Origin of the sequence: Arthrobacter cupressi, from assembly GCF_900099975.1 — a bacterium.
GTDB classification, from domain to species: domain Bacteria; phylum Actinomycetota; class Actinomycetes; order Actinomycetales; family Micrococcaceae; genus Arthrobacter; species Arthrobacter cupressi.
In genome coordinates, this window is the sequence record NZ_FNEI01000001.1 from 57,186 (window position 1) to 113,405 (window position 56,220).

The 56,220-nt window shown below is 67.7% G+C and carries 53 protein-coding genes, 1 tRNA gene and 2 riboswitches (1 of these 56 cut by a window edge); of the genes, 33 read left to right on the forward strand and 21 right to left on the reverse strand.

What is annotated here, in order from left to right:
- Window positions 1-1,315, forward strand: partial view of a threonine/serine exporter family protein gene (locus tag BLP88_RS00265; protein WP_074585998.1) — the 3' portion only. Its footprint begins 185 nt before the window's first position; 1,315 of the gene's 1,500 nt are visible here — the last part of the coding sequence; its start codon lies beyond the left edge, outside the window; its stop codon occupies window positions 1,313-1,315.
- Between the two features lie 28 nt (window positions 1,316-1,343).
- Here BLP88_RS00265 and BLP88_RS00270 read toward each other — a convergent pair whose 3' ends face one another.
- Entirely contained in the window at window positions 1,344-2,186 is an 843-nt protein-coding gene (locus BLP88_RS00270) for a siderophore-interacting protein (protein WP_074585999.1), read from the reverse strand.
- 102 nt (window positions 2,187-2,288) lie between these two features.
- The gene (locus BLP88_RS00275; protein ID WP_074586000.1) at window positions 2,289-3,056 is read right to left on the reverse strand and encodes a uracil-DNA glycosylase; all 768 of its coding nucleotides are present in this window, start codon (window positions 3,054-3,056) and stop codon (window positions 2,289-2,291) included.
- A gap of 117 nt (window positions 3,057-3,173) precedes the next feature.
- On the opposite strand from BLP88_RS00275, the gene BLP88_RS00280 reads away from it, so the two are divergent.
- The 6 genes from BLP88_RS00280 (at window position 3,174) to BLP88_RS00305 (ending at window position 8,949) form a co-directional block, all read left to right on the forward strand.
- Window positions 3,174-3,509 carry a DUF3263 domain-containing protein gene (locus BLP88_RS00280; RefSeq protein WP_074586001.1) on the forward strand — a complete coding sequence of 112 codons (336 nt, stop codon included), beginning with the start codon at window positions 3,174-3,176 and terminating at the stop codon, window positions 3,507-3,509.
- Between the two features lie 60 nt (window positions 3,510-3,569).
- The gene (locus tag BLP88_RS00285) at window positions 3,570-4,178 is read left to right on the forward strand and encodes a LytR C-terminal domain-containing protein (RefSeq protein ID WP_074586002.1); all 609 of its coding nucleotides are present in this window, start codon (window positions 3,570-3,572) and stop codon (window positions 4,176-4,178) included.
- Window positions 4,179-4,311: 133 nt separating this feature from the next.
- A complete protein-coding gene (locus BLP88_RS00290) occupies window positions 4,312-4,515 on the forward strand; it encodes a cold-shock protein (RefSeq protein ID WP_074586003.1) in 204 nt (67 codons plus the stop codon).
- Window positions 4,515-5,807: an ABC transporter substrate-binding protein gene (locus tag BLP88_RS00295; RefSeq protein ID WP_245679718.1), complete on the forward strand. Its 1,293-nt coding sequence runs from the start codon at window positions 4,515-4,517 to the stop codon at window positions 5,805-5,807. Before BLP88_RS00290 ends, BLP88_RS00295 begins: the two co-directional genes overlap by 1 nt.
- Before the next feature lie 300 nt (window positions 5,808-6,107).
- Window positions 6,108-7,736 (forward strand): chaperonin GroEL, encoded by a 1,629-nt coding sequence (groL, locus tag BLP88_RS00300; RefSeq protein WP_074586005.1) that lies wholly within the window; start codon window positions 6,108-6,110, stop codon window positions 7,734-7,736.
- Window positions 7,737-7,911: 175 nt separating this feature from the next.
- Window positions 7,912-8,949, forward strand: coding sequence for a ribonuclease HI family protein (locus tag BLP88_RS00305; protein WP_074586006.1), 1,038 nt, complete (start codon window positions 7,912-7,914; stop codon window positions 8,947-8,949).
- A 203-nt stretch (window positions 8,950-9,152) separates the two neighbouring features.
- Here the strand turns inward: BLP88_RS00305 and BLP88_RS00310 are convergent, their stop codons facing one another.
- The 3 genes from BLP88_RS00310 to BLP88_RS00320 all read right to left on the reverse strand — a co-directional run bounded on the left by BLP88_RS00310 (window position 9,153) and on the right by BLP88_RS00320 (window position 11,863).
- Entirely contained in the window at window positions 9,153-9,443 is a 291-nt protein-coding gene (locus BLP88_RS00310; RefSeq protein ID WP_074586007.1) for a WXG100 family type VII secretion target, read from the reverse strand.
- A gap of 198 nt (window positions 9,444-9,641) precedes the next feature.
- On the reverse strand, window positions 9,642-11,096 hold the full coding sequence (locus tag BLP88_RS00315) for a sensor histidine kinase (RefSeq protein WP_074586570.1): 1,455 nt from the start codon (window positions 11,094-11,096) through the stop codon (window positions 9,642-9,644).
- Window positions 11,097-11,152: 56 nt separating this feature from the next.
- Window positions 11,153-11,863, reverse strand: a complete 711-nt coding sequence (locus BLP88_RS00320; RefSeq protein ID WP_074586008.1) for a response regulator transcription factor — start codon at window positions 11,861-11,863, stop codon at window positions 11,153-11,155.
- Window positions 11,864-12,008: 145 nt separating this feature from the next.
- Here BLP88_RS00320 and BLP88_RS00325 point away from each other — a divergent pair, with 145 nt between their 5' ends.
- Complete coding sequence (locus BLP88_RS00325) at window positions 12,009-12,215, forward strand: hypothetical protein (RefSeq protein ID WP_074586009.1); 207 nt, start codon at window positions 12,009-12,011, stop codon at window positions 12,213-12,215.
- A 12-nt stretch (window positions 12,216-12,227) separates the two neighbouring features.
- On the opposite strand, the gene BLP88_RS00330 is transcribed toward BLP88_RS00325, so the two are convergent.
- Window positions 12,228-12,956, reverse strand: coding sequence for a LysE/ArgO family amino acid transporter (locus BLP88_RS00330; RefSeq protein WP_074586571.1), 729 nt, complete (start codon window positions 12,954-12,956; stop codon window positions 12,228-12,230).
- 75 nt (window positions 12,957-13,031) lie between these two features.
- Here BLP88_RS00330 and BLP88_RS00335 point away from each other — a divergent pair, with 75 nt between their 5' ends.
- Window positions 13,032-13,994 (forward strand): LysR family transcriptional regulator ArgP, encoded by a 963-nt coding sequence (locus BLP88_RS00335; RefSeq protein WP_074586010.1) that lies wholly within the window; start codon window positions 13,032-13,034, stop codon window positions 13,992-13,994.
- A 106-nt stretch (window positions 13,995-14,100) separates the two neighbouring features.
- On the opposite strand, the gene BLP88_RS00340 is transcribed toward BLP88_RS00335, so the two are convergent.
- The 4 genes from BLP88_RS00340 to BLP88_RS00355 all read right to left on the reverse strand — a co-directional run bounded on the left by BLP88_RS00340 (window position 14,101) and on the right by BLP88_RS00355 (window position 20,224).
- A complete protein-coding gene (locus tag BLP88_RS00340; RefSeq protein ID WP_074586011.1) occupies window positions 14,101-15,462 on the reverse strand; it encodes a prealbumin-like fold domain-containing protein in 1,362 nt (453 codons plus the stop codon).
- 372 nt (window positions 15,463-15,834) lie between these two features.
- Complete coding sequence (locus BLP88_RS00345; protein ID WP_074586012.1) at window positions 15,835-17,481, reverse strand: DNA repair helicase XPB; 1,647 nt, start codon at window positions 17,479-17,481, stop codon at window positions 15,835-15,837.
- On the reverse strand, window positions 17,478-19,967 hold the full coding sequence (locus tag BLP88_RS00350) for a helicase-associated domain-containing protein (RefSeq protein ID WP_074586013.1): 2,490 nt from the start codon (window positions 19,965-19,967) through the stop codon (window positions 17,478-17,480). Before BLP88_RS00350 ends, BLP88_RS00345 begins: the two co-directional genes overlap by 4 nt.
- A gap of 41 nt (window positions 19,968-20,008) precedes the next feature.
- The gene (locus tag BLP88_RS00355; protein WP_074586014.1) at window positions 20,009-20,224 is read right to left on the reverse strand and encodes a hypothetical protein; all 216 of its coding nucleotides are present in this window, start codon (window positions 20,222-20,224) and stop codon (window positions 20,009-20,011) included.
- A 169-nt stretch (window positions 20,225-20,393) separates the two neighbouring features.
- Between BLP88_RS00355 and BLP88_RS00360 the strand changes: the two genes are divergently transcribed.
- Genes BLP88_RS00360 through BLP88_RS00370 form a run of 3 tightly spaced genes read left to right on the forward strand, consistent with a single transcriptional unit; the run spans window position 20,394 to window position 22,808 of the window.
- Window positions 20,394-20,777 (forward strand): cold-shock protein, encoded by a 384-nt coding sequence (locus tag BLP88_RS00360; protein WP_074586015.1) that lies wholly within the window; start codon window positions 20,394-20,396, stop codon window positions 20,775-20,777.
- A gap of 7 nt (window positions 20,778-20,784) precedes the next feature.
- Window positions 20,785-21,480, forward strand: coding sequence for a DUF3027 domain-containing protein (locus BLP88_RS00365; RefSeq protein ID WP_074586016.1), 696 nt, complete (start codon window positions 20,785-20,787; stop codon window positions 21,478-21,480).
- A gap of 44 nt (window positions 21,481-21,524) precedes the next feature.
- Complete coding sequence (locus BLP88_RS00370; protein WP_074586017.1) at window positions 21,525-22,808, forward strand: MFS transporter; 1,284 nt, start codon at window positions 21,525-21,527, stop codon at window positions 22,806-22,808.
- Between the two features lie 56 nt (window positions 22,809-22,864).
- Here BLP88_RS00370 and serC read toward each other — a convergent pair whose 3' ends face one another.
- The gene (gene serC, locus BLP88_RS00375) at window positions 22,865-23,995 is read right to left on the reverse strand and encodes a phosphoserine transaminase (protein ID WP_074586018.1); all 1,131 of its coding nucleotides are present in this window, start codon (window positions 23,993-23,995) and stop codon (window positions 22,865-22,867) included.
- Window positions 23,996-24,283: 288 nt separating this feature from the next.
- Between serC and BLP88_RS00380 the strand changes: the two genes are divergently transcribed.
- The 9 genes from BLP88_RS00380 to BLP88_RS00420 all read left to right on the forward strand — a co-directional run bounded on the left by BLP88_RS00380 (window position 24,284) and on the right by BLP88_RS00420 (window position 34,608).
- The gene (locus tag BLP88_RS00380; RefSeq protein WP_074586573.1) at window positions 24,284-24,979 is read left to right on the forward strand and encodes an iron-dependent transcriptional repressor DtxR; all 696 of its coding nucleotides are present in this window, start codon (window positions 24,284-24,286) and stop codon (window positions 24,977-24,979) included.
- A 113-nt stretch (window positions 24,980-25,092) separates the two neighbouring features.
- Window positions 25,093-25,301, forward strand: a riboswitch (cyclic di-AMP (ydaO/yuaA leader).
- Window positions 25,302-25,303: 2 nt separating this feature from the next.
- The gene (locus tag BLP88_RS00385) at window positions 25,304-26,125 is read left to right on the forward strand and encodes a M23 family metallopeptidase (RefSeq protein ID WP_074586019.1); all 822 of its coding nucleotides are present in this window, start codon (window positions 25,304-25,306) and stop codon (window positions 26,123-26,125) included.
- Between the two features lie 148 nt (window positions 26,126-26,273).
- Window positions 26,274-26,443, forward strand: a riboswitch (cyclic di-AMP (ydaO/yuaA leader).
- A 3-nt stretch (window positions 26,444-26,446) separates the two neighbouring features.
- Window positions 26,447-27,211, forward strand: coding sequence for an NlpC/P60 family protein (locus tag BLP88_RS00390; RefSeq protein ID WP_074586020.1), 765 nt, complete (start codon window positions 26,447-26,449; stop codon window positions 27,209-27,211).
- A gap of 283 nt (window positions 27,212-27,494) precedes the next feature.
- Entirely contained in the window at window positions 27,495-27,995 is a 501-nt protein-coding gene (locus tag BLP88_RS00395) for an HNH endonuclease (RefSeq protein ID WP_074586021.1), read from the forward strand.
- Between the two features lie 54 nt (window positions 27,996-28,049).
- A complete protein-coding gene (gene mobA, locus BLP88_RS18865; protein WP_074586023.1) occupies window positions 28,050-28,652 on the forward strand; it encodes a molybdenum cofactor guanylyltransferase in 603 nt (200 codons plus the stop codon).
- A gap of 30 nt (window positions 28,653-28,682) precedes the next feature.
- The gene (locus tag BLP88_RS18870; RefSeq protein ID WP_074586025.1) at window positions 28,683-29,015 is read left to right on the forward strand and encodes a DUF6457 domain-containing protein; all 333 of its coding nucleotides are present in this window, start codon (window positions 28,683-28,685) and stop codon (window positions 29,013-29,015) included.
- On the forward strand, window positions 29,012-30,340 hold the full coding sequence (locus BLP88_RS00410; protein ID WP_074586026.1) for a molybdopterin molybdotransferase MoeA: 1,329 nt from the start codon (window positions 29,012-29,014) through the stop codon (window positions 30,338-30,340). Before BLP88_RS18870 ends, BLP88_RS00410 begins: the two co-directional genes overlap by 4 nt.
- Before the next feature lie 174 nt (window positions 30,341-30,514).
- The gene (gene fdhD, locus BLP88_RS00415) at window positions 30,515-31,387 is read left to right on the forward strand and encodes a formate dehydrogenase accessory sulfurtransferase FdhD (RefSeq protein WP_074586028.1); all 873 of its coding nucleotides are present in this window, start codon (window positions 30,515-30,517) and stop codon (window positions 31,385-31,387) included.
- Window positions 31,388-31,587: 200 nt separating this feature from the next.
- Entirely contained in the window at window positions 31,588-34,608 is a 3,021-nt protein-coding gene (locus BLP88_RS00420; RefSeq protein ID WP_074586030.1) for an alpha-mannosidase, read from the forward strand.
- A gap of 80 nt (window positions 34,609-34,688) precedes the next feature.
- Here the strand turns inward: BLP88_RS00420 and BLP88_RS00425 are convergent, their stop codons facing one another.
- From BLP88_RS00425 to BLP88_RS00445, 5 genes are all read right to left on the reverse strand, one after another.
- On the reverse strand, window positions 34,689-35,519 hold the full coding sequence (locus BLP88_RS00425) for an amino acid ABC transporter ATP-binding protein (protein WP_074586032.1): 831 nt from the start codon (window positions 35,517-35,519) through the stop codon (window positions 34,689-34,691).
- Window positions 35,506-36,171: an amino acid ABC transporter permease gene (locus BLP88_RS00430; protein WP_074586034.1), complete on the reverse strand. Its 666-nt coding sequence runs from the start codon at window positions 36,169-36,171 to the stop codon at window positions 35,506-35,508. The genes BLP88_RS00425 and BLP88_RS00430 overlap by 14 nt, the downstream gene beginning before the upstream one ends.
- A gap of 15 nt (window positions 36,172-36,186) precedes the next feature.
- Window positions 36,187-37,002 (reverse strand): amino acid ABC transporter substrate-binding protein, encoded by an 816-nt coding sequence (locus tag BLP88_RS00435; RefSeq protein ID WP_074586574.1) that lies wholly within the window; start codon window positions 37,000-37,002, stop codon window positions 36,187-36,189.
- A 263-nt stretch (window positions 37,003-37,265) separates the two neighbouring features.
- Window positions 37,266-37,967 carry a hypothetical protein gene (locus tag BLP88_RS00440; protein WP_074586035.1) on the reverse strand — a complete coding sequence of 234 codons (702 nt, stop codon included), beginning with the start codon at window positions 37,965-37,967 and terminating at the stop codon, window positions 37,266-37,268.
- The gene (locus BLP88_RS00445; protein ID WP_074586037.1) at window positions 37,964-38,686 is read right to left on the reverse strand and encodes a hypothetical protein; all 723 of its coding nucleotides are present in this window, start codon (window positions 38,684-38,686) and stop codon (window positions 37,964-37,966) included. Before BLP88_RS00445 ends, BLP88_RS00440 begins: the two co-directional genes overlap by 4 nt.
- A 206-nt stretch (window positions 38,687-38,892) precedes the next feature.
- Here BLP88_RS00445 and BLP88_RS00450 point away from each other — a divergent pair, with 206 nt between their 5' ends.
- Together BLP88_RS00450 and BLP88_RS00455 are read left to right on the forward strand one after the other, a co-directional pair.
- A complete protein-coding gene (locus tag BLP88_RS00450; protein ID WP_074586039.1) occupies window positions 38,893-40,557 on the forward strand; it encodes an ABC-F family ATP-binding cassette domain-containing protein in 1,665 nt (554 codons plus the stop codon).
- Entirely contained in the window at window positions 40,554-42,467 is a 1,914-nt protein-coding gene (locus tag BLP88_RS00455; RefSeq protein WP_074586040.1) for an ABC transporter ATP-binding protein, read from the forward strand. The genes BLP88_RS00450 and BLP88_RS00455 overlap by 4 nt, the downstream gene beginning before the upstream one ends.
- An 11-nt stretch (window positions 42,468-42,478) precedes the next feature.
- Here the strand turns inward: BLP88_RS00455 and BLP88_RS00460 are convergent, their stop codons facing one another.
- The 3 genes from BLP88_RS00460 to BLP88_RS00470 form a co-directional block, all read right to left on the reverse strand.
- The gene (locus BLP88_RS00460; RefSeq protein WP_074586042.1) at window positions 42,479-42,877 is read right to left on the reverse strand and encodes an NUDIX hydrolase; all 399 of its coding nucleotides are present in this window, start codon (window positions 42,875-42,877) and stop codon (window positions 42,479-42,481) included.
- Complete coding sequence (locus BLP88_RS00465) at window positions 42,874-43,317, reverse strand: DUF6314 family protein (protein ID WP_074586043.1); 444 nt, start codon at window positions 43,315-43,317, stop codon at window positions 42,874-42,876. The genes BLP88_RS00460 and BLP88_RS00465 overlap by 4 nt, the downstream gene beginning before the upstream one ends.
- Window position 43,318: 1 nt before the next feature.
- Window positions 43,319-43,391, reverse strand: a tRNA-Arg gene (locus tag BLP88_RS00470).
- A gap of 107 nt (window positions 43,392-43,498) precedes the next feature.
- On the opposite strand from BLP88_RS00470, the gene BLP88_RS00475 reads away from it, so the two are divergent.
- The 3 genes from BLP88_RS00475 to BLP88_RS00485 all read left to right on the forward strand — a co-directional run bounded on the left by BLP88_RS00475 (window position 43,499) and on the right by BLP88_RS00485 (window position 46,309).
- Window positions 43,499-44,281 (forward strand): DUF998 domain-containing protein, encoded by a 783-nt coding sequence (locus tag BLP88_RS00475; RefSeq protein WP_074586045.1) that lies wholly within the window; start codon window positions 43,499-43,501, stop codon window positions 44,279-44,281.
- 104 nt (window positions 44,282-44,385) lie between these two features.
- Window positions 44,386-44,799 carry a DUF7793 family protein gene (locus tag BLP88_RS00480; RefSeq protein ID WP_074586047.1) on the forward strand — a complete coding sequence of 138 codons (414 nt, stop codon included), beginning with the start codon at window positions 44,386-44,388 and terminating at the stop codon, window positions 44,797-44,799.
- Window positions 44,789-46,309 (forward strand): putative bifunctional diguanylate cyclase/phosphodiesterase, encoded by a 1,521-nt coding sequence (locus tag BLP88_RS00485; RefSeq protein ID WP_074586049.1) that lies wholly within the window; start codon window positions 44,789-44,791, stop codon window positions 46,307-46,309. The genes BLP88_RS00480 and BLP88_RS00485 overlap by 11 nt, the downstream gene beginning before the upstream one ends.
- Window positions 46,310-46,411: 102 nt before the next feature.
- On the opposite strand, the gene BLP88_RS00490 is transcribed toward BLP88_RS00485, so the two are convergent.
- Window positions 46,412-46,657 (reverse strand): hypothetical protein, encoded by a 246-nt coding sequence (locus BLP88_RS00490; RefSeq protein WP_074586051.1) that lies wholly within the window; start codon window positions 46,655-46,657, stop codon window positions 46,412-46,414.
- Between the two features lie 174 nt (window positions 46,658-46,831).
- On the opposite strand from BLP88_RS00490, the gene BLP88_RS00495 reads away from it, so the two are divergent.
- Both BLP88_RS00495 and BLP88_RS00500 read left to right on the forward strand, forming a co-directional pair.
- Complete coding sequence (locus BLP88_RS00495) at window positions 46,832-47,872, forward strand: hypothetical protein (RefSeq protein ID WP_074586053.1); 1,041 nt, start codon at window positions 46,832-46,834, stop codon at window positions 47,870-47,872.
- Window positions 47,873-47,922: 50 nt separating this feature from the next.
- Complete coding sequence (locus BLP88_RS00500; RefSeq protein WP_074586055.1) at window positions 47,923-48,693, forward strand: DUF998 domain-containing protein; 771 nt, start codon at window positions 47,923-47,925, stop codon at window positions 48,691-48,693.
- Between the two features lie 26 nt (window positions 48,694-48,719).
- On the opposite strand, the gene BLP88_RS00505 is transcribed toward BLP88_RS00500, so the two are convergent.
- Window positions 48,720-49,361 carry a hypothetical protein gene (locus BLP88_RS00505; protein ID WP_074586057.1) on the reverse strand — a complete coding sequence of 214 codons (642 nt, stop codon included), beginning with the start codon at window positions 49,359-49,361 and terminating at the stop codon, window positions 48,720-48,722.
- 195 nt (window positions 49,362-49,556) lie between these two features.
- Here BLP88_RS00505 and BLP88_RS00510 point away from each other — a divergent pair, with 195 nt between their 5' ends.
- From BLP88_RS00510 to sucD, 5 genes are all read left to right on the forward strand, one after another.
- Window positions 49,557-50,384: an inositol monophosphatase family protein gene (locus tag BLP88_RS00510; RefSeq protein ID WP_074586059.1), complete on the forward strand. Its 828-nt coding sequence runs from the start codon at window positions 49,557-49,559 to the stop codon at window positions 50,382-50,384.
- Between the two features lie 94 nt (window positions 50,385-50,478).
- Window positions 50,479-53,058 carry a DNA helicase PcrA gene (gene pcrA / locus BLP88_RS00515; protein WP_074586061.1) on the forward strand — a complete coding sequence of 860 codons (2,580 nt, stop codon included), beginning with the start codon at window positions 50,479-50,481 and terminating at the stop codon, window positions 53,056-53,058.
- Between the two features lie 49 nt (window positions 53,059-53,107).
- Window positions 53,108-53,803, forward strand: coding sequence for a hypothetical protein (locus tag BLP88_RS00520; protein ID WP_074586063.1), 696 nt, complete (start codon window positions 53,108-53,110; stop codon window positions 53,801-53,803).
- Between the two features lie 262 nt (window positions 53,804-54,065).
- Complete coding sequence (sucC, locus tag BLP88_RS00525; RefSeq protein WP_074586064.1) at window positions 54,066-55,235, forward strand: ADP-forming succinate--CoA ligase subunit beta; 1,170 nt, start codon at window positions 54,066-54,068, stop codon at window positions 55,233-55,235.
- A gap of 14 nt (window positions 55,236-55,249) precedes the next feature.
- Window positions 55,250-56,152 carry a succinate--CoA ligase subunit alpha gene (gene sucD, locus BLP88_RS00530; RefSeq protein ID WP_074586066.1) on the forward strand — a complete coding sequence of 301 codons (903 nt, stop codon included), beginning with the start codon at window positions 55,250-55,252 and terminating at the stop codon, window positions 56,150-56,152.
- Window positions 56,153-56,220 lie beyond the last annotated feature (68 nt).

Below are 56,220 nucleotides of genomic sequence, written 5' to 3' on the forward strand. Positions count from 1 at the left end.
CGGCAGCCCCTACGCGAACCCCACCATCCAGGTGGGCGGGGTGGACGCCTCCGCCCGGAAGACCATCGACTTCGCGCTGCACCTGGCCGAGACGATGTTCCGTTACGGTGCCGGTGCCCTCGAAGTGGAGACCAGCATCATCGCGGTCACCGCATCGCTGGGCCTGAAGTACATCGAGGTGGACATCACCAACCAGTCGGTGGCCATCAACTACTCGCCCAAGGACCAGACCCCCGTCACCCTGATTCGGGTGGTGCGCTCCTGGACCAACAACTACGCCGGGTTGGCGCAGGTGCACCAGCTGGTGACGGACATCGTGGCCGGCGGCGTCGGCAGGGACGAAGCCGTCCGGCGCCTGAATGACATCATCCGCAAGAGCAAACCCTTCCCGCGCTGGATGGTCACCGTGGCGTTTGGTGTCTTCGCGGCGGCCTTCGTGGGCGTGCTGGGCGGAGGGCCGGGCGCTTCCGCGCTGGCCTTCGCCTCCAACCTGCTGGTGAGCCTGCTCGCCCGGCAGCTTGGCCGCTGGCGGACCCCGGACTTCTACGTGACGGCCGCCTGCGCCTTCCTGGTGACCTTCATTGCCGTCATGCTGCGGTGGGCCGGCGCGGACATTGCGCCGTCGATCGTGGTGGCTGGAGGCATCCTCCTGCTCTTGCCCACGGGGCGGCTTGTTTCCTCGGTGCAGGACGCCATCAACGGCTTCCCGGTGACGGCGGCCGGGCGTTTCCTCTCCACGATCCTCACGTTCGGCGCAATCGTGGCCGGTATCGCCATCGCCCTCGTCCTGGGTGACCGCCTGGGTACCGGGGCCATCGACGTCACCCAGACCTTCCCGGACGCCTATCCCTTGTGGGCGCAAGCGCTCCTGATCGGCGTCGCCGTGCTGGCCATCGGCATCACCGAGCAGACCCAGCTCAAATTGCTGGTCCCCACAGCAGCCGTCGGACTCGTGGGGTTCTTTGTGCTGTGGGGCGCCTCGTATGTGGGCATGGGGAACCGCTTGTCCCCGGCCCTGTCAGCGGTGGTGATCGGCTTGCTGGCCCGCATCGTGGCGCTGAGGCTTGGCGCTCCGCAGTTGGTGGTGGCCGTTCCGGCGGCGCTGATCCTCCTGCCGGGCCTGACAATATTCCGTTCCATGTATGTCCTGACCCTTGAGGAAGCGGACATCCTGGCCGGCTTCGGCGGCATGCTCAACGCCGGTGCGATCGTCCTGGCCACGGCGGCCGGCATCGTCCTCGGCGACAACCTGGCGCGCCCGCTGACGAAGAACCTCGCCAGCAACGAGCGCCGCCGCATCCGCCGCCGGCGCTAGGGGATCCGGGCGCCAGAGGTCCCGGCCGTTAGAGGATCTGGCCGACGGGAAGCTTCTTTTCGGCCTGGAACTGGTCTTCCACCCTGCCCTGAGCCCAGTAACCGGAGAGCGACACCTGGCCGCGCTCCAATTCATGCTCGCGGAAGAATATGTCGCGCAGGCCCTTCATGTAGCCGCGCTCCCCGTGGGCGAACACGTGGACCCGGCCCGGCAGCCAATCGGCGTCGCGCACGGCGTCCAGCAGCACGGAACCCGACCCGGCAGGCACGCCCTCGCGGAAGAGCCAGGAGAGTTCGACGCCGGCGGGCGCCTTGATCTCAAGGACATCCCGTTCGCTGTCCACCTCGAGGAACGCCAGGCCGCGGGCATCGGCGGGGAGGGATTCGATCGACGCGGCGATGGCGGGCAGGGCGGCGTCATCGCCGGCGAAGAGGTGCCAGTCGGCGTCGGGGTCCGGGTTGTAGGCACCGCCCGGCCCGGTGAAGACCAGGCTGTCGCCAGGCTGCGCCTGCAGGGCCCACGGACCGGCGAGGCCCTCGTCGCCGTGGACCACAAAGTCGATCGCCAGTTCCTGCGCCTCCTCGTCCACCAGGCGAATGGTGTAGGTGCGGGTGTAGGGCCATTGCTCGCGGGGCATGGTTTCGCGGATCCGCCACAGGTCCAGCGGCTCCTCGTAGGCGACGTCCGGCTGCGGGAAGACGATCTTGACGTAACGGTCCACGAAGTCATTGTTCGCGTAGTCCGCGAATCCCGGGCCGCCGGCGATGATCCGCACCATGTGCGGCGAAAGCTGTTCGGTGCGCAGCACGGTCAGGTTGACCTGCGGGCGGGACGTGCGGTTGGCGGAGGAAGCGGCCGGGAGGAAAGTCACATAGCTAAGCCTAAGCTAAGTCGCTGTGGCCCATGCGAACCAAGCGTTCTTCCGGGGGCCCCGACGCGAGCTTGCGAGCGTTGGGAAGGGACCTACGCGGCGCTAAGGCCTCGCAGGCAGCTCCCAATTGACCGGGCCTGCTCCCTGTTGGGCCAGCAGTTCGTTGGCCCGGCTGAAAGGCCGCGAGCCGAAGAAACCACGGGACGCGGACAGCGGGCTCGGGTGCGCGGACGAGATCGACGGCGTCCCGTCAAGGAGCGGCTGCACCGCCGCGGCGTCTTTGCCCCAGAGAATGGCGACCAGCGGCTTCCGCTTCCCGTCCGGAGCGAGGCGGTTCACGACGGCGGTGACGGCCGCCGTCGTGATGGCTTCCCAGCCTTTGCCCCGGTGGGATCCGGCGGCTCCTGCGGCGACGCTCAGCACCCGGTTCAGCAGCAGGACCCCTTCCCGGCTCCACGCGCTGAGATCGCCGTGGGTGCGCGGCGGCAGTCCGAGGTCGGTCTCCATTTCGCGGTAGATGTTCGCCAGGCTCCGGGGGAGGGGGCTGGTACGTCCCGAGACGGCGAAGGAAAGCCCGATCGGGTGGCCAGGCGTAGGGTAGGGGTCCTGGCCCAGGATCAACACCTTGACCCCGGCAAGCGGCTGGCGGAAAGCGCGCAGCAGGTCCGCGGCGGCGGGCAGGACTTCGGTGCCCCGGGCCGCCTCGGACGCGACGAAACCCAGCACCTCGCGCAGTTCCCGATCCACGGGAGCCAGCGCGGCGGCCCAGTCCGGCGCCACGAGCCCGGACAGCGGCAGATTGCGAAGCTCCTCGAAATCCGCTGAGCTGCTTCCGGTTTCCAATTCAAACAATGCGTCGTCGCTACCCACGGCTCCATTCTTCCCGTGCAGGGTCTGCCGGTGAAACGGCCCGGCTAAATGACACTGCTGTTATTCGCCCGTTACCATGGGGAGGGATTGTGTAGCCAAGCGTCGAAGGAGTGTGCCGTGGCAGAGCCCGCGCAGGAACCCATGGCGCCCGGAGCCGACGGGTGGGCGCTGGATGAGCTCACCGCGGGGGTCCGCAGCGACTCCCCGCTCGGTGCGCGCGAACAGCAGATGCTGGCCCTGGAACGCCAGTGGTGGAAGTACGCAGGCGCCAAGGAACAGGCCATCCGCGAACTGTTCGATCTCTCCGCCACGCATTACTACCAGCTCCTCAACGCCCTCATTGACTCGGAGGAGGCGCTGGCGCACGACCCCATGCTAGTGAAGAGATTGCGTAGACTACGTACGTCACGGCAGCGCGCCCGCACGGCCCGCCGCCTCGGATCTGACGCTTGAGCCACGGCGCTTGGGTGCAGGGCTGATTCCAGCAGCAAGCAGCAAGGACACCGCTTCATCATGACCAAATTCGCCCGCGATGAATTCGACCGTGTGCCGCAGAACTCCTCGCGCCAGGGCGTCCACCGCGTTGTCACGCCGCCTTCCCGCCCGGCCCTGTGGCCGGTCCTGGTCCTCGGCGCCCTGGCATTGGTGGTCGGCCTGACGGCCTTCCTGGTCCTGCCCAAATCCGCCCCTTCGGCCTCGCGGGGCCCGTCCGCGACGCAGGCGCCGTCCGCGCAGCAAAGCCCGTCCGGCTCGGCCTCCGCCAGCCAGTCTCCCAGCGCCAGCCCAACGCCGGGCGCCGGCCAAACGCCCAGCACCACCCCGTCCCCGACGCCGGGTGCGGACACCGTGGACAAGACCACCCCGGTGGCTGTCTACAACGGCGCCGGGGTCAGCGGCCTCGCGGCCCGGGTGTCCACCACCGTCCAGAACGACGGCTGGACGCTCTCCGACGTCGGGAACTGGAGCGGTGTACCCCAGCAGGGGTCCGCGATCTTCTACAACGGCCCGGAACAGAAAGGCAACGCGGAGGCCCTTGGCAAGCTCCTGGGCATCAGCGAACTGCTCGACACTGCGCAGTACCAGGTGCCGGTGGTCGTCGTCCTCGGGCCCGGCTACAACTGACCCGGTTACGCCTGAATAACATTGGTCCCTGACACCGCCCTGACGGCTCCCCGCAGCGGTGACCTTGGTTACAGTAGGTGGAAGCCGCTCCGGAGATCCCGGACACGGCACGCGAATTGAAAGTGTGGGGAACATGGCTTTGGGGACCGTCAAATGGTTCAACGCCGAAAAAGGGTACGGCTTCATCACCGTCGATGACACCGGGGACGACGTCTTTGTGCACTGGTCCGCCATCCAGATGGACGGCTTCCGTGCCCTTGAAGAGGGCCAGCGGGTGGAATTCGAACTCGGCGAAGGCCAGAAAGGTCCGCAGGCCGAGAGCGTCCGGTTGATCTAGTGCCATTGACGCTCCGCTGGCGTTCCGCGGCCCTGGCCCTTGTGCCGGGACTCATTCTCGCCATTTCGGCGTGTGCGGCGCCGAGCGGCAACGCCCGCCTGGATTCCGTGGAGGCCAGCGGCGACGGCACCCTGAGGATCGGCCTGATCCTGGACAACACCGGCGAGTCCGCGTTCCTGAACCCCTCGCAGCTTGCTGCGGCGAAACTCGCCGTCGCGCAGATCAACGCCGCCGGCGGGCACAAGGGCCAGCCGGTGGAACTGCTCCCGGCGGACGTCGGAGCCGATGCCGCCGAATTCACCCGCGACGCCGGAGCGCAGGCGCGGTCCCTGCTGGACGCCCGTGCCGACGTCGTGATCGGACCCAGCGATTCGAGCCACGCACCGGCCGTGATCGACGTCCTTTCCCGTGCCAAGGTGCCGGTGATCTCGCCGGCCAACACGGCCACCGTGCTGAGCGGCTACAAGAGCGGCGGATACTACTTCCGCACCGCGGCGGCCGACTCCGCCCAGGGAAGCGTATTGGCGAAGCTTGCCCACGAGGGCGGGGCCGGACGGCTTGCCGTGATGCACGAGGACACCGGCTACGGCAAGGACGTTGCCGTAGCCGTGGCGGACGCCGCCCGGCGGCTTGGCCTGGAAGTCCTGCCGACGGCCGGCTTCGCCGAGGGCAAAGCCGGGTCCGCGGTGGCGGCGTTCAAGGACGCGGCGCCGGACGCCGTCGTCGTGGTTGCCCGGCGTGGCGCTCAAGCGGCCCTCGCCGAACTGCTCAACGCGGGAATCTCGGGAAAGAAGCTGCTGCTCAGCGACGGCGCCGTCCGCCAGTATGGCGGCGAACTGGGCGCCCGCGGACTGGACGGTGCCCGCGGCGTGCTGCCCGGGGTTTTCCCGGGGACCGATTTCCAGAACGCGCTGGTGGGGACCGACCCAGGGCTGAAGGACCTGACGTTCGCGGCCGAGGCGTTTGACGCCGTGAACCTTGCGGCCGTTGCCGCCGCTGCTGCAGAGGACGACGGCGGAGCATCCATCGCCGCGCTCCTCACCACGGTGTCCGGCGGAGTCCGGCCCCAGGATGCCGGAACGGAGGAGCGGGCCGCCTGCGGCAGCTACCGGGCATGCATGGAAGTCCTCGAGGCCGGCAAGACGCCGGATTACGAGGGCGAATCCGGTGCCATAGGCTTCGACGCCAACGGCGACATCACCTCCGCGAATTACATGGTTTTCGGCTATGGCCCGGACAACAGGGCCACGATGGAGGGCAAGGAAACGGCCACGCGCGCACCGGCGTCCTGAACTGCGGATGATCACCGCTGGCGAACACGGGCCCGGCGGGCACCGTCCGGCCCGCCGCCTGCTTGCACTCTCCCCGGGTGAGTGCTAATTATTGACTTAGCACTCACTGGCATTGACTGCTAATCCTTCGCCGGTTCCGGCCGTCGAAGGGGCCGCAGTGGCCAGGAGGATCAAGAAAACCTTGTTGAGGTGAGGTCCAGACTGCGCGGCATACAGAGGCCGCAAGGAAACGGGCCGTCCGTCGCGGGCACCCCTTCAAGGCACCTTCTTATCGACTGTCCCGAAAGGACTACCGCCGTTATGGCCAAGATCATTGCATTTGATGAAGAGGCACGCCGCGGTCTCGAGCGGGGTCTGAACACCCTCGCCGACGCCGTCAAGGTCACCCTCGGCCCGCGTGGCCGCAACGTCGTCCTGGAAAAGAAGTGGGGCGCCCCCACGATCACCAACGATGGTGTTTCCATCGCCAAGGAGATCGAACTCGACGACCCGTACGAGAAGATCGGCGCCGAGCTGGTCAAGGAAGTTGCCAAGAAGACGGATGACGTCGCTGGCGACGGCACCACCACGGCTACGGTGCTCGCCCAGGCCCTGGTCAAGGAAGGCCTGCGCAACGTTGCTGCCGGCGCCGACCCGCTGTCCCTCAAGCGCGGCATCGAGAAGGCTGTTGACGCCGTCATCGCCGAACTGCTGAACTCCGCCAAGGAAATCGAGACCAAGGAAGAGATCGCCGCCACCGCATCGATCTCCGCCGGCGACTCCGAAATCGGCAGCCTCATCGCCGAAGCCCTGGACAAGGTGGGCAAGGAAGGTGTCATCACCGTCGAGGAGTCCAACACCTTCGGCCTGGAGCTGGAGCTCACCGAGGGCATGCGCTTCGACAAGGGTTACATCTCCGCTTACTTCGTCACCGACGCAGAGCGCCAGGAAACGGTCCTCGAAGACCCGTACATCCTGATCGTCAACTCGAAGATCTCCAACGTGAAGGAACTCGTCACGGTCCTGGAGAAGGTCATGCAGTCCAACAAGCCGCTGCTGATCATCGCCGAAGACATCGAGGGCGAGGCCCTGGCCACCCTGATCGTCAACAAGATCCGTGGCACCTTCAAGTCCGTCGCCGTCAAGGCTCCGGGCTTCGGTGACCGCCGCAAGGCCCAGCTCGCCGACATCGCCATCCTCACCGGTGGCCAGGTCATCTCCTCCGAGGTCGGCCTCTCCCTGGAGAACGCCAGCCTCGAACTGCTGGGCCAGGCCCGCAAGGTTGTTGTCACCAAGGACGAGACCACCATCGTCGAAGGTGCCGGCGACGCCGAGCAGATCGCCGGCCGCGTGGCCCAGATCCGCGCCGAGATCGAGAACTCCGACTCCGACTACGACCGTGAGAAGCTGCAGGAGCGCCTGGCCAAGCTGGCCGGCGGCGTTGCAGTCATCAAGGCCGGTGCCGCAACCGAAGTTGAGCTCAAGGAACGCAAGCACCGCATCGAGGACGCCGTCCGCAACGCGAAGGCTGCCGTTGAAGAAGGCATCGTCGCCGGTGGTGGCGTTGCCCTCATCCAGGCCGGTGCCAAGGCATTCGCCAACCTGCAGCTCGAAGGCGACGAAGCAACCGGCGCCAACATCGTCAAGGTTGCCATCGACGCTCCGCTGAAGCAGATCGCCTTCAACGCCGGCCTCGAGCCCGGCGTCGTGGTCGACAAGGTCCGCGGCCTGCCTTCCGGCCACGGCCTGAACGCTGCCACCAGCGTTTACGAGGACCTGCTGGCCGCCGGTGTCAACGACCCGGTCAAGGTCACCCGCTCTGCCCTGCAGAACGCTGCCTCCATCGCCGGTCTGTTCCTGACCACCGAGGCCGTTGTTGCCGACAAGCCTGAGAAGGCTGCCCCGGCAGGCCCCGGCGCCGACGAGATGGGCGGCATGGGCGGCTTCTAAGCGCTCAGCCACTCCGTGTTACGACGACGGCGGTCTCCACTTCGGTGGAGGCCGCCGTTGGCGTTTCCCGGCGTTTCCCTCTGCCCATGTCCGCGGCCTTCGCCCGTATTCCCGGGAGTGGGGACTCCAGCGCTGCCGGGTTTCGCTGTCTGTCCCGTCTGGCAGGATTGAAGGCATGACGATTATTGCTGCCGCCGACGGCTCCGCCCTCGGCAATCCCGGGCCTGCCGGCTGGGCCTGGTACATTGACGACTCCTGTTGGCAGGCAGGGGGCTGGCCGCACGGCACCAACAACCAGGGCGAACTGATGGCGGTGCTGGATCTCTTCCGCTCCACCGCCCACCTGCCGCAGGAAGACCTCCGGATCCTGTGCGACAGCCAGTACGTCATCAACTGCATCACCAAATGGATGCCCGGCTGGAAGCGGAAAGGCTGGCGCAAGGCCGACGGCAAGCCGGTGCTCAACGTGGACCTGCTCAAAGAAATCGACCAGGCCATCGTGGGCCGCAGGTACACCTTCGAATGGGTCAAGGGGCATGCGGGCCACGACCTCAACGAAGCCGCGGACGAGCGCGCCCGGGCCGTGGCCTTGGCGTACCAGCAGGGAAGCCCGGCGCCGGTAGGCCCAGGCTTCCCTGGCGCCCTGCAGCCCGTGGCGGCAGGCGGCGCATCAACGCCCACCGCGGCACCGGGCTCCGCAGCCGGTGCACCAGCCCCCGCAGCACCTCCAGCCCCCACAGCACCTCCAGCCCCCACACGCGCGGCGACTGGCCAGTTGCACGCGGAGCCGGCCCTTTTCGGGGAGTCCGGCATCTTCGGGCAGGCCGACCTCTTCAGCGAACTCGACGACGAAATCCTGCCCTCCGGCGGTCCTCCGGCCGAGGACGTGGTGCTTGCCCTGGAACGGGAACTCCTGCGCCCTGACGTGCGGGCGGACATCGGCAGGATCGGCGTCCTGCTGCACCCTGATTTCGCCGAGATCGGCAGCTCCGGCCGCTACTGGACGAGGGACGCGATGCTGATGGCCCTCGAGGAAGATCCCGGAGAAGCCATCGAGGTGGAGCTCCTGAGCGCCGACCGTCTCAGCGAAAACTCCATGCTGCTCAACTACCGCAGCCTGTCGCGTTCGGGTGCCTCCCTGCGCAGTTCGCTCTGGCTGCTCGACCGCGGCCAGTGGCGCCTCCGCTTCCACCAGGGAACGCCCGAGAACTAGCACCGAGGCACGCCCGAGAACTAGAACATGCGGCCGGGGCGAGAACCAGAACATGCGGCCGCGGGCGATGTGAAACTGCGGGGCCGGCCTGGGGGATGGCCCGGCCCCGCAGAGCTTGCGCGGGCGGAGGTGCAGCGGCTGGGAGCGTGAACTGCCCGGGAGCTGAAACGCCCAGTAGCTGCACTGCCCAGTGGCTGAATGGCCTAGTAGCTGAACCTCTGGGTGTTCCCCTGCTCGGTCTGCAGGTAGGCGGCAGCCGCCGTCGACAGCGCGAGGTTGATGGAGGCCAGTGATGCTTCCACCTTGTTTTGCGTCAGTGTCCATTCGGCAATGAGGCTCTGGAAATTGGTGGCAGCCGTGCCTTTCCACGTGGCATCGAGTTCATCCAGCCCGCGCTTCATGGCCTGGACGTCTGCCCTGATTCGGTCCTCCGTCGCCTTGACGTTGGTTGACTTCAACTGGAGCAATTCGGTATCGACGGAAATGACGCTCATGGCGTTGCCTTTCGACTCTGGCGGGTCCGCTAATGCGGCTGGCTGTGGTCCACGCCAACGAGCCTAGGGCCGGCTATGGCGGCCCTCCAGAGCCCAGGGCCGTTATGTGGACAGAGTCGTTATGTGGACAGCGCCGTTATGTGGACAACTCCATTACCGCGGTCGAACAGGGGCACCACACGGGGGGTGACGGGCGGGTCAGGATGCGGTTCCCGCAGCCGCGTCCGCTGCATTCTTGCCCTCGCCGGCGCCCTGCCCGGCAGGACCCCGGCCGGCCGGCCCGCTGGCTGTGGGGAGGCTGACCACCAAGGTGGCCCCGCCGCCGTCGGTGTCTTCCACCCGCACTGTCCCGCCGTGCGAGGTGATGATTGCCGAAACAATTGCCAGTCCCAGTCCGCTGCCGCCGGTTTCGCGGGTCCGCGAAGTATCGGCGCGGTAGAAGCGTTCGAAGATCCGCGACCGCTCCTCCACAGGGACACCCGCGCCGTGGTCCCGCACTTCCAGGACCGAGAAATCCCCGCCCTCCGTGCGGCGGACGCCGACGCCGATCTCCACCGGGCTGCCCTCGGGAGTGTAGCGGAGCGCGTTGCCCACCAGGTTGCCCAGCACTTGCCGGAGCTTCGCCTCATCGCCCAGTACTGGAGCCGCCGTGGCCGGTCCGCCGTCGATCCCGGTGAGCGAGAACGCCCGCCCGGGCGAATTCGCCAGGGAGTCCACCACGGCGTCGTTCGCCAGCAGTCGCAGGTCCACCGGGTGCAGCTGCAGCGGCCGCTGTTCGTCCAGGCGGGCGAGCATCAGCAGGTCCTCGACCATGGACCCCATGCGCTTGGCTTCGCTTTCGATCCGGCCCATCGCCGTCCCGACGTCCTCGGGCGTGGCCAGGGCGCCATGGCGGTACAGCTCCGAGAAACCGCGGATGGTGACCAGGGGAGTGCGCAGCTCATGCGAGGCATCAGCCGCGAAGCGACGCATCCGCGCCTCCGAGGCGGCTCTCGCCGCAAACGATCTTTCGATGTGGGCAAGCATTGCGTTCAAGGATGCGCTCAGCCGGCCCACCTCCGTTGCGGGGTTTTCGATGTCGACGCGGCGGGACAGGTCGCCCGCCGCGATGGCGGCCGCTGTCTTCTCCACGCGCACCAAGGGCCGGAAGGACCGGCCCACCGTCCAGGTGGCGATGAAGAAGGCCAGCACCAGCGTCAGCAGCCCGACGCCGACCACCACCAGGGTGGCGTGCTCCATGACCTTGTCCACCGGGGTCAGCGGCAGCCCCACGACCACCACCGCGTTCTGCCCCGTACTGGTATCGACGACGGCGACCGCGACGACGCGCCAGTTGTTACCGTCCGTGCCGCGCACCTGGAACGGCTGCAGCCCGTAGGACCGGGCGGCCTCCGGGGTGATGCTCTCGATATCCGGGTGGATGTCCTTGTTGCCCCCGAAGGGGTACGGCGGACTGCCCGGGCTCAGGAGCATCAGGGAGTAGTCGGTGGGGACGGCCGGGTTGGGTTCGGAGAGCTTGTCGAAGGAACGCTGCTGGCGAGCGATTTCGACGGCGGTGCGCAGCTTGTCATCCACCTGGTCCTGCAGGTAGCTGCGCACCAGGGTCAGGGTTCCGGCGCCCGTTGCGGCCAGCGCCAGAAGCAGCAGGCCCATGATGATGGCCACGAGCTGCGACTTCAGCGAAGCCGACTTCCAACGATCGCTCAAGGTCAGCGCTTCTCCGCCGTCCGCAGCACGTAGCCCACGCCGCGCTTGGTCTGGATAAGGCCTGCCGAATCGGGGTCAATGTCCACCTTGCGGCGCAGGTAGGAAATGTAGGACTCCACGATCGACGCGTCGCCGTTGAAGTCGTATTCCCAGACATGGTCCAGGATCTGCGCCTTGGAAAGCACCCGGTTCGGGTTGAGCATCAGGTAGCGGAGCAGCTTGAACTCGGTGGGCGACAGCTCGATCACGGTGCCGCCGCGGCGGACCTCGTGCGCGTCGTCGTCGAGCTCCAGGTCATCCACCCGGATCACCGCGTCGTCATCCTCCATCGGCTGCGTCCGCCGCAGCACGGCACGGATCCGCGCCACCACCTCGTCGAGGCTGAAGGGCTTGGTGACATAGTCATCCCCGCCGACCGTGAGGCCGGTGACCTTGTCCTCGGTGTCATCCTTGGCAGTCAGGAACAAGACCGGGAAGTGTTTGCCGGACGCCCGCAGGCGCCGCGTCACGGTAAATCCGTCCATGTCCGGAAGCATGACGTCCAGGACCACAAGATCGGGAGCATGCTGCTCGACGGCGGCCAGCGCCTCGCGTCCGTTCGCTGCGGCGACGACGTCGAAGCCCGCGAACCGCAGCGATGTGGAAAGCAGTTCCCGGATGTTGGGTTCGTCATCGACAACGAGGAGCTTGGCTTCAGGACCGTTTTTCTTCATGCATTCATGGTCCTCCCAGTAACTGTGTGTTTGCTGGAAGCTTGTTGGGAGAAATATCCAGGTGGCGGAACCGCCGGCCGCCGGGATGCGGACACGCCGGAACGGGAGGGCAAAAATTGTCAGTGCTTGGTTCCACACTGGAGCCATGACCAAGCAAGCAGCACCGAAGACCGACCACGGGACCGAATACCACGTCCATTACCTCGATGCGGAATCGGGCCGCCTCGGGCACGAGACCTTCGACCACCTGGCCGAGGCCGAGCGCTTTGCGGACTCCAAACTCTCCGCCCCGGCATCCTGGGCCACGGTGGACGCCGTCCCGGCCGCACGTGAAGGGCGGCTGGTGGCCTGACGCCGCCCGGCGTCAGTTTCCCAGCACCAGGCCTGCCGCCAGCGCGATCATCGTGGCGGCAATACCGCCGTCGAGGATCCGCCATGAGGCGGGACGGGCAAAGAACCCCCGCAGCAGGCGGGCCCCGAAGCCCAGCGCGCAAAACCACAGGATGCTGCCCAGCACCGCTCCGGCGCCGAACCACCACTGCAGGCTGCCGCCTTGGGCGTTGGCCACCGAGCCCAGCAGGACCACCGTGTCCAAATAGACGTGCGGGTTGAGCCAGGTCAGGGCCAGGATCGTAGCCAGGACCGGGGCCAGGCGGTTGACGCGGGTTTTGGTTGCGAGGGCTGTCGACCCGGGCCCCGGGGACCCCATCCGTGCGGGCCCGTTCCCCGCGTTCGGCGCTTCTGCAGCCAGTGATTCTGCGGGCAGTTTCTCATCGTTGGCTTCCGCGGGAAGCAGGGCCTGCGGGCGAAGGGCACGCCGCGCCGCCATGACGCCGTAGCACAGCAGGAACGCGGCCCCCACGTAGCGCAGCACCACGACGGCGACGGGCGCGGCGGTGACCAGTCCGCCCATGCCGCAGATCCCTGCAGCGATGAGCGCGGCGTCGGACAATGCACAGGCCGCGACCACGGGCCCCACGTGCCGGCCAAGGAGCCCCTGGCGCAGGACGAAGGCGTTCTGTGCCCCGATGGCAACGATGAGGGCAAGTCCGGTGCCCAGGCCCAGGATGATTGCTTGAATGATTCCGCTGATGTCCACCCCATCGACGCTACGGGCGGAGCACAGCTTAGACCAGCTAAAGATTCTAAGCTTCAGTAAGATCTTCTTATGGGCCGCTTTTCTTCCGAGCAACTGCATACCTTCGCCGCCGTGGTCAGTGAAGGAACGCTCGAAGCCGCGGCGCGGCGGCTGCATGTCACCGCATCCGCGGTCTCCCAACGACTCAAAGCCTTGGAGGACGGTGCCGGCCAGGTGCTGCTGAGGCGCAGCAACCCGGTCGAAGCAACTCCGGCGGGGGAGGTGGTGCTGCGCCTGGCCAGGCAGATGGCGCAACTCGAGGAAGACGCCGGGCGGGAGCTGGGATTGGCGGTCGGCGGCTCGGGCCACCACGCCCTCCCCATTGCCGTCAATGCCGATTCCCTGGCCGTATGGTTCCTTCGCGCACTGGCGAGGATGCCCGCAGGGCTGGACGTGGCCTTCGACCTCCGCCGGGACGACGAACAGCATTCGGCAGGGCTGTTGCGTTCGGGTGATGTCATGGCGGCGGTAACGGCCACCCCCGAGGCGGTACAGGGATGCCGGGTGGAAGCGCTGGGCATCATGCGCTACCGGGCCGTGGCCGCACCGGATTTCCTGGAACGGTGGCTGCCGGGCTTCGGCGACGGCGGGCTGCCGGACCCGTTCCTGCTGAACGCTGCACCCGGCGTCGACTTCGACAGGAAAGACACCTACCAGGACGCCTTTCTCGGGAGCCTGTTCAAGAAGTCGCGCAGCCGCGCGGAGCGGCCGGCGCGGGGGCCGCGGCACTATGTGCCGGCGTCGCAAGACTTCTTTGACGCCGTCCGCCTCGGCCTGGGCTGGGCACTGGTCCCCGAAATCCAATCCCGGCCGGAGCTCGACGCCGGGCGCCTGGTCCAGCTGGCCCCGGACCGCCCCTTCGACGTTCCCCTGTACTGGCAGCGATGGCGGACGTCCTCATCCCTGCTGGATACGGTCAGCGAGGTGGTGCGGGCGACCGCCGCGGAATACTTGTTCGGCCCGGAAACTGTCGCAAAGGCGCGCCGTGGCTGAGGCCCGGCGCCGTGCGGACAAAACGTTGGACCCCAGCGCTTGCCGGGGTCCAACGCGGATTCACCATGGCGGTCTGCTGTAAACCGCGTGAGCGGATCAGGGATCGCTACTGTGGGATGTTGACGTTCGCCGGGTGGTTTCCGTAACTCTTGTCGTCATAGGCTGCCCCGCCCAGGCCGCACAGCTGTGCTGCTGTCAGGCCGGCAGGCGCCGCCGCGAGCGAGGTCTTGTCCACGCCGTCAACGGTAACCGTGCTCGGGTAGAGCGAGTTATTGGCTTCCTTGCACACGAGGACAATGATCTTGAAGTCGCGTGGATCGACAAAGGTAAGGGTCACCGTTGAACCGCCGGTCACCGTGACAGCCTGAGGGGCCGCGGTGTCGTGGCCGGGAGGCGTCGTGGTTTCCACTACCCAGTAGCTGCCCACCGGGATGTTGGTGAAGGAGCACTTGCCATCAGCACCAGTGGTGCAGGTGGTGGTTGTGGCTGTGTCCTCGGCACCGAGGGTTCCGCCCACGGGGGCATTGTCGTTGTACAGCGTGAAGACGGCACCCTGGAGTGCGGAGGCCGGGCTGTCGTCATCCTGCTTGACCACGTTGATCGTTCCACACCGGGATTCACCGGCGCTGATCGGGGCGATGAAGTCCTTCACGGCCGCGGTAAAGGAGTCGGACGAGCGGCTCTTCAAGTAGGCGGATGCGAAGGGGAGGCAGGCCCCTGGTTCAATGATGTCGGCATCGGTCAGGTTGATGGCAGCTTCGCCGAAGGTCCGCGTGCTCAGGGTGCGGGGGGCGTCCGGGGCAATGGGATCAACGACGGGACCGGAGTTGATTGAGCCTTCAAAGAACCCTGTCAGGCTGTGGACCTTGTCCCAGCAAGGCACGGTGTTCGATGCTTCACACACCGTGCGCGCGTTACCTGTGGTCACCCAGAGGTGGTAGCCAAGGATCGGGTTCACGCCGCCCTGTGAGAGGTCGTACTTGATCAGGACGTCACCGGCGGTACGGACCGGGGTGACACCATTCGCGGAGAGCACCTTGGACTGGTTGAACTCGAAGTCCATGTTGGTTGTGCCGCTCGGTTCCTGGACGCGCTCCCAGGCCAGGTAGAGGAAATCATCGCCGTTTTCCGGAATGAGCCGGGTGTAGAAGCGGAGAAGATCGCTCTTGTTGTTCGGAATGGAGCCGTCGATCACGCTCGGGACGGCGTCGTCTTCCTTGGTGCCGTTGCCGAACGAGTCGTCCGTCTGGCCCGTGGGCTTGTCAATTGCGCAACCCAGGACGGTGCCGGGCGGACAGTCGATGCCGACGTTGGCCCAGTCCTTGGCCTCGTCATCGACGACGAGGTTGCCGTCCGCAGCATCGAAGCTGCTTCCGGCGAGGTTTGCCCGGGCGGCGGAGGTGCCGCTCAGGGCCAGCGCAAAGACGGCTAATCCGACGCCGATTTGCGCACGTGTTTTTCTTTGCATCCTGATCGCTTCCCATTCATTGAGGACGCTTGATGTGCCCGGCCCGGAGGCAGGGCGCCGCAGTCCGTGACGGCGGCCGCGGGCGCTGCCGGGCCAGCCGGTGCCAGGCGGGGAAGTGATGGGACGGGTAATTGGGGGAGGAGTGCCGGGCGTCAGCTGGGGAAGAGTGGCAGTCACGCGCAGGTGGCGTCTTGCGACGCCGGCCCGGCCTCGCAGCAGGGTCTGGCGGACCCCTCTGAGTTCGGTCCGTCCAACGGAAGCACCCCCGGCGGCTTGATTATAGCCTCGCAGTCGAGCGTCGACAATCGTTTTTCGCCCGGCTTTTTTGGGGGTCCAAAGTACGCCTTCCGGAACGGCACGAGGAGGTGGAAATCAGCCCGCGGCGCCGACGTCCTTAGCGTCCATGATCCGGTAGGCGTACCCCTGTTCGGCCAGGAAGCGCTGGCGCTTGGCGGCGAAGTCCTGATCCAGGGTGTCCCGGGCAACCAAGGCATAGAACCGCGCCGCCCGGCCGTCCTTCTTGGGGCGCAGGAGCCTGCCAAGCCGCTGGGCTTCCTCCTGCCGGGACCCGAAGGAACCCGAGACCTGGATCGCCACGGAAGCCTCCGGCAGGTCGATGGAGAAGTTGGCCACCTTCGAGACCACCAAGGTATTGATCTCCCCGGTACGGAACGCGTCGAAGAGTTTCTGCCGCATCCGCACCGAGGTTTCGCCCTTGATGACCGGGGCGTCCAGGCGCTGGCCAATTTCGTCGAGCTGGTCGATGTACTGACCGATCACCAGCAGCTGCTCGCCCGCATGAGCGGCAACCAGCTGTTCCACCAGTGCGGTCTTGGTTTCCGACGTCGAACACAGACGGTACTTGTCCGCATCCTCGGCCATCGCATAGGCCACGCGCTCGTCCCGCGGCAGATCCACGCGCACTTCCACGCAGTCAGCCGGTGCAATGTAGCCCTGGGCCTCGATGTCCTTCCACGGTGCGTCATAGCGTTTCGGCCCGATGAGCGAAAAGACCTCGCCCTCCCGGCCGTCCTCACGCACCAGCGTGGCGGTCAGGCCGAGGCGGCGCCGGGCCTGCAGGTCCGCGGTCATGCGGAAGATCGGGGCCGGCAGGAGGTGGACCTCGTCGTAGATGATCAGGCCCCAGTCGTGCCCGTCCACGAGTTCAAGGTGCGGATAGATTCCGCCTCGCCTGGTGGTCAGCACCTGGTACGTGGCGATCGTTACCGGCCTGACTTCCTTGACCGAGCCGGAGTATTCGCCGATCTCGTCCTCCGTCAGCGAGGTCCGCCGGAGCAGCTCGTCCTTCCACTGCCGTGCCGCGACCGTGTTGGTTACCAGGATCAGGGTGGTGGTGCAGCCGGTGGCCATGGCGGCGGCACCCACGATGGTCTTGCCCGCGCCGCAGGGGAGCACCACCACGCCGCTTCCGCCGGACCAGAAGTTCTCTGTGGCCAGCTTCTGGTACGGCCGCAGGTGCCAGCCTTCCTCGATGAGGCTGATAAGGTGCGGCGTCCCGTCGACGTAGCCCGCCCGGTCATCGGCCGGCCAGCCGAGCTTGAGCAGCAGTTGCTTGAGCTGCCCCCGCTGCGAGGAATGGACCACCACGGTTTCGCCGTCGATCCGAGGGCCCAGCAGGGGCGCGATCTTCTTGGCCCGGATGACCTCCTCGAGCACCGGGTAATCGTCAGTGCGCATCACCAGTCCGTGCTGCGGATCCTTCTCCAGGCGCAGCCGCCCGTAGCGGGACATGGTTTCCTCGACGTCCAGCAGCAGCGAGTGCGGCACCGGGAACCGCGAATACCGCAGGAGGGTGTCCAGGACCTTTTCCGCATCGAGCCCTGCCGCCCTGGCGTTCCAGAGACCCAGCGGGGTGAGCCGGTAACTGTGCACGTGTTCGGGGGCACGTTCGAGTTCGGCGAACGCCGCGATGGCGTGCCGGGCCTCGGTGGCGAGTTCGTGGTCCACTTCCAGCAGGATGGTCTTGTCGCTCTGCACGATCAGCGGACCGTCGTTCACTCTGCTCCCTTACTTGCCGGCCTGGCGGTCTGTCCGGCCGCGGGCTCGACGTCGACAATACGGTGGATGGACAGAACCCGTTCGGTGTCCCGGGCAGGATCGAACACCCGCACCCTGCCGCCGGACACGGAGACAGGAACAACGGTCTCGCTGTTGGAATTCCCGTCCCCGTCCACCACGTTCATGGTCACGGCCTGCTTCAGCCGGATGGCGCGCTGCAGCGCTTCAAGTCCCAGTTGCGCGGCCGCCTCGCCGGAGGTTTCCGCAGCCCCGCCCGGACGGTGCCGCAGCACCGCAAGCTGCGCCTCGACGTCGTCCTGTGCCGGAGCCGAACGGGGCGCCGAATAGACCGGCCTGGCACTGCCGGTGGCGGCGGCGGTCCGCTTGTAGCGCACGACGGCGGGCTCGGGCTCCTGCACGGTGGGCGACAGTCCCAGCTCGCGCAGTACCCTCGCGGTTTCCCGGGGACTGGCCGCTGAGGTCAGCACGGTGGGGGCGATCCGGACAAGGCCAAGGCTTGCCGCCCCGGTCTCCTGGAGGAGCTCGGAGATGGCGGCCTCGTCGTCGCTCTGGATGAAGCTCGCGCTGCTGGCGACGCGCAGCCTGCCGTGCCGGGAGGCGGTGTCCCGCACCAGGTATTCCAGGGGTTGCGGCACCTCGGTGGCGGAGTGCTCGCGCAGGAACTGCAGGATGGCCGCGGCGTCCTGGCCGGCGTCGAGGGCCCTGCGGACTGACGCTTCGGAGAAACGGTAGATGGTGGCAGGGCCCTGGCCCTCGGCGTCCGCGAGCAGGGTGAGGCGCTCGCCGAGGCCCGGTGCGAGATACCCGGGCGCGACCGCGGTGAGGTCGGCCTGAAGCAGGATGTGGTTGACGGCTGCCGGCAGGTGTTCGCCGAGGATGTCCAGCGCGTGGTCCGGCTCCTCGGCGGCGATCGCCGCACCCAATTGGGTCAGCGCGCCGGAGCCGATCAAACCCAGGAGTTCGGCCTCCCGCAGTATCCCAGGCACCAGGGAACTGAAGCGGCGGGCCATCCGCGGCTGGGACCACTCGGCCCGCTCCAGCACGGATCGCGCGTCGAGCACGGGGGCGCGGCCGTCCGGGGCGGAGGCCTCCTCGGTGAGTTCCTGCAGGATCTCCAGCACCCGCCGTCGGATCAGCGGGGCGTCTGGCCGCTGGGCCTCGCCGGACAGGGCATTGATGCTGGTGCCAGCCGAATTGGGCCTGCCCTGGTGCCCGGCGGAGGTGGATACGGCCTGGCCCACGAGTGAGGGCGCGCGTTCGCTCGCCAGCCAGGCATTGACCACCCAAAGCCATTGTTCCTGGCGCGGCAGGGCGAGCCATTCCAGGCCCGGCGGCTGGATCCAGGTGGAACTGTCCACATCCAGGCGCAGCAGCCCGGCCAGCGCGGCGATCTCCAGGAAGAGCCCCGCCTCCCGGGTCTCAAGACGCAGCCGGTCCGCGAGGCGCTTGAGTTCCCGCACACCCACCCCGCCGGTGCGCAGCGTGGCCAGCGGCTGCTCGCGGACGGCGGCCAGCAACTCGCCAAGGATCCGCAAGGCCTCGGCGATGGCGCCGAGGGCAGCGTTCCGGCGCAGCAATGCACTGGTCAGGCCCAGCTCCGGCAGGGGCGCCTCCACCGTGAAGTGGTCCACGATCATGCCGCCGCGCAGGGCCAGGCCCACACTGTGCGGGAGTTCCACATGTGAGGCGTCCAGCGGGACGAGCAGGCCGCGGGCGAGGAGCCAGTCGACGGGGCCGACGTCGGGCCCCTCATTGCTGATCGACGCCATCCGCTGCGCCTGGGGCACGGCCCCCATCGCCCAGCTGCCGAACCTGTCCAGCAGGGCCCGGGTCCGTTCCGGGGCCCCGGCGAGGATGCCGTCCAGGTCCTTCGGCGCCGACGTCCAGCGCTGCAGCGCCAAGGCGGCCTCCATGGGGGTTGCCGCCTCGGGAACGCCGGCCCCGCTGCGGCGCAACTCGGCAACCAGTTGGACCACCCGCTGCGCGAAGGCCGGCTGCAGGCGGACCAGTTCCGTGTAGCTGCGGCCCAGGCCCGCGGGGTAGATGCCCACCACGTCCTTCAGGGTGCCCACCGGAAGGTAGAAACGGTGCCTGGACCCGGCGGGTTGGGTGCCCGGGGGCGGTTCGCAGCGGTGGATGAGGGCCAGGGCCTCGAGCCGGTGGAGGATTCCTTCGAGCGCGGTCAGGGTGGCTCCCGCGATCGCCTTTTTCAGGCCCGGAGCGGAAATGCCGTGGCCTGTGTCCGGATTGGTGCAAAGGTGCAGGGCCTCCAGGACCTGCATCTCCGGCTTGTTGAGGCGTTCCAGGGCGCGCTGCACGCTCACCCGCGCGCTGGCCCGCGCCGCGAGGGCTGCGAAGTCCGGGGCAGCAGGGGAAATCAGGTCCGGCCGCGCGGCAAACAGGGCCCGCAGCGAGTCGTCGCTGCGCGCTTCCAGGTCTTTGCTGAGCGCGCGGATGAGGGACATCACTTCAACGTTACCGCCCCCGGGAGCCGCAGCACCCGGGCTTATTTCCTGCGGCGTTGGACGACCGCATCCACCACCAGGACGAGCATTGCCAGGAACGCGGCCGGCAGGCCGTAGAGCGCAAGGGAGGTCATCCAAGCCGGGGCGGCACTGCCCGCGGCGGCGATGGCCATGACCCCGCCCACGGCGGCCAGGGACAGCAAAGCGACGACGGCGGCGGCGATCGTCAGGGGGCGGCGGTAGCCGGTGATACTCATGCAAGCAACGCTAACAGCCCGCGCTGAAGCACGGGATCGCTGCCCGGCACGATAACCTTGGAGGAACAGACCAACACGGAGCAGGCAATTGCCCCTGATCCCGCAGGACCCTGCGGATGCGGTGAGCTGCCGGCCGTGTCTCCACGCAAGAACGAAGAAGGTTGAATACGTGCCCACCGGCAAGGTCAAGTGGTATGACAAGGACAAAGGTTTCGGCTTCCTCGCCGCCGAAGACGGCCAGGAAGTGTTTCTGCCCAAGTCGGCGCTGCCCGCAGGCGTAAGCGAGCTCAAGGCCGGCACCCGGGTTGAATTCGGTGTGGCCGATGGCCGCCGCGGCGCCCAGGCGCTGGGCCTGCGCGTGCTGGACAAGCTGCCTTCCGTCGCCAAGGCCAAGCGCATGGGTGCCCGCGAGCTCGCCCCCGTGGTCCAGGACCTCGTCTCCGTGCTGGACAAGCTGTCCGGCAGCCTCTCCGCCGGCAAGTACCCCGAAGGCGCCAAGGGCAAGGCCATCGCGGCTGTCCTCCGCAAGGTTGCCGACGAGCTTGAGGCTTAGGCCACCCATGACCTCCGAATCCGTAGAAGCAGGCCAGACCGGCGCTCCCGCAGCAGCGGCCGGCGGCGCTTCCGCGCGGAAATCCGCCAGGCCCCAGGCGAAAGCCCCGGCCAAGGTTCCGGCCGCCAAACCGCGGGCCGGCGTACCGGCGTGGCGGACAGGCAAGCCGGACGCATTCCTGGCTGCCGCCGTCGACGTCGCACGCGAGGCCGTGGCGACGATCGCCAAGGAAAGCGAGATCGGCGCGCACATCGCCGCGAAGTCCGAAGGCGAACGGGTGGTCACTCACCTGTTCGAGTCCCGGCTTCCGGGCTACGGCGGCTGGCAGTGGTACGCCGTGGTCACACGCAATTCACGGTCCAAGACGGTGACCGTGAGTGAACTCGGCCTGTTGCCCTCGGAGGATTCCATCCTGGCTCCCGAATGGGTGCCGTGGGCCAAGCGCGTCCGTCCCGAGGACGAGGCGCAGGCTCCGGAGCACGGTTCCGACGGCGCTGAATCCGCGGAAGCTGAATCAGAGGAGCACGATTCCGAGGACGTGGCTGACGGTGACGTCGCCGCGGAATCCGACGGGAACGTTACCGGTGACGCCTCGGGCGGCGAGGCTGCGGGCGAGGTCGCCGCTTCGGACAACGATGGGGACGACAACGGCGAAGCCGAGGACGCGGAGACCGGACCCGACGGCGAAACCGAGGCTGAATAGTCTTTGGGTTGTCCTGCAGGTGATCCGGACGAAGGCGGCAATTGATGTCCACCTTCAGATCCCTGCACATCCGCAATTACCGCGTCTGGTTCCTCGGGGCCCTGGTCTCCAACGTCGGCACTTGGATGCAGCGCACCGCCCAGGACTGGCTGGTCTTTGACCACCTCAGCAACCACGATGCCGGGGCCATGGGCATCACGCTCGCCCTGCAAATGGGCCCACAGCTCTTCCTCGCGCCCTGGGCCGGCCTGCTCGCGGACCGTTATGACCGCCGCCGCCTCCTTTTCCTGACCCAGGGCCTCATGGCCTTGCTGAGCACGGGCCTGGGAATCCTGGTGCTGGCCGGCGCCGGCCAGTTGTGGCATGTCTACGTTTTTGCCCTGCTGCTGGGCTTGGTGTCCGCGCTGGACGCACCGGTCCGGCAGACCTTCGTGTCCGAGCTCGTCGGTGATGAATCCCTCGCGAACGCCGTGGCGCTCAACAGTGCCTCGTTCAACGTGGCCCGCATGATCGGACCGGCCGTGGCCGGCGTGCTCACCGTCGTGGTCGGCCCGGGCTGGGTCTTCCTGCTAAATACAGTGACATTCCTGGCGATGATCCTCGCGCTGGGCAATATCCCCGCGGGTACCCTGCGCGCCCAGCCGCGGGCCGCGGCAGGCAAGGGCCGCATCCGGGAGGGCCTGCGGTACGTGCGGCACCGCCGGGACATCGTGGTGGTCCTCGTGGCGATCTTCATCATGGGCACTCTCGGGCTGAACTTCGTTCTCTTCATCGCCGCCATGGTGGGCACGGAATTCGGTATGGACGCCGGCGCATTCGGCCTCATGAATTCCGTGATGGCCATCGGCTCCGTGGCCGGTGCCCTGCTTTCGGCCCGGCGGGGACGGCCCCGCCTGCGCCTGATCTTCGGCGCCGCGGGAGCCTTCGGGGTGGCGAGCCTGCTGGCCGCCCTCGCGCCCAACTATCTCCTGTTCGGATGCGCGCTGGTACCCGTTGGGCTGTTTGCCCTGACCATGATCACCAGCGCCAACGGCTACGTGCAATCCACCACTGACCCGGTAATGCGCGGGCGGGTGATGGCGCTATACATGGCGATCTTCATGGGCGGGACACCCCTCGGGGCGCCCCTCGTGGGCTGGATCGCCAACGTCGCCGGCCCCCGCTGGTCCCTGGGAATCGCCGCCGCGGCCGGGATCTCCGCCGCCGTCGTCGGGCTCGTCTGGATCATCAGGGCGCGGCAGCTGCGCCTGCGTTTCGACCGCAGGGCGAGGGGACTGCGGGTCTTCCGGATCGCATCGGTATCGGCCGCGGAGACGCCGGACCTTTAGCCAATTAAACGCGGCAGCGCCCGCCCGGAAGACCAGGGCGGGCGCTGCCGCGTGTGCTACTTGCGCAGTTCGCCCACCACGTAGTCGATGCTGGCCAGCAGCGCCGAAACGTCGTCCGGCTCGATCGCAACGAAGGTGGCGATGCGCAGCTGGTTGCGGCCCAGCTTGCGGTACGGCTCGGTGTCCACGATCCCGTTGGCGCGCAGGATCTTGGCGATGGCCGCTGCGTCCACGGAGTCGTCGAAGTCGATCGTGGCGATGACGTTTGAGCGGTCTTCGGCCTTGGCCACGAACGGGGTGGCGAACTCGGAAGCTTCGGCCCACTGATAGACCCGCTGAGCGGAGTCCGCGGTCCGCTTGGCCGCGAAGTCCAGGCCGCCGTTGTTGTTCAGCCACTGCACCTGGGCATCCAGGGTGACCAGGGTGCTCAGCGACGGAGTGTTGTAGGTCTGGTTCAGCTTGGAGTTGTCGATCGCCGTCTGCAGGTCCAGGAAGTCCGGGATCCAGCGCCCGCTGGCCTTGACGCGCGCGGCGCGCTCCAGCGCGGCGGGAGAGAACAGGCCCAGCCACAGCCCGCCGTCGGACGCGAAGTTCTTCTGCGGGGCGAAGTAGTACACATCGGCTTCGGCGACGTCGACGTCGAGGCCGCCGGCGGCGGAGGTGGCGTCCACCAGGATGAGCGCGCCGTCGTCGGCACCGTCAACCCGCTTCACGGGCGCGGCGACGCCGGTGGAGGTTTCGTTCTGCGGCCAGGCGTAAACATCGACGCCGGCCTCGGCCGAAGCGGCGGGACGGGTGCCCGGCTCGGACTTGATGATGGAGGAGGCTTCCAGGAACGGGGCCTTGTTGGTGGCTGCGGCGAACTTGGAGCCGAACTCGCCGAAGGACAGGTGCTGGGCCTTCTTCTCCACCAGGCCGAAACTGGCGACGTCCCAGAACGCAGTGGAACCGCCGACGCCGAGGATCACCTCGTAGCCGTCGGGAGCACGGAAGAAGTCGCTCAGGCCTTCGCGGACGGAACCCACAAGGTTCTTGACCGGGGCTTGGCGGTGCGAGGTGCCGAGGATGGTTGCGGAGGCGGCGGAGAGTGCTTCGATCTGCTCCGGGCGGACTTTCGAGGGCCCGGCGCCAAACCGGCCGTCAACAGGCTTCAGGTCTGCCGGGATAGTGATGCTGTTCTCGCTCACGGTTTAGCTCCAATGGTGTAGCGGCCTGGTGGTTCGTGGCGGGTGGCAGAAGTGCGCCGTCGCCTCCCCAATTCTGCCTGACTTCGCGGGCAGGGCAGAACCGGACTGTCACAGTGCGCCACGGCCCGGAGAATGGGCCCACCCGCCGCCGGGAATTATCAAGAGTTATTCCAAATAAGTTAGGCTGGGGGTGTGGGGTCCGGGCCAAAATGCCCGCCAAACGGCCGCCCGACCGCTTGCGGTACGGTGGAAAATAGCCAAGATACTGTGCTCGAGGAGCTGAGCTGGATGACGGATCTGATCGATACCACTGAGATGTATCTTCGAACCATCTTGGAGCTCGAAGAAGAAGGCATCGTCGCTCTTCGCGCCCGGATCGCCGAACGCCTGCGGCACTCCGGTCCCACGGTTTCCCAGACGGTGGGCCGCATGGAGCGGGACGGGCTTGTGATCGTTTCCAATGACCGCCACCTTGAGCTCACGCCCACCGGCCGCAAGCGCGCCACCGAGGTCATGCGCAAGCACCGCCTCGCGGAACGGCTGCTCGCCGACGTCATCGGCCTGGACTGGGCCTACGTCCATGACGAAGCCTGCCGCTGGGAACACGTCATGAGCGAGCGCGTTGAGCGCAGGCTCTACGAACTCCTCGACCACCCCACCGAGTCCCCGTATGGAAATCCGATCCCGGGCCTTGAAGCGATCGGCGGGACTGCGGCGCATCCCTTCGGCGACGGCGTGGTGAACCTCCTCCAGGCGATGGAAGCCTACGCCCCGGACGCCCGCGTTGTGGTCAGCCGCCTGGCCGAGCCCATCCAGGTTGAGCCGGAGCTGCTGCTCCAGCTGGACGAAGGTGGCATCCGCCCGGGCGCGCAGATCTCCTTGGCCCGGGCGGGGGAGTACATCTCAGTTCGTGTCCCCGGCATTGAGGGTGCGCTGGAGCTCCCTCCGGAGGTCGCGGCGCACGTCTTTGTGACCGTCGCCTGAGCGCCGCGGGAAGATAACGAATTTATTACTGAGGGTGTTAATCACCTATAGTTGGGTACTAGCGCCGATACCAAAGCGTTACCTGCTCCGGAGTCGAGCTCTGCCAGCGGAACAGGTGAATTAATCCGTTCATTGGCAGGGGCGGGGGAACCATCGTTGGTTGCCGGAAGGCAGCCTTGGGGTGAAGTCCGCACGGGAATGCAATGTTGCACAGTGTCCTTCCGGGGATAGCTCTGTGCCGCGTGCCTTTTCTGCGGGCCAGGTCTGTGAACTCTCTGACCTGAATCCGACAGCTAACCTCGCAGGCTTCCAGAGAGGAACCTTTTGACCACGCAGAACACCAGGGGCCGCAGGCGTGCGTCCGGCCCCGTTGCTGAGCTGCGGCCACGGGCCGTCGCAACGATCGAGCGGCCCCGTGATTCCCACCGTGAAGCCCGCACCCGCAGGAGCCCCCTGCAGCAGGTAGCCGACTTCGCCGCCGCGAGCGGAGTGGGTCAAAAGGCCGGCGTAGCACTTGCAGCCACCGGACTCATCATGACCGTTGCCCTCCCGGGAACCGGCGCCATGACCGCGAGTTCCGAGGCTGGATCCCCGGGGACTGCGATGGCAGGTTCCCAGCCCGAGATCGCCGTTTCTGCCAGCGCCAAGGTCGACTTCAGCCGCATGGCCGTCTCCACCAAGGCCGACCCGGACGCGAAGCTCCGCCAGCTGCTCAGCGCGCAGTCCGCCGGCTCCGTGCAGGCCGCTTCTTCCAAGGGGACGCTGGGCGCTCCGCTGGCCAGCATGGTTTCCGTCTCGCCCTTCGGCTACCGGATAGACCCGTTCACGGGTGGCTACGGCGAATTCCACCGCGGCCGCGACTTCGCGGCGCAGTGCGGCACCGAGGTCTACGCGGCGGCTTCCGGCAAGGTCACGTTCGCCGGTTGGCACCCCTACGGCGGCGGCAACCGCGTGGTGATCGACCACGGCAACGGCCTGGAAACCACGTATAACCACCTGTCGTCCTTCAATGTCTCGGTCGGCCAGAGCGTCAACCGCGGCGATGTGGTTGCACTCAGCGGCACCACGGGCGCCTCCACCGGCTGCCACCTGCATTTCGAGGTCATGGTCAACGGCGACGTCGTCGAGCCGGATGGCTGGCTGTAGACCCCGATCTGAGGGAGTTCTCTCGAATGAATGTCACGTGCCGTGACCTGAATGTGACATTCGATCCGAATTGCTGTACCGTCTAAACCGCATCAACTTTTAGAGAGTTGATGCACTTGAGTGGATTGCCTAGCTCTGCCACTGCTCAAGGATCCGTTCGCAAAACATCGTCTGGCAGAGGCGGGGGACCCACTTCCGGTCATCTTCACGGTGGCCTTGGGGTTAAGTCGCAGATCATTTCCACCCGGAACTGCCCTGCGGCCGGATGACTCCCATCCGAATCCGACAGCTTACCTCGCGGGCATAGGGAGAGGCCTCTACGTGTCTTCACGCACTATTGCTGCGCGCCACCGTGCCGCAGCCCCCAAGACTGCACCGCTTGCCGTCATCGCCAAGTCCGTTGGCAACAATGCCGGCACCATGGGCCGCCAGGCGGCCGTTATCGCCGCCGCTTCCGGCCTGGTTCTGACCAGCGGAGTCGCCGCCAACGCCGCCGAGTCCAGCGTTGCCCGCGAATCCAGCGCCGCTTCCACCCTGGAAGTCCAGTCCGTCGCGCAGGCAAGCATCTCCGCCGGCTCCAGCGTCGCCATCAAGTTCGAGCGCCCGGCCGTCAAGACCGTTGCCGCTCCGGTAGTGGAGGAAGCCCCCGTTGAGGTCCAGGAAGCTGAGGCTCCGGCCGCAGAAGCCGCGGCCCCGGCTGCCAAGCTTTCCGTGACCACCCAGGCTGCTGCCGCCCCGGCCACCAAGGTTGCCAGCGGCAAGGGTGCAGCGATCGCCGCTGCCGCCTACGCCCAGCTCGGCGTCGCCCAGGACTGCACCGCCCTGGCCAGCAACTCCCTGGCCGCTGTGGGGATCAACTTCCACGGCTGGCCGGCCGACTACCTGTCCCTCGGCCGCACCGTCAGCGCCGCGGAAGCCCAGCCCGGCGACCTGATCTACTACCAGAACGGCGGCATGGGCATGGCCCACATTGCTGTCTACGTCGGCAACGGCATGGCCGTACACGGCGGCTGGAACGGCGGCACCACCGCCCTCTACAGCGCCAACGTGGGCTCCGGCCCGGTCTTCATCCGCGTCGGCGGCTGATTTCCCTTCTTCGTGCACGAGCCCCCAGGTCATTGACCTGTGGGGCTCGTGGCGTTAAGCACCGGCTTCGCGCGGCTAACGCCCGCTGTCCAGCCGTCCGGAAGGGCCGTCCGTTACGTGGCCGGCACATGAACTTTTGACGACATGCGCCGGGTTTGATAGTGCGGATTCGTTGATCCGGGCATTGCATGTTTACTCTTGAGGTGTCGATCCACAGCCCGTACAAGCAGAGGGCAGCCGGCCCTCGTGCCCCTGACGGGTGCGGCCGTGAAGAGGTACGTGCATGCGCACACTCGTTCTGAATGCTGGATATGAACCGCTGGCGGTAGTTACCTTCCGCCGGGCGCTGGTCCTTGTGCTCACCGGAAAAGCGAGCGTAGTGGCCGAAGGCGACGAGCCTGTCGTCGGGCCACGGGAGATTCTCGGACGTCCGTCCGTGATCCTCCTCAACCGCTACATCCGGCCACGGTACAACAGGATCACCGCGGTCACCCGCCGTGGCGTGCTGCGCCGCGACGGACACCGTTGCGCCTATTGCGGGAAGACAGCCCACACCATTGACCACGTCCACCCCAAATCCAGGGGCGGCGCGGATTCCTGGGAAAACCTGGTGGCGGCGTGCCTGCGCTGCAACAACGCCAAGAGTGACCACACACCGGCCGAGATGGGCTGGAAGCTGCGTTTCACTCCGGCGGCGCCCACCGGGACCATCTGGCAGATCAAGGAGCTAGAGAAACCTGCTCCTGACTGGGACCCTTTCCTGTTGCCTGAATCGGCAGCCTGACGCGGGCGTGTGCCTGCTGCCCTTGGCAGCGGGCGCGGCCGGTAGTCTGGGCGGGTGGAATTCGACGCGGTGATTCTTGCGGGAGGCAGGTCCTCCCGCCTTGGCGGTGTGCCCAAGTCCGGATTGGTGTACGACGGCGCCACCCTCCTTGAGCGGGCAGTCGCCGCAGCGCGCGGCGCCGGTGCGCTCGTCGTCGTCGGGCCCCGTCCGGACGCACTGCCGGCCGGTGCGCTGACCGTCCGCGAGGACCCGCCCTTCGCGGGGCCCGCCGCGGCCATCGCCGCCGGACTGGACGAACTGGAGCGCAGCGGAAGGCCGCCGGCCCCCTGGGTCCTCGTGCTGGCCTGCGACATGCCCCATGCCGCCGCCGCCGTCCCGGTGCTGCTTGCCGCCCTCGACGCAGAGCCGGAGGCGGACGGAGTGTTGGGGTTGTCGGCGGACGGCAGGAAACAGCCGCTCCTGGCCGTTTACAGCACCGCGGCCCTGCACCGCGGCGTGCGGGAACGGGCGCAGGCAGGCACCTTAACGAATGCCCCGGTGTTCAGCCTGCTTGCTAGTCTTGATTTGCTGACCGCAGCTGTCCCCGAACACGCCGCCGACGACGTGGATACCTGGGACGATGCCGCTGCGCTCGGCGTGCACGGCGGCCCGTCGTGACACCAGCTGCACCGGACTTGGAGGCGAATCGTGAAGAACCAGGAAGAAACCCTCGAAGAATGGTGCAGGACCCTGCTTCAGGCCTTTGAGCTCGAAGACACCCAGATCGATATTGACGGCGTGCTGTCCCTTGCCGGCGTCGCCGCCCACTCCGTGGTGCGCCCCGCCGCCCCGCTGACCACCTTCGTGGCGGGCCTTGCCGCCGGCCTCGCCGCAGGTTCCGGCCAGGCGGACCAGAAGACGTCCATGGACGCCGCGATGGCCCTGGCCCGCAAACTCTCCAAGGAATACACGGCCGCGGAACCCGGCACCGCCGAGTCCGGCGCTGTTGGATCGGGCACCGCGGAGACCGACGCCGGATGACGGCTGCCGAGGCCACGCACGACCACGGCCACCTGGACCATCTCTGGGACGAAGCCCGGCAACTCGCCTTCGACAGCGCATCCCCGATCCCCGCCGGACCCGTCCCGCTGGCCGATGCGCTGGGCCGCACCCTCGCCGAGGACGTCCTCGCCCGCCAGGACCTCCCGCACTACGCCTCATCGGCCATGGACGGCTGGGCCGTCAACGGAAGCGGCCCCTGGATCCTCGCCGAGCCCGGCCAGCGCCTCGCGCCGCACCAGGCGAGCCTCATCGTCACCGGCGGCCTGATCCCGCCCGGCGCCAAGGCCGTGCTGCGCAGCGAAAGCGGCGTGATCACCACCGACGACGACGGCCTGCCGGTCCTCGCGCTCGGCGGCGGCGCGAAACCGGGGGAGCCCCGCAATGGCCAGCACATCCGCCGGGCCGGCGAAGAGGCTGCGGAGGGGGAGGTCCTCATCGCGGCCGGAACGGTCCTCAACCCGGCGCACCTTGCAGTGGCCGCGCTGGCCGGCTGCGACGAACTCACCGTCCTCGGCAAACCCATGGTCAAGTTCCTGTACACCGGTTCGGAGGTCGTCACCGAAGGGGTGCCCGTGCCCGGCCAGGTGCGGGACACGTTCGGCCCCCAGTTGGCCGCCGTCGTCGAACTCCTGGGCGGCCTCCGCGGCGGCCAGGCGAGGGCGGGCGACTCGTATGAGGAATGGCTCGACGCCCTCCGGGAAGGCGAGCCATTCCCGGAGACGGCACCGGCCGACGTCGTCATCACCACTGGCGGAACCGGGCGCTCGGGCACGGACCACCTGCGCAAGGCCGTCGCGGAACTGGGCGGGCGGCTGCTGATCGACGGCATCGCGATGCGTCCGGGGCACCCGGCCGTGCTGGCCGAACTGCCCGACGGCCGGTTCGTGCTCGGCCTGCCGGGAAACCCGCTCGCCGCGATGATGGCGCTGTTCACCGTCGGGGGGCCGTTGCTGGCGGCCCTTGGCCACGGCAGCCTGGACGAGGTGGGCGAGGTTCCGTGCGGAGCCACGCTCGACCCCATGCCGGGCCGCACGCGCCTGATACCGTTCAAGTTCGTCTATGGCCTCGCCTCGCCGGCCCAGCACGCCGGCTCCGGCATGATGCGCGGCCTGGCCGGCGCGGACGGCGTGATGGTGGTGCCCCCGCATGGCGTCCAGCTCGGGGCGCCGGTGCCGGCGTTCCCCCTGCCGTGGGGCCCGCCCCTTCCGGCGACGAAGGCCCCGGACGAGAAGCCGCGGAAGGCCGCGAAGCCGGCGCGCAAGGCCCAGTCGGGCCCGGTGGACTGGAGCGCCCTGGACGACTGAACGGGCCCCGGGCCGCATGGATGCTCCAATGTGTGCCCGGATGCCGGGCACCAAGTGGCATCGCACCCCCGCGCTTGTCATGATGGTCACAGGAACAGGCATGCTCCACAGCTGGACATCATGGTCATCGTGGTCCGCTTCATCAAGCATGCAACAACAGTGGAGGGCAGCTGAATGGGACGCGTGACCCAGCGCCGCAAGGTACATAAGTTCGTCTTGGACGGCTCCGCACAGGCCGCCGAGCACCCCGTCCGGTACCGGGAGGACGTGCTCGCCGTCGAGGAACCGCTGGAGATCCGGCTCGGCCGGATGTCCTTCTCCGTCACCATGCGCACCCCCGGCGACGACTTCGACCTGGTTGCCGGTTTCCTGGTGTCCGAGGGCGTGATCTGGGACGCCGCCCAGCTGGTTTCCCTGCGCTTCTGCGCCGGCGAGGACGAGGACGGCGTGCAGACCTTCAATGTGGTGGAAGCGCAGTTGCGGCCCGACGTCGTCCTGCCGGACACCGGGCGCAACGTCTACACCTCAAGTTCCTGCGGGATCTGCGGCACCGATTCGATCGAGGCAGTGCGCAAGACCCTGCGCCACGACACCGCCGACGACGGCCTGCGGCTCCCGGTGGAGACAGTCGCCGCCCTGCCGGACCGGCTCCGCGAAGCCCAGGCCGTGTTCGACAAGACCGGCGGCGTGCATGCGGCCGGGCTGTTCCGGATCGGGGACGACGGGTCCGCCGAACTCTTGTGCCTCCGCGAGGACGTCGGCCGGCACAATGCGGTCGACAAGGTGGTCGGATGGGCCTTGCGCGAAGGCAAACTTCCCCTGTCCGGTACGGTGCTGCAGGTATCCGGGCGCGCCTCCTTCGAACTGGTGCAGAAGGCCGCCCTGGCCGGCATCCCGGTGCTTGCCGCGGTCAGCGCACCGTCCAGCCTGGCCGTGCAGCTCGCCGAGGAAACCGGCGTGACCCTGGTGGGCTTCAGCCGCCGCACCAGCCTGAACGTGTACGCGGGAAGCGAGCGGCTCCTGAGTGGTGCGCAGTCCCCGGCCTAACCGCGGTGGAACGGCGCAGACACAGCGCAGGGAGAGTCGGCAATCACTTGGCGATTGGCCTCAGACGACGTAGATTTTTATCCATCGATTGGAAGCGCCGTCCGCGAGGGACAGCATTGTCCGCACCATACCAAGCCTGCTTTCCATTGCGGCTTACGGCCCGGCCGTGAAATGACGGCGGGGCGCTAGGGGGATCTGAATTGCACGACGACCGGCGACTGACCGAAAAGCGCCTCGACCGATTCGTCCGCGAGCGGATAGCGCCCGCGATCTACGGCCGCACCGTGCCCCTGACCCTGAGCAGCTGGGATGTTCCCGGCGAGCCGGTACCCGCAGCCGAAGCGATCCACCAGGTCTACACGCCCCTCGAACACGGCTCGGCCTGGGGTCGGGCCTGGAGTACCAAATGGATCCGCCTGGAGGGCGAGGTCCCTGACGGCTGGGGCGCCGCCGACGGCACGACGGTGGAGGTCGTCGTGGACCTCGGCTTCGGCCTGGACGCCCCCGGTTTCCAGTGTGAGGGCATCGCCTGGCGGCCGGACGGCACCATCATCAAGGCCATCTCACCGCGCAACCAGCACGTTCCCCTGAAATTGCTGGGCGGCGGCATGTCCGTGGACTTCTACGTGGAGGCCGCGGCCAATCCGGACCTGAGCCAGGGCTGGACCTTCGCATCGACCCCACTGGGCGACAAGGCCACGGCGGGAGAAGAACCACGCTACCGGCTGGGCCGGATTGCCATCGCCGAGCTCAACGAAACCGTCTGGGAGCTGCATCAGGACATCTGGACCCTCGGCGGACTCATGCATGAGTTGCCCATGGACCTGCCGCGCCGCCATGCAATCCTGCGCGCCTTTGAACGCATGCTGGACATCATGGATCCGGACGACATCGCCGGAACCGCCGCCGCCGGGCGCGCCGCGCTCGCCGGGGCCCTGGCCAGCCCGGCCTACGCCTCGGCGCACGAGCTGCTCGCCACGGGCCACGCCCACATCGACTCCGCCTGGCTGTGGCCGGTCCGTGAGACCATCCGCAAATGCGCACGCACGTTCTCCAATGTCGTTGCCCTCATGGATGACAACCCGGACTTCGTGTTCTCCTGCTCCTCGGCGCAGCAGCTGGCCTGGATCAAGGAGTTCTACCCGGAGCTTTTCGTCCGGATCCGGGAGAAGGTAAAGGCCGGGCAGTTCGTGCCGGTGGGCGGCATGTGGGTGGAATCCGACACCAACATGCCCGGCGGGGAAGCCATGGCGCGCCAGTTCCTGGAAGGCAAGAGCTTCTTCCTCGAAGAGTTCGGCGTGGACTGCCAGGAAGCCTGGCTGCCCGACTCCTTCGGCTATTCCGGGACCCTGCCGCAGATCGTCAAGTCCGCAGGCTCGCGGTGGTTCCTGACCCAGAAGATCTCCTGGAACCAGGTCAACAGGATGCCGCACCACACCTTCAATTGGGAGGGGATCGACGGCACCCGGCTCTTCACCCACTTCCCGCCCGTGGACACCTACAATTCCGAACTCCACCCCCGCGAACTCGCCCACGCCGAGCGCAACTACCGCGAACACGGCAGGGGAAGCATCTCCCTGGTGCCCTTCGGCTACGGCGACGGCGGCGGCGGACCCACCCGCGAGATGGTGGCCGCCGCGCACCGCACGGCCGACCTCGAGGGCTCGCCGAAGGTCCGGCTGGGCAGCGCCCGGGACTTCTTTGAACAGGCCGAGGCCGAATACCCCGAGCTGCCGGTGTGGGTGGGGGAGCTGTACCTGGAACTGCACCGCGGAACCTACACCAGCCAGGCCAACACCAAGCAGGGTAACCGCCGCTCGGAGCACCTCCTGCGGGAAGCCGAGCTGTGGTGCGCGACGGCGGCCGTCCGTTCGGACTACGCGTATCCTGCCGCGGAGCTCAAGAAGTTGTGGCGCCTGGTGCTGCTGCAGCAGTTCCACGACATCCTGCCCGGCAGCTCCATCGCCTGGGTGCACCAGGACGCCGAGCGCAACTACGCGGCAGTCGCCCGGGAACTCGAGGGCATCATCGCCGGCGCCGCCAAGGCGCTCCTCGGGGAAGGGGACACCCCGTTCCTACTCAACGCCGCGCCCCAAAGCCGCGGCGGCGTGCCCGCCCTGGCCGCGGCCCAGGCGGCAGCCCCCGGGGAACCGGTGGGTGCATTGGAACACGACGGCGGCTACGTACTGGACAACGGCGTCATCCGCGCCGTCCTGGACGCCAACGGCCTGCTCATTTCGCTGCGCGACCATGCGAGCAGCCGTGAAGCCATGGCGCCGGGGCAGTACGGCAACCACCTGGAACTGTTCCGCGACACCCCCAACGAGTGGGACGCCTGGGATATCGACGAGTTCTACCGCCACAACGTCCGCTCCCTGGCCGAAGCGCTTTCGCTCCGCTTCGAGCGCGACGGCGGGGACGCCGTCGTCGTGGTCGAACGCGCGGCGGGTTCCTCCACCATCACCCAGCGCATCCGCCTGGCTCCGGGTTCCCCGTCCTTGGACATCTCCACCGCGGTGGACTGGCAGGAGCGGGAGAAGCTGCTGAAGGTTTCCTTCCCCTTCGATGTGCGGGCGGACCGTTCGGCCTCGGAGACGCAGTTCGGGCACGTCTTCCGGCCCACGCACAGCAACACCTCCTGGGAGGCGGCGAAGTTCGAAATCTGCGCCCACCGCTGGATCCACGTGGGCGAACCTGGCTACGGCGTGGCCGTCGCCAACGGCTCAAGTTACGGGCACGACGTCACCCGGGCCATCCGGGACGACGGCGGCACCACCACAAACGTGCGTGTCTCGCTGCTCCGGGCGCCCAAGTTCCCGGACCCCCAGGCCGACCGCGGCCTGCACGTCCTGGAGCTGAGCGTGCGGCCGGGCGCCGCGATCGCCGACGCCGTCGAGGAAGGCTACCGCCGCAACCTCGCGCCGCGCGTCGTGGCAGGCGCGAAGGCGGCGGAGCCCCTGGTCACGGTGTCCGGAAAGGCGATCGTGGTGGAGGCCGTGAAGCTGGCCGAAGACGGGTCGGGGGACGTGATCGTGCGCCTCTACGAATCCCTCGGCGAACGTTCAACCGGCGTGGTCATGGCCAACTTCGAGGCCCGCTCGGTGCGCACGGTGGATTTGTTGGAACGGCCCGTGGACGCGCCCGGCGTCGCCGCCGGCAAGGACAACGCCAGGCTCACGCTCCGGCCCTTCCAGCTGGTGACCCTGCGCTTCGGCCGCTGATCCCGTCCGGCTGGTCCAAGTAGCTCGCAGTTAATGCCGTTTTGAGCGCTCAAAACGGCATTAACTGCCAGTCAGTTGGGTCAGACCTCGTGCTGGATGCGCTTGACGAACTGCTTGGTGCGCTCCTGCTGCGGGGCGCCCAGGACATCGGCCGCGGGGCCGCGTTCCACCACGATGCCGCCGTCCATGAAGACAACTTCGTCCGCCACGTGCCGGGCGAAGCCGAGCTCGTGGGTGACGATCACCATGGTCCAGCCTTCCTCGGCCAGTTCCTTGATGACGGCGAGGACTTCGCCCACCAGTTCCGGGTCGAGGGCCGAGGTGGGCTCGTCGAAGAGCAGGAGTTGCGGTTTCAGGGCCAGGGCGCGCACGATGCCCACGCGTTGCTGCTGCCCGCCCGAGAGCTGGAAGGGGTAGGCGTCGCGCTTGTCGGCGAGCCCCACCCGTGCCAGGAGGCGCAGGGCGTCGGCCTCGGCGTCCGCCTTGGGGCGTTTCTGCACCTGGACCGGGCCCTCGGTGACGTTCTTCAGCACCGTCATGTGCGGGAACAGGTTGTAGTGCTGGAAGACCATGGCGCTGCGGTCGCGCAGCGCCGCGATCCCCCGCTTGCCCACGGTGGCTCCGAAGTCCAGCGCGAGGGGAGTCCCGGCCCCCGCCCTGCCTGCGGCGCCGGCCCCGCCGAAGGTGCCGGTGCCCCCGAAAGACACGGTACCGCCGTCGGGCACTTCAAGGCCGTTGAGCGAGCGCAGCACGGTGGTCTTGCCGGAACCGGAGGGCCCGATCAGGGCCACCACCTGTCCGCGGCGGACGTCGAGGTCGATGCCGCGCAGGACGGTGTTGCTGCCGAAGGACTTGGTGAGCCCGCGGGCGGACAGCACCACGGAGGCGTCGACGGGATCAGTGGGCGACATAGCGGTCCAATCTGCGTTCCAGGGCCGATTGTGCGGTGGAGAGCGCGAGGCACACCACCCAGTAGACCAGCGCCGCCTGGAGGTACAGCACCATGAACTCCTGGCTGAACGCGGCGATCTGCTGGGCGTTGCGGAAGAGCTCGGTCACCAGGATCAGGGAGGCCAGCGAGGTGTCCTTCACGAGGGAAATGAAGGTGTTGGACAGCGGCGGCACCGACACGCGGGCCGCCTGCGGCAGGATGATCCGCAGGAGGGTCTGGGTGCCGGACATGCCGATAGTGTGCCCGGCTTCCCACTGTCCCTTGGGCACCGAGAGGATGGCAGCCCGGATGATTTCTGCCGCGTAGCCGCCCACGTTCAGGGAGAAAGCGATGATGGCGCTCGGCCACGGCTCCAGCTTCACCCCCAGGCTGGGCAGGCCGTAGAAGATCACGAACAGCTGCACCAGCAGGGGAGTGCCGCGGATGACCGAAACGTAGAAACGCGCGACGGCGGAAAGCACCTTGTTGGGGCTCAGCCGCAGCAGTGCCACGAGCAGGGCCAGGAGCAGGCCGAAGGCGAAGGACGCCAGGGTCAGCGGGATGGTGCCGGTGAGGGCTCCGCCGATGATCGGCCCGAAGGAACTCCAGACGAGGTCCCAGTTGAAAGTCATCCGCGGGCCGTCCGGTTACTTGGTGACATCCGCACCGAAGTACTTCTGTGAGATCTTCGCCAGGGTACCGTCGGCGCGGAGGTCGGCCAGAGCCTTGTCGACGGCGGCGGTGAGTTCCGTGGATCCCTTGCGGAAGACGAAGGCGCTCTCGGTCTTCTCCTCGGTTTCGGCGGCGACCTTCAGCCCGGAGTCGGGGGTGGTCTTGGCGTAATCGAGGTAGGTCAGCTTGTCGTTGACCGTGGCGTCGACCCGGCCCTGGCGGACCAGGGTGGCGGCCTGCGCCCAGCCTTCAACGGACTGCACGTTGGCGCCGGCCTCCACGGCCAGCTTGTAGAAGTTGCTGGTGAGCGACTGCGCGGTGGTCTTGCCCTTGAGGTCCGCGAAGCTGTTGATGGCCGAGTTGTCGGACTTGGTCACCACGACGCCGGTGGACACCGTGTAGGGGGTGGAGAAGTCGTACTTGGCCTTGCGTTCGTCGTTGATGGAGATCTGGTTGGCGATCGTGTCGAAGCGCTTGGCGTCGAGGCCGGCGAAGATGCCGTCGAACTGGGTTTCCTGGAAGCTTGCCTTGACGCCCAGCTTGGCGGCCACGGCCTCGGCGATTTCGACGTCGAAGCCGGTGAGCTTGCCCGAGCCTTCTTCATGGAAGCTGAAGGGCCGGTAGGTGCCTTCGGTGGCGATCACGATCTCGCCCTTGGACTTGATGTCGGAGAGGGACGTGTCCGAACCGGACGCAGGGGCTGAGGGGCTTCCGCCGCAGGCGGCAAGGGTGAGGGCGGCGGCGGCAAATGCTGCGGAAAATGCGGTGCGGCGGGTGAACAGGCTTTTCATGAATGCCATCTTGCCATGGCCTTCCGCCGGAACCGGTTGGCACGGGCCCCGGAAGGGCCGTTAAAAAGGCTGAGTGGGGGCGGTCCCCAACAGCCCGCCACCACTCATCCCCCCAATGGTGATCCTGTCCGCGCCACAGCTTCTCGAAACCCGTTCATGATTCAAGGGCCAGGCTGCGTTCCATTCACACAATCATTATTGTGGCACGTTCTAATGTGTTTGTGAAAGAGGTTACGCGGTATGTTATGGATTCTTCACAAAGGCTATCCCCGGCCTGGGCGGCGGGCAAGGGACTTCGAGAGCCAGATGCCGCCCATGCCCAGCGCACAGGCCAGCGCTGCCGAGTAATTGATCGCCGGGCGGAGCCAGGACGCGGACTCCGGAATCAGCGGGAAACCCTGCGACAGCAGGAGCAGGCAGAGGCCCAGGAACAAAGTTCCGGACGCGAAGCGCAGCAGGGCCGGGCCCGCGCCGCGGATCGCCTGCCAGATACCGGGGAGCAGGCATGCGGCAACGTAGCCGGGATACAGCCGGCCCAGGGCGGCGTAGCTTTCCAGGCCGGGCTCCCGGCCAAGCCCGGACAGCCCCGGCGACGAGCCCCGGGTGTCCATGGAGAAGAAGATCCACGCGGTCAGCACCGCAACCAGCAGCAGCGCGGTAATTCCGGCGGGGCCAAGGATGGCCCGCAGCCCCGCCGGGGAGCCGAACGCCGCGGCCGTCTTGGCGCCGAGGAGCAGGAACGTGCCGTACAGCATGAAGCGCAGCAGGAGGTTGGCCAGGTTGAAGCCGCCAAGGACGGCGTCAATGGCGAGGTAGGGCTCCCGGATGCTCAGCAGGATGTCCGCGGAGAGCAGCGCGAAGAGGAGGAACATGGTGCGGTTCTGGCCCCTGATGGCGCTGGGCACCCGCACGGCTGTCATCGCAACGCAGACACACAGCGTCAGCCATGGCAGGACGGTGGTCATCCCAGGTTCTCCCAGATTCTTTCGGTGCGGTTTCTTTCGTGTTCCTGGCGGTGCAGGGATTTGCCGAGCGCCTGGAGCCGTTCTCCGGCGAGGGCCACCAGCTCGGCAGTGCCCAGCCGGTCCAAGGCCGCCCGCCTGGCGCCGCGCGGCCAGCCTGCCTCCTCGGGGCTGACCAGTCCGCAGGCAATCAGTCCGCCCGCGGGTCCGACGCCGGCCTCCTTGGCTGTGGCGACGGCAAGCTCCGGGGGCATCCGGTTCGCGCTCAGGTGGGCGGAAAAGTTCTGCGGGGCGATCCCGGTGGCGCGGCTGACCCGGTGCCGCAACTCGCCGTCGTCGATTGCATCCACCCAGTTCCGCACGGAAGTTTCGTGCGGGGCGGCGGCCAGCTCGAAGTGCTGCGGCGCCCCGGGATCGTTCCGCGCGATGACGGCCCGGAGCAGGTCCATGGTGGCGATCTGGCTGATGAGCTCGGCGTCCGTCGGGGGGACGGGGGTGCCGCGCAGGTCGGCATACGAATCGAAGGACGCCAGCGCGGCAACGGGATTGACGTCAAGCGCCCGGCTGATCCGCACCAGCGAGGACTCCGCGACCTTGCCGCGGACCATCTGCTGCGCCAACGTGGTCCGTTTCAAGCCGGAGGCCCTGCAGACATCGGAAGTGCTGGCGTCCGGGGCAACTCCATGCAGCCAGCGCTGGAACGCTTTGGAAGGGAGGGACATGCTCGACTTTCGAATCTGGTGCGGTCTGATTTCACGTTGGGGTCGTATTGAATTATGCTTGATTCCCGAACCCGCTGGTCCGAACACCCCCCAAGTCCGGACCTGCGGGTTTTTCCATGCCTGGAAATTGTGGGCCCGGAACCGGTGGCCCGGAAGCCGTCCGGCGGTGGCCCGCCCGCACCGCGGGGCGGTGAGAGGATTGAACAATGACTGCAACACTCGTCGCCAAGGATCTTTCCGGCGGCCACGGTCACCGCACCCTGTTCTCCGCACTTTCCCTGACGGTGGCGCCGGGGGACGTGGTGGGCGTCGTCGGTGCCAATGGGGCCGGCAAATCCACACTGCTGCGCATCCTGGCCGGAGCGGACCGCCCGCAGGAAGGCACGGTCAGCCTTGCCCCGGCCGATGCCTTCGTCGGCTGGCTTCCGCAGGAACACGAACGGACCCCGGGCGAAACGGTGGCGGCCTACATTGCCCGGCGCACCGGCTGCGCCGAGGCGACGGCCGAGATGGAAGCCGCCGCGGAAGCCCTGGGCAGCGGCGCCCCCGGCAGTGATGACGCCTACTCCGTGGCCTTCGACCGCTGGATGACCTCCGGCGCCGCGGACCTTGAAGAACGCATCCCGGCGATCCTGGCCGAACTCGGCCTCGAGACCGGGCAAGACGCCCTCATGACCGGGCTCTCCGGCGGCCAGGCCGCGCGTGTGGCGCTCGCGGCCCTGCTGCTGAGCCGCTTCGACGTGGTGCTCCTCGACGAACCCACGAATGACCTCGACCTTGAGGGCCTGGACCGGCTGGAAAAGTTCGTCCAGGGCCTGCGCGGCGGGGTGGTGCTGGTGTCCCACGACCGGGAATTCCTGGCCCGTTGCGTCACCCGGGTGGTGGAGCTGGACCTGGCCCAGAACTCCGTGGCGGTGTACGACGGCGGCTACGAGTCCTTCCTCGAAGAACGCGCTGTGGCCAAACGGCACGCCCGCGAGCGCTACGAGGAGTACGCCAGCACCAAGGCCGACCTCGTGTCCCGGGCCCGCACCCAGCGCGAATGGAGTTCGCAGGGCGTCCGGAACGCCATGAAGAAGAACCCGGACAACGACAAGAACCGCCGCGCCGCCAACACCGAATCCGCCGAGAAGCAAGCCCAGAAGGTGCGGCAGATGGAATCCCGGATCGCCCGCCTGGAGGAGGTCGAGGAGCCGCGGAAGGAGTGGCAGCTGCAGTTCAGCATCGGCGCCGCGCCGCGCTCCAGTTCCGTGGTCGCCACGCTTCGGGACGCCGTCGTCCGCCAGGGCGGCTTCACGCTGGGCCCTGTCAACCTGCAGCTGAACGCCGGTGAGCGGATCGGCATCACCGGACCCAACGGCGCCGGGAAGTCCACCCTCCTGCGGCTCCTGCTCGGGATCACGGCCCCCGACGACGGCGACGCGTCCCTGGGCGTGTCGGTCGCCATCGGCGAAATCGACCAGGCCCGCGGCCTGCTGGCCGGGCACCTCACCCTCGCGGCCGCCGTCGAGACCGTCCTGTCAGACTGGCCCACCGCGGAGGTGCGAACCCTCCTGGCGAAGTTCGGCCTCAAGGCCGACCACACTTCCCGGACCGTCGACTCGCTTTCGCCGGGGGAGCGGACCCGCGCCGCCCTGGCCCTGCTACAGGCCCGCGGCGTGAACCTGCTGGTCCTGGACGAACCCACCAACCACCTGGACCTGCCGGCCATCGAGCAACTGGAAGAGGCGCTGGACAGCTACGACGGCGCGCTCCTGCTGGTCACCCACGACCGGCGTCTGCTCGAAAACGTACGTCTGGACGTGCGCTGGCACGTCGAAAGCGGCCAGGTCACGGAACTTCAGCACGCAACGGGAGGCACAAAACCATGAGCATGGACCGCGTGGCGTGGACCTCGCTCTACAACATCACCCGGGCCAAGAGCGGCTCACAGCCCTTCTCCAAGGAAACCCTCAAACGGGTGCTGGGCTTCGCCCGGCCGCACCGTGCTCGCCTGATCGCCTTCGTGCTGGCCTCAATCGGCGGGGCGATCCTGGCAGTAGCCACCCCGGTGCTCGCCGGGCGCGTGGTGGACACGATCATCGCCGGCTCGGACGCCGGCGAGGTGATCCGGCTGGCCGTGCTCATCGCGATCGTGGCGGTGGCCGAGGCCGGGCTGGGGCTGCTGACCCGCTGGCTGTCCTCGATGATCGGCGAGGGCGTGATCGTGGACCTGCGCACCAGGGTGTTCGACCACGTCCAGCGGATGCCCATCGCCTTCTTCACCCGCACCCGCACGGGCGCCCTGGTCAGCCGCCTCAACAACGACGTCATCGGCGCCCAGTCGGCGTTCGCCGGCACGCTCTCCGGAGTGGTCAGCAACGGTGTGGCGCTCGCCCTGACCCTGGTGGTCATGCTGAACACGTCCTGGCTGGTGACCGTGCTGGCCATGGTGCTGCTGCCCGTGTTCCTGATCCCGGCCCGGCGGATGGGCTCCAGGCTGGCCGACCTCCGCCGTGAGGCCGCCTCGCACAACGCCGCCATGGGCACCCAGATGACGGAGCGGTTCTCCGCCCCGGGTGCCACCCTGGTGAAGCTGTTCGGACGCCCGGCCGACGAATCGGCCGAGTTCGCGCTGCGGGCCGGCCGGGTCCGGGACATCGGCGTGCGCACGGCGATGCTGCAGTTCACCTTCATCACGGCGCTCACGCTCGTCTCCGCCCTTGCGCTGGCCCTGGTCTACGGGCTGGGCGGCTGGCTTGCGCTGCAGAAGCAGCTGGCTCCCGGCGACGTCGTGGTGCTGGCCCTGCTGCTCACCCGGCTCTACGCACCGCTCACCGCGCTGTCCAACGCCCGGGTGGAGATCATGAGCGCGCTGGTCAGCTTCGAGCGGGTCTTCGAGATCCTGGACCTGGAACCGTTGATTCGCGAAAAGCCGGGTGCGGTGGCCGTCCCCGAGGGTCCGGTGGCGGTGGAGTTCGACGACGTGCGCTTCGGCTACCCGTCCGCGGACAAGGTGTCCCTGGCCTCCCTCGAGGAGGTGGCGATCCTGGACACCCGGGGCGGCGAAGAGGTGCTGCACGGCATCAGTTTCCGCGTCGAGGCCGGGCAGACCGTGGCCCTGGTGGGTTCCTCGGGCGCCGGCAAGTCCACGGTGGCGCAGCTGCTGTCCCGCCTCTACGACGTGGATTCCGGCACGGTACGCCTGGGCGGCTACGGGCCCGGCACCGGCCTGGACATCCGGGATGCCACCTTCGACTCCCTCCGGGACACCCTCGGCATGGTCACCCAGGACGGGCACCTCTTCCACGAGAGCATCGCCTCCAACCTGCGCCTGGCCCGGCCGGGCGCCACGGATGCGGAAATGTGGGAGGTGCTTCGCCGGGCCCGCCTGGAGGACATGGTCCGTTCCCTGCCCGACGGCCTGGAGACCGTGGTGGGGGAGCGCGGCTACCGTCTCTCCGGCGGCGAACGGCAGCGGCTCACCATTGCCCGGCTGCTCATTGCCCAGCCCCGCGTGGTCATCCTCGACGAGGCGACGGCGGCACTGGACTCCACCAGCGAAGCCGCAGTGCAAGCGGCCCTGGGCGAGGCACTGCAGGGGCGGACCGCCGTCGTGATTGCCCACCGGCTGTCCACGATCCGCGCGGCGGACGCCATCCTGGTGGTGGAGGACGGCCGGATCGTCGAACGCGGAACGCACGCCGAACTGCTCGCCGCAGATGGCCGCTATGCCGAGCTGTACAACACCCAGTTCGCGGAGGCGACGGCGGTGGCGCAGGAGGCCGTTCCCGAGCTGTGAGTTGGGCGGGCTTACCGCCTGGCCAGCGCCGGGAGGACGTGCTCGGTGAGCAGCGGGGCGAGGTCTTCGGGCAGTTCGCGGTCGAGCTCCAGCCAGCGGATCTCGGCGATCTCCGCCGAGGGGTGCGCCTCCCAGGTGCCGGGTGCGGTGAAGACGGTGGCCTGGATGTCCGTGCCGGCCTCGTTCGCGGCGGTGGCCAGGTAGACGCCCAGCGGTTCGAGCTCGCCCGGCGTGATGCTGATGCCCACCTCTTCGGCGAGTTCCCGGGACGCCGCTTCCGCAGCGCTTTCGCCAGGCTCCGGCTTGCCACCGGGGTGCATGAACTTGTCCGTGCCGCGCTTGCGGACCGTCAGCATGCGGCCCGCGCGGTCGTACACGCAGACGGCGCTGACTACGATCAGATCCCTCACGGTTCCCTCCTCAGGACGGATTCAAGCAACAGGTCCTTCGCCGGGCCGTGCACATCCCAGCTGTAGGCGAAGGAATCCGGGCCGAGCCAGCGGTAGTCCACGGCATAATCGTCGGGATCGCACCAGTGCCGGTCATGCGATGCGTCCGGGCCGAAGCTGAAACGGTGGAAGGGCCGGCCGTCGGGGAAGAACATGTCCATCGCGTCCGGGGTGTCCGCGGGACGCAGGAGGTACTCGCGGGAGGCGGGGCCACTGTGGTCTCCCCATGACAGGGTGCCGTGCTCGCGGTAGTGGAGGCCGCCGTCGGGCGTTTCCGAGTAATGCGCGACGCCGGTGAAGGTACCGCGGGTGCCGCTGCCGCGGTCCCACAAGGTGCGCTCCACGGTCCAGCCGCCGGTCAGCCAGGCGCGGAGGTCCGGGACGGGCTGGGTGTCAGTCAAGTGCCCTCGATTGGAATCGAACCAACGACACCGGCTTTAGGAGAGCCGTGCTCTATCCACTGAGCTACGAGGGCGTTCGGTGCACGAGGCCTGCTCCACAGGGTCAAGCGCCGGACACGCCTACAAGCATACAAGCTGCGGACGGGACGGCCGAACACCTGGCGCCTGTACGCTGGGCCTGATGGCAAAGCAGACGTCAGCCCCGGCCGTGCCGGGCAGCTTCCTGCCCGACCTCGGAAGCCCGCGCTCCCTCGTGGGCGCTTGGGCGCAGCTCAGCGTGGTGCAGTACTTCGCTGCCGAAGCCGCTGTGATCGAGGCATGGGCAGCACCGCAACCCTACGACCGCCGGACCGGCTTCATCAGCGACCTGGGCGCCGTCAACTGCGCAGTCTACGACGGGCGGGACGTCTGCTCACCACTGCACCTGCTGATGAATGCCTCGTTCGTGGTCCAGGGCCTGGGGCTGCTCCTGGGTGCGCTGCTGCTGGGCTCGGCGATGCTGTGCATTGCGGCCCGGCCGGGCGTGCGCATCCTGCAGGACACGGCGTACCTCAAGGGCCGCAGCGGCGCCATCGGTGCGCGCATCCTGACCGGGGCGGCCGGCGCGGGGACGGTGATCGTGGGGCTGGTGCCGGAAGACTACGGCTCGCCCTGGCACTTCGCCGGCGCGCTCATGTACTTCATCGGAGGCGCCTTCGCCTTGCTGCTGCTGGGTTTCCTGTGGCTTCCGCACACCAGGATGAGCTGGTTTCTGCTGGCTTGCGGCACGGTCTGCTTCGCGGCACTCATCGCGGGCGCGGTGACCCGGATGGAGCTGCCCGAGCCCGGCACCCTGGAACGCCTGATGGCCTATCCGCTGACCATCGGATTCTCCGCGGCAGGCCTGCTCATTGCCACCCGGGTGCGGCGTGTCCGGCGCATTGCGGCCAGCGCGGCGGCGTGGGACAGAAGGGAGCGGATGTGACAGGAGTGACTTATCATGGGTCCACCGCAGCATCGGCGCCGACAGGATACGTGGCAGGTCGGTGCCGCAGAAAACCCATTGCCACGGCAGGATCCTGGGGCCCCATGAGCAATCAGCAGACCACGCGCCAACAAGGTGGCACGGACCTGGCAAGCGCCGAGAAGATTGAAATCGGGCTGGATGACGGGGGCATCGTGGAAGTGGTCCTCCCCGTCTGCTCGGAGATTGGTGCTCCGGAAGCCCAGGCAGCGGCGGCTGTCGTGCGCTCGATGTCCGGCGGGCGGAAACGCCCGGTGCTGATGACTGTCACTGGCGTGCTGGACATCACCGACGGTGCCCGCGCCGTCTACGCCGCCGCCGAGACAGTCTCGGCCTTCGCCCTCCTTGGCGAAAGTCCCGTGGACCGGGTGCTCGCGCATTTCCTGCTGAGGGCCACCCCGCAGTCCGTTCCGGCACGTTACTTTACTTCCGAGGCCGCTGCCCGGGAGTGGCTGGCAGGTTATCTTCGTGAATCCTGAGCAGCAGGATCCCCGCCTCCTGGCGCTGGTGGAGGGCGTGATCCGGATCGCCGACGGCGATCTCAGCACGCGTATCCCGCTTTCCGGGCCCCGGGACGAGGTTGCCGCAGTCATCGCGGGAATCAACCTGATGGCCGACGATCTGCAGGCCGTATACCGGGAGCTTGAAGAACGGGTCGAGAGCCGCACGGCAATGCTCCGCGAAGCCCAGATTGAGCTCGAGCGGATGGCCCTGACCGATCCCCTGACCCAGCTGGCCAACCGCACGGCCCTGAACCGCGCGCTGAGCACCGAACTCGACGGAACCGCCGCCGGTGAACTGCCGCCGGCGCTGCTTGTCCTGGACTTGGATTCCTTCAAGGGGGTCAACGATCGGCTCGGCCACAGTGCAGGTGACGATGTACTCCGGATTACCGCGAAGCGCATCAGCGACGCCGTCCGCGACGGCGACATGGTGGCCAGGCTCGGCGGGGACGAGTTCGCCGTGATGCTGCCCAAATCGAACGTGATGCAGGCCCGCGGCGTGGCCAAGCGGATACTGCGCGCCCTGGCGGAGAGCATCGAGATCGGCGATCTGCGGATCGTTTGCGGTACCAGCATCGGGCTCCGGGTCGCCGAACCGGGTCAGACCGTAGACGAACTCGTGATGGAGGCCGACACCGCGATGTATGCGGCCAAGGCCGAGCAGCGCAATACTGTCCGGGTGTTCGAGCCGGCTTTGCTGCACGCGCGGCGGCTGCAAGGGCAGATGATCACCGAGCTGCGCGAAGCTATCCGGACGGACCAGCTGGTCCTGTACTACCAGCCCGTGGTGGAGCTGGGAAGCGGCCGGGTCGAGGGAGCCGAGGCGCTGGTGCGGTGGAACCACCCCGAGCGTGGCTTGTTGATGCCGGATAAGTTCATCCCGCTGGCCGAGGAAACCGGCCTCATTGTGGACCTCGGGGACTGGGTCCTCCGGGAAGCCCTGCGGCAATTGCGCACTTGGCTGGACACCCCGGGACTCGTCGACGACTTCAGCATGCGCGTGAACATTTCACCCACGGAGCTAAGAAGCCTCGAACTGATCGAACGGGTGCGCGAGGCGCTCAACGCCGCCAGCGTCGACGCTTCAAAGCTGGTCATCGAGCTCACGGAATCGGTGGCGGTCAACGGTTCCGACCTCGACCGCTATTCCTTGTCCGGCCTGCGCCACCTCGGCGTCCAATTGGAGATCGACGACTTCGGCACGGGATACTCCTCCATCAGCTACCTGCGCAACCTGCCGGTCCACGTCGTCAAGATCGACCGCTCCCTCATTCAAGGACTGGGCACCGATGACGGCCAGCGGGACTTCGTTGCGGCGGTGCTCCAACTGATCCACGCCTGTGGCATGGCGGCCGTGGCGGAAGGGATCGAGACCGCTGAACAGGCCGCGGAGCTGTCCTGGCTTGGATGTGCCAGCGGCCAGGGTTACTACTTCAGCCGCCCGGTGCCGCCCGAGGACTTCGTCCGCCTACTGGGCCGCTCCTGATTCGAAAGCACACAGGGTTCGTAGGCACACAGAAAACTCCAGGCAACGCGAAAGGGCGCCGGATAGGTTCCGGCGCCCTCGCTTGCCTCAACTGGGAGTGGTCTAGATGTCGTCTCCGGTCGTGGTGGAGTTCGGCCACCAGCCACCGGCTTCTACCGAGCTGTTGTAGAAGTGGGGCCACCAGCCACCGGCATCTACCGAGGTGTTCGAGATGTGGGGCCACCAGCCACCGGCGACGGAGGTATCCTGCGCAGGATTTTCGGCACTAGCCGAAATGGCTGCCGACGTGGAAAATCCGGCCACCGCAAGTGCGACAGCGGCGAGGAATGTGGCGATGGTTCTTTTCATACGGGTGCTCCTCGTAGGTGACTGGTGTGATGCAAGAGAACGGAGTGAAACGTAGTTAGTATAGCGATTTGCGACACGCGGTGTCACTAGTGAGTTTACGATTTTCGGGGAAAGTGGTATTTTTCCGCCCTGCTGTCGGACAACACTTCACCGCATTCTCGGCATAATGGGGTCATGCCGGATAACAGGGGGACGCCGTCCTACGCAGCCGCTGAGCTGCGCGCCAGGGAGCTCAGGGCCAGCCACGAATTCGCCAAGGCGGCGGATAGCGCACGCATAGCCGCGGATACGGCACGTGCGGACGGTGACATCTCCGGGTGGTGGAACATGGTGTTCTTCCAGGCCGAGAACCTGCTGGACGCCGGGGAGTCCGGCGAGGCCGCAGATCTCGCCCGGACGCTGGCAGAAGCGCCGGTGACGGCGGCCGCACCGCGGGATCGGGCGAGGGCGCTCGTCCTGCTGGCAAATTCCCTGCAGGGCAGGGGACTCCTGGATGACGCGGCCACTGCGGCGCAGTCCGCCGTCGGCCTGCTTGCCGATGACGCCGACGCCGAGTTTGAAGTCCACGCCCGCCAGGCCCTGATCGCGGCGCTCGCGGAGTCCGGCAAGCTCGACGAGGCCTGGACGGAATCCCTCGCGCTTTCCGAGCGTATCTCGGATGACATGGATGACCAGTTGGCAGGTAAGGCCTACTGGGTCATCGGCAACGTTGCCTTCCTGTGCAATATGGTCGAGGAAGGCCTGGAGCACCACGAACTCGCCGCGGACACGTTTTCGCCGTCGAGCAACCTCGACGTCTGGGCGAAATTCAACAAGGCCTCGGCCGCGATGCGCCTGGCGGCAGGGGTGGCCGATTCCGGCACCCTGCGTTGCATTGAACGCGCAGAACTTGCCACGGATATTGTGGGCGGCAGCGAAGAGGAGATCCTCCTGTTGCGCTACGTGCGCGCCCACTGGACGTTCCTGGCCGGAGACGTCCCGGCCGCGATCCTCCTGTTGAATGAGGTCACTGGATCCGCTGACAAGCTTCCGCCGCAGACGGCAGGGGAGGCGTTCCTGCTCCTCGCGCGGGCCGAAGTTTCGGACGGGCGCCGGGAGGCCGCGGAGTTGAGCGTGAAGAAGTCGGTGGAGTATTTCGAGAAGGCCGGTGCCCGGCAGCGTGCCGCGCAGGCGGGCGCGCTCCTCTCCGAAGGCATCGACGCTCCGCCCGTCTGACGGTTGCGGTCCCCTTCGCCCGCACGCCGGGCGGGTCTATATTTGCGTCTATGACGACGGCGGGTACCCCGCGGGCGGGCGACCGTGCACTGCTGCCGGACCTTGCCGGACGGCGTGAACTGGTGGGTGCCTGGGCGTCCCTGAGTCTCATCCACTATTTCGTGGTCGAAGCCGCGGCCATGGCAGCCTGGCAGGGCTCGCCGGCGTACGACAGGCGCTCCCACGTGATCAGCGACCTCGGCGCCGCGAACTGCGGCCCCTTCAACGGCCATGAAGTCTGTTCGCCCTTGAACTGGCTCATGAACGCCTCCTTCGTGCTGCAGGGCATCGCGATGGTGCTCGGCGCGGTGCTGCTCAGCTCCGCCGTCCTGTCCGTGGCGGCGCGGCCCGGCCAGCGGGCCATCCGGACGGGTCCCGGCAACATTCCGTGGCTGGCCGCCGGGGCGGTGAGGGCCTTGATCCTGGTGGCCGGAATCGGGCAGGCCATGGTCGGCCTAATCCCCGAGGACACGGAACTGGTGTGGCACCTGACCGGCGCCGGCCTCTATTTCATTGCGGCCCCGCTGGCCCTGGCGATCCTCGGCCTGGTGTGGCTGGGCCGCAGCACGATGTCCTGGATGGTGCTGCTCTTCGGTGTGGTGTCGCTCGGGGGCACCGTCTTTGTGCTGGCCTCGGCGCTGCGCGTGGACGAACCGGGAGCCATTGAACGGACCATGGCCTACCCGATCATCCTGGGGCTGTCCCTGGTGGGCCTGACGGTCGCCTACCGCGTGCACGGCGAGCGCCGGCGGGTGCGCCGGCTCGCCGCAGGCGCCGGGTAGCGCGAGGCGGCGCTCCGGAAACCGGATCAGGCGCGCTTCGCGCGGCGCCGCCCGATGAAGACGGCGAGCACGCCGCCGGCGAGGCTCAGCAGGAACAGCACCCAGCCGAGCACGGTGAGCGCGGACGCCAGGGCGACCTGGCCGGCGTCGGGCGTTGCCGGTGCCAGGGCGGCATCCACGGCGACGTTGCCCCACAACCGCACCACGGCGAAGGCCAGCGGCGCCGCCCACAGCGCCCAGCGGAGCGCCTTGCGGGAGACATTGATGCCCACCAGCAGCAGCCAGCTGAAACCGAAAATCAGCGGGAACAGGGTGCCGGCGGTCTTGTGGACGTAGCTGAGCTGGCCGCGGGCGTCGTCATTCATGGCGTTATGCAGCTGCTGGATGTAGTCGGGGGAGAAACCACCCATGAGGGAATCCGGCATGGCCAGGCCGCCTGCGAGCTGCGTCATCTGGTTCAGGGTCAGTAGGTGCAGGTACCAGAACAGGAACAGGCTCGCCACGACGCCGGCGATCACCACGAGCTTGCCGTTGCCTTCGGCTTGGGCCGGCGTGCGGTTCGTGGTGGGGTTGACGGGCGGTAGGGTCCGGTTCGACTGCGGTTGGCTCGCCGGGCCGGCGGCCTTGGCGCCGTGCTTCCTGATCCGTTGGGCGTGGGTTTTGGCCATCCAACCATTATCCCGCCACTTAACGCCTATCCGCTTCCCCAACCTCGCTGCGCTCGGCCGGGGCCCCTCGCGGATAGCGCCTATCCGCTTCCCCAACCTCGCTGCGCTCGGCCGGGGCCCCTCGCGGATAGCGCCTATCCGCTTCCCCAACCTCGCTGCGCTCGGCCGGGGCCCCTCGCGGATAGGCTGGGTCCCATGACCACTGGCAGGCATTCCGCTGTTGAACTCGATCCCGCACTCGACGACTACGACCTGGCCGCGGCCCTCGTCCGCGAAGCCGGGCAGCTCGCGCTCCTGATGCGGATGGGCGGCCTTCAGGGTGACCGCAAGACCTCCGTCTCCGATGTCGTCACCGCAGCGGACCGTGCCGCCGAGGCGTATGTGCTGGAGCAGCTGCGCCGCTGCCGCCCCGAGGACGGCATCCTCGGCGAAGAAGGCAGTTCGGTGGCGGGCAGCAGCGGCCGGACCTGGGTGATCGACCCCGTGGACGGCACCTTCAATTTCCTGCACGGCTCGGCCTACTGGTGCTCGGCGATCGCCCTCAAGCGGGACGGCGACGGCCCGGACCCCGAGGCGATCCTCGGGGCCGTCTACCAGCCGGAACTCGACAAGCTCTGGCTGGGCGGCGAACGCCGCCCAGCCACCCTGAACGGCGAACGGATCGCCGGCCCCTCCGCCACCCCGCTGGCCGAACTCTGCGCCGCCACGTACATCCACCCCACCTGGCTCGCCGACCCGCGTGCGGCCATGCCCTGGCACGCGGCAGCGGTCTCCGCGGCGTCCCTGCGCATGTTCGGCTCCGGCTCCTGCGACCTCGGCCGGGTGGCGGACGGCGAACTCGGCTGCTGGTTCCAGCACAGCTGCCCCGAATGGGACTGGCTCCCCGGCAAGGCGATTGTCCGCGCCGCGGGCGGGGACACCGCCGTCGTCCGCGTGAACGGGCTGGACTGGTTCCTGGCGGGAGGCCCGACGGCGGTCGGCGAGCTCCGCGCGGCGCTCGCCTCCGTGCCCCAGTTCGCCTAGCCGCCAGTTCGCGTAGCCGCCAAGCTGCCCTGCGGGCCGCCTCGCGGCGCCGGGAAATCCGGTGTCAGTCCCACCGCCTAGACTTGTAATCACCATGGATATGTTGTTCGACCCCTACGCAGGCAGCTCGTACAAGGCTGCGCCCGAGCCCGCCCGTTCCCTCGCCGGGGCCGGCCGGCCCGCCTCGGCGTCCGGCGGACCCGGGGCATCGCAAGGCGGCTCCAACCGGCCCGGGGGCTCCGCGCCATGGGAGTCCGGGGGCGGCCACGGCGGTCATTCCATGCCGAGTGCCGAATCCCTGCTTCTGGGCCTGAACCCGCAGCAGGAGGAGGCGGTGAAACACGGCGGCAGCCCGTTGCTGATCGTGGCCGGCGCGGGGTCGGGGAAGACCCGCGTGCTCTCCAACCGCATCGCCTACCTGATCGCCACGGGACGGGCGCACCACGGCGAAATCCTGGCCATCACGTTCACCAACAAGGCCGCCGCCGAAATGCGCGAACGCATCGAAGCCCTGGTGGGCGGCCGCGCCAAGAGCATGTGGATCTCCACCTTCCACTCCTCCTGCGTGCGGATCCTGCGGCGGGAGGCCGCCACGGTGGGCCTGAAATCCAACTTCTCCATCTACGACTCCGCGGACTCGCTGCGGCTGATCACCCTAGTGGCAAAGAACCTGGACCTGGACCCCAAGCGATTCGCACCCAAGGCCATCCAGCACAAGATCTCCGCGCTCAAGAACGAGCTCGTGGACGACGACGCCTTCGCCGCCGCGGCCAACTACAACGATCCCTTCGAACAGGCCGTAGCCGAGGTGTTCAAGGGCTACACCCAGCGGCTGCGCCAGGCCAACGCCATGGACTTCGACGACCTCATCGCCCAGACCGTCTACATGTTCCGGGCCTTCCCGGCGCTCGCCGAGTCCTACCGCCGTCGCTTCCGGCACGTGCTGGTGGACGAGTACCAGGACACCAACCACGCCCAGTACGCCTTGGTCCGCGAGATCGTCGGCACGGACGCCGGAACCCAGGGCGCCGCAAGCCAGGACGGCCCCGGACACGGCGGACCGGGACACGTCGGGCCCAGCGAGCTGACCGTCGTCGGCGATTCCGACCAGTCCATCTATGCCTTCCGCGGCGCGGACATCCGCAACATCGTGGAATTCGAAGAGGACTACCCGAACGCCCGCACCATCAAGCTGGAGCAGAACTACCGCTCCACCCAGAACATCCTCTCCGCGGCGAACTCGGTGATCTCGCGCAACCCGAACCGGCAGGAGAAGCGCCTCTGGACTGCCGAGGGCGATGGCGAGAAGATCATCGGCTACGTGGGCGAAAACGAACACGACGAGGCCCAGTTCATCGCCAAGGAGATCGACCGGCTGCAGGACGAGGACGGCCTGCGTCCGGGCGACGTCGCGATCTTCTACCGCACCAACGCCCAGTCCCGGTCGATCGAAGACGTGCTGGTCCGCGTCGGCCTGCCCTACAAGGTGGTGGGCGGCACCCGCTTCTACGAGCGCAAGGAAATCAAGGACGCTCTCGCCTACCTGCGGGTCCTGGTAAACCCGGACGACGACGTCAACCTGCGCCGGGTGCTGAACGAACCCAAGCGCGGCATCGGCGACCGTGCCGAAGGCGCCGTGGCGGCCCTCGCCGAACGCGAGAGGACCTCCTTCATGGCGGCGGCGCGCCGCGCCGCGGACGCCCCGGGCATGGCCACACGTTCCGTCAACGCCGTGCTCGGATTCGTGAAACTGCTCGACGACCTGGCCGAAGTCGCGTCCGGATCCGGGGCGGCCGCCGCATTGGAGGCCGTGCTGGAACAGACCGGCTACCTTGCGGGCCTGCGGGCCAGCAACGACCCCCAGGACGAATCGCGCGTGGAGAACCTCGCCGAACTGGTGGCCGTGGTCCGCGAATACGAGCGTGACAACCCCGAAGGCTCGCTCGGCGAATTCCTGGAGCAGGTGTCCCTCGTGGCGGACGCCGACCAGATCCCGGATGCCCCGGGCGCGGACATCGATGCTGCCGTCGCCGAAGCCAAACGCCTGGGCGTGGTCACGCTCATGACCCTGCACACGGCCAAGGGCCTGGAATTCCCCGTGGTGTTCCTCACCGGCATGGAGCACGGGATCTTCCCGCACCAGCGTTCGGCCACGGACCCGAAAGAACTGGCCGAAGAACGCCGCCTGGCTTATGTGGGGCTGACCCGTGCCCGGCAGCGGCTGTACGTCACGCGTTCGGAAGTCCGCAACATGTGGGGCCAGAGCCAGTACAACCCGGCCAGCCAGTTCATCGAGGAAATCCCCTCCGACCTGGTGGAATGGAAACGCGAAGGCACCTCCCGCCAGGCCGGCGGCTGGGGCGGGCCGTCCTTGGGCGGGAACCGCTACGGCGGTTCCTACTGGGGCGCCGGGACCTCCCGCGGTGCTGCGGCCAGCCCGTCCGCAGGGTTCGACGCCGACGTGCCGGCCGCCGTCGCACGCAACCGGGTGCAGCCGCAAAAGGAAGTCATCGCCGTTGCGGTGGGGGACAAGGTCAACCACACCAGCTTCGGCAACGGCACCGTCATCGGCGTCGAAGGCTCCGGTGACAAGACCGTGGCCAAGGTGACGTTCGACGTCGGGGAGAAGCGCCTGCTGCTGCGATACGCGCCGCTGACCAAACTGGAAGGCTGACGCCTTCCCGGACCGGAGACGCACCGGGGCGGCGCGGCCGCCCGGCATAATGGGTGGCATGCGACGGACTGTATTGGGGATTCTGGCCGCCTGCCTGCTCACTGTGGCCACCGCGTGTTCGGTGACCACCAAGGACCCCGACTACGTGCCGCCGCCGCCCTTGCCGCCCCTGGAGCAGATCAAGCAGGTCCCGGTCACCCAGCCCAGTACACTCGGCAGCGGCGGCGACGTGACCGCCTTCGTCACCGAGGACCGCAATATTGCGTGCGCCATGACCTCGGCCCGTGGAAACCACCTGAACCTGCCGTACGAGGCCAACAACTACGGCGACAGTGCCAACGGCAAGCTCGCCACCGTGCCTGTAGTGCATTGTGAACTGGCCGTGTACCCGGCCCCGCAGGCCGGCGACGCCGCCCGCACCTGCAACGGCACGGGCCTTGGCTACCTCGGCGGTACGGTGCTGCTGCGTCCGGACACGGTGGAGTACGGCGGATGCCGCTCCGGTGTCACCGAAATGGAAGCGGAGTTCGGGCCCAAGGGCAACCGCACAGGACCCATCGCGGAACTGCCCGTGCTCAGCGAAGGGCAGAACATCGAACGCAACGGCCTGCGTTGCTCCGCATACAACGGCGGTGTCGCCTGCGGGAACATCTCCGCAGGGGTGGCTTTCTTCGTGAACCGGGCCGGATACCTGCTGGTCTCTGACGGCGGAACTGTTACCCGCGGCAAAATGCCGGCGGCCTAGCCCGCCAACAGCGGGAAAACGGCGCAAAAACCGCGGGATCACGCGGATTTTCTACGTCTGATAGAAGTGTGTGGTTGGTCACTTAACGGGTAGTGTAGAACCGGCTCGCCCCCGCGGGCGGCTAGAGTTCCAGAGGAACTTGCGCAATATGACCGGCAGTTTGTGGCGGAATGTTGCACACTTCTCTTCCGCAGCTGGTTACCGCGGTCACCGCGGACGCCGGCTGTACCGACACTACTTCGACGTAGAAGGACACTAAACCGTGGACCTGTTTGAATATCAGGCGCGCGATATGTTCGAAGCGCACGGTGTACCCGTGCTCGCCGGCATCGTGGCGCACACTCCTGAAGAAGCAAAGGCAGCTGCCGAGAAGATCGGCGGAGTCACTGTCGTCAAGGCACAGGTTAAGGTCGGTGGCCGCGGCAAGGCCGGCGGCGTGAAGGTTGCCAAGTCCGCCGACGAGGCGCTTGAGCACTCCACCAACATCCTGGGTATGGACATCAAGGGCCACACCGTCCACAAGGTGATGATCGCCCAGGGCGCAGACATCGCCGAAGAGTTCTACTTCTCGATCCTGCTGGACCGCGCGAACCGCAACTACCTGGCCATGTGCTCGGTGGAAGGCGGCATGGAAATCGAGCAGCTCGCCGTCGAGCGTCCCGAGGCCCTTGCCAAGGTCGCCATCGATCCCGCCGTCGGCATCGACCAGGCGAAGGCTGACGAAATCGTCGCCGCCGCCGGTTTCTCCGCCGAACTGGCCCCCAAGGTCTCCGCCGTCATCCTGAAGCTCTGGGACGTCTTCAAGAAGGAAGACGCCACCCTGGTGGAGGTCAACCCGCTGGTCCGCACCGGCGCCGGCGACATCGTCGCCCTGGACGGCAAGGTCTCCCTCGACGAGAACGCCGACTTCCGCCACGTGCACCACGCCGCGCTGGAAGACAAGGACGCCGCGGACCCGCTCGAAGCCAAGGCCAAGGCGCAGGACCTGAACTACGTGAAGCTGGACGGCGAAGTGGGCATCATCGGCAACGGCGCCGGTCTTGTGATGTCCACCCTCGACGTCGTCGCCTACGCCGGCGAGAACCACGGCAACGTCAAGCCCGCCAACTTCCTGGACATCGGCGGCGGAGCCTCCGCCGAGGTCATGGCTGCCGGCCTGGACGTCATCCTGGGCGACGAGCAGGTCAAGAGCGTTTTCGTGAACGTCTTCGGCGGCATCACCGCCTGTGACGCCGTAGCCAAGGGCATCGTCGGTGCACTGGCCGAGCTCGGTACTTCCGCCAACAAGCCGCTGGTTGTCCGCCTCGACGGCAACAACGTGGACGAAGGCCGCCGCATCCTGACCGAGGCCAACCACCCGCTGGTGACCCTCGCAGCAACCATGGACGAGGGCGCCGACAAGGCCGCCGAGCTCGCCAACGCAGCAAAGTAAAGGGACGCAGGACTATGTCTATCTACCTCAACAAGGATTCCAAGGTCATCGTCCAGGGCATCACCGGCGGCGAAGGCACCAAGCACACCGCCCTGATGCTCAAGGCCGGCACCAACATCGTCGGCGGCGTGAACGCCCGCAAGGCAGGCACCACCGTGCTGCACGGCGACAAGGAAATCACCGTCTACGGCACCGTCAAGGAAGCCATCGCGGAGACCGGCGCAGACGTCTCGATCGTCTTCGTTCCCCCGGCATTCACCAAGTCCGCCGTGGTTGAAGCCATCGAAGCCGGCATCGGCCTCGTGGTGGTCATCACCGAAGGCGTTCCGGTGCAGGACTCCGCCGAATTCTGGGCTCTGGCCCAGTCCAAGGTGGACGCCGACGGCAAGCAGATCACCCGCATCATCGGCCCGAACTGCCCCGGCATCATCACCCCCGGCGAAGCCCTGGTGGGCATCACCCCGGCGAACATCACCGGCAAGGGCCCCATCGGCCTGGTTTCCAAGTCGGGCACCCTGACCTACCAGATGATGTTCGAACTGCGCGACCTCGGCTTCTCCACCGCCATCGGCATCGGCGGTGACCCGATCATCGGCACCACCCACATCGACGCCCTCGCTGCGTTCGAAGCCGACCCGGAGACCAAGGCGATCGTGATGATCGGCGAAATCGGCGGCGACGCCGAAGAGCGCGCGGCTGACTTCATCAAGGCCAACGTCACCAAGCCGGTCGTCGGCTACGTGGCAGGCTTCACCGCCCCCGAAGGCAAGACCATGGGCCACGCAGGCGCCATCGTCTCCGGCTCCGCCGGTACCGCCCAGGCCAAGAAGGAAGCCCTCGAAGCCGCGGGCGTGAAGGTCGGCAAGACGCCGTCCGAGACCGCCAAGCTGCTCCGCGAGGTTTACGCCGCGCTCTAAGGCGCCACCGCCTCAGCTGCTAACGACGGCGCCCGCACCTTCCCCGCGAAGGTGACGGGCGCCGTCGT

Bases quoted from the DNA above. Each gene is read 5' to 3' on its own strand.
- BLP88_RS00335 (WP_074586010.1), top strand. From the start codon at position 13,032: ATGGGCCGCTTTTCTTCCGAGCAACTGCATACCTTCGCCGCCGTGGTC.
- BLP88_RS00320 (WP_074586008.1), bottom strand. From the start codon at position 11,863: ATGAAGAAAAACGGTCCTGAAGCCAAGCTCCTCGTTGTCGATGACGAA.
- BLP88_RS00340 (WP_074586011.1), bottom strand. From the start codon at position 15,462: ATGCAAAGAAAAACACGTGCGCAAATCGGCGTCGGATTAGCCGTCTTT.
- BLP88_RS00520 (WP_074586063.1), top strand. From the start codon at position 53,108: ATGGGTGGCATGCGACGGACTGTATTGGGGATTCTGGCCGCCTGCCTG.
- BLP88_RS00435 (WP_074586574.1), bottom strand. From the start codon at position 37,002: ATGAAAAGCCTGTTCACCCGCCGCACCGCATTTTCCGCAGCATTTGCC.
- BLP88_RS00395 (WP_074586021.1), top strand. From the start codon at position 27,495: ATGCGCACACTCGTTCTGAATGCTGGATATGAACCGCTGGCGGTAGTT.
- BLP88_RS00350 (WP_074586013.1), bottom strand. From the start codon at position 19,967: ATGTCCCTCATCCGCGCGCTCAGCAAAGACCTGGAAGCGCGCAGCGAC.
- BLP88_RS00310 (WP_074586007.1), bottom strand. From the start codon at position 9,443: ATGAGCGTCATTTCCGTCGATACCGAATTGCTCCAGTTGAAGTCAACC.
- BLP88_RS00380 (WP_074586573.1), top strand. From the start codon at position 24,284: ATGACGGATCTGATCGATACCACTGAGATGTATCTTCGAACCATCTTG.
- BLP88_RS00355 (WP_074586014.1), bottom strand. From the start codon at position 20,224: ATGAGTATCACCGGCTACCGCCGCCCCCTGACGATCGCCGCCGCCGTC.
- BLP88_RS00305 (WP_074586006.1), top strand. From the start codon at position 7,912: ATGACGATTATTGCTGCCGCCGACGGCTCCGCCCTCGGCAATCCCGGG.
- BLP88_RS00495 (WP_074586053.1), top strand. From the start codon at position 46,832: ATGCCGGATAACAGGGGGACGCCGTCCTACGCAGCCGCTGAGCTGCGC.
- fdhD (WP_074586028.1), top strand. From the start codon at position 30,515: ATGGGACGCGTGACCCAGCGCCGCAAGGTACATAAGTTCGTCTTGGAC.
- BLP88_RS00445 (WP_074586037.1), bottom strand. From the start codon at position 38,686: ATGTCCCTCCCTTCCAAAGCGTTCCAGCGCTGGCTGCATGGAGTTGCC.
- BLP88_RS00510 (WP_074586059.1), top strand. From the start codon at position 49,557: ATGACCACTGGCAGGCATTCCGCTGTTGAACTCGATCCCGCACTCGAC.
- BLP88_RS00365 (WP_074586016.1), top strand. From the start codon at position 20,785: ATGACCTCCGAATCCGTAGAAGCAGGCCAGACCGGCGCTCCCGCAGCA.
- BLP88_RS00505 (WP_074586057.1), bottom strand. From the start codon at position 49,361: ATGGCCAAAACCCACGCCCAACGGATCAGGAAGCACGGCGCCAAGGCC.
- BLP88_RS00450 (WP_074586039.1), top strand. From the start codon at position 38,893: ATGACTGCAACACTCGTCGCCAAGGATCTTTCCGGCGGCCACGGTCAC.
- BLP88_RS00290 (WP_074586003.1), top strand. From the start codon at position 4,312: ATGGCTTTGGGGACCGTCAAATGGTTCAACGCCGAAAAAGGGTACGGC.
- BLP88_RS00370 (WP_074586017.1), top strand. From the start codon at position 21,525: ATGTCCACCTTCAGATCCCTGCACATCCGCAATTACCGCGTCTGGTTC.
- BLP88_RS00480 (WP_074586047.1), top strand. From the start codon at position 44,386: ATGAGCAATCAGCAGACCACGCGCCAACAAGGTGGCACGGACCTGGCA.
- BLP88_RS00490 (WP_074586051.1), bottom strand. From the start codon at position 46,657: ATGAAAAGAACCATCGCCACATTCCTCGCCGCTGTCGCACTTGCGGTG.
- BLP88_RS00285 (WP_074586002.1), top strand. From the start codon at position 3,570: ATGACCAAATTCGCCCGCGATGAATTCGACCGTGTGCCGCAGAACTCC.
- BLP88_RS00430 (WP_074586034.1), bottom strand. From the start codon at position 36,171: ATGACTTTCAACTGGGACCTCGTCTGGAGTTCCTTCGGGCCGATCATC.
- groL (WP_074586005.1), top strand. From the start codon at position 6,108: ATGGCCAAGATCATTGCATTTGATGAAGAGGCACGCCGCGGTCTCGAG.
- BLP88_RS00425 (WP_074586032.1), bottom strand. From the start codon at position 35,519: ATGTCGCCCACTGATCCCGTCGACGCCTCCGTGGTGCTGTCCGCCCGC.
- sucD (WP_074586066.1), top strand. From the start codon at position 55,250: ATGTCTATCTACCTCAACAAGGATTCCAAGGTCATCGTCCAGGGCATC.
- BLP88_RS00500 (WP_074586055.1), top strand. From the start codon at position 47,923: ATGACGACGGCGGGTACCCCGCGGGCGGGCGACCGTGCACTGCTGCCG.
- BLP88_RS00455 (WP_074586040.1), top strand. From the start codon at position 40,554: ATGAGCATGGACCGCGTGGCGTGGACCTCGCTCTACAACATCACCCGG.
- BLP88_RS00315 (WP_074586570.1), bottom strand. From the start codon at position 11,096: ATGGGCCTGCTGCTTCTGGCGCTGGCCGCAACGGGCGCCGGAACCCTG.
- BLP88_RS00325 (WP_074586009.1), top strand. From the start codon at position 12,009: ATGACCAAGCAAGCAGCACCGAAGACCGACCACGGGACCGAATACCAC.
- BLP88_RS00410 (WP_074586026.1), top strand. From the start codon at position 29,012: ATGACGGCTGCCGAGGCCACGCACGACCACGGCCACCTGGACCATCTC.
- pcrA (WP_074586061.1), top strand. From the start codon at position 50,479: ATGGATATGTTGTTCGACCCCTACGCAGGCAGCTCGTACAAGGCTGCG.
- BLP88_RS00440 (WP_074586035.1), bottom strand. From the start codon at position 37,967: ATGACCACCGTCCTGCCATGGCTGACGCTGTGTGTCTGCGTTGCGATG.
- BLP88_RS00475 (WP_074586045.1), top strand. From the start codon at position 43,499: ATGGCAAAGCAGACGTCAGCCCCGGCCGTGCCGGGCAGCTTCCTGCCC.